At 68.4% G+C, this 55289-nt stretch carries 58 protein-coding genes and 1 pseudogene (1 of these 59 running past the window's edge); 35 read left to right on the top strand and 24 right to left on the bottom strand.

Going from position 1 to position 55289, the window contains the following annotated elements:
- The 3 genes from ACIBVN_RS52410 to ACIBVN_RS52400 all read left to right on the top strand — a co-directional run.
- Positions 1-150, top strand: the end of a protein-coding gene (locus ACIBVN_RS52410; protein ID WP_397149009.1) for a LamG-like jellyroll fold domain-containing protein. 6156 nt of this gene lie to the left of the window's left edge; only the last 150 of its 6306 coding nucleotides appear in the window; its start codon lies beyond the left edge, outside the window; the stop codon is at positions 148-150.
- 1 nt (position 151) lies between these two features.
- Entirely contained in the window at positions 152-589 is a 438-nt protein-coding gene (locus ACIBVN_RS52405) for a hypothetical protein (protein ID WP_397149007.1), read from the top strand.
- 636 nt (positions 590-1225) lie between these two features.
- Positions 1226-1960, top strand: a complete 735-nt coding sequence (locus ACIBVN_RS52400) for an alanine racemase (protein WP_397149006.1) — start codon at positions 1226-1228, stop codon at positions 1958-1960.
- A gap of 88 nt (positions 1961-2048) precedes the next feature.
- Here the strand turns inward: ACIBVN_RS52400 and ACIBVN_RS52395 are convergent.
- Positions 2049-2441: pseudogene (locus ACIBVN_RS52395) on the bottom strand (ATP-binding protein); the annotation flags it as partial.
- A 257-nt stretch (positions 2442-2698) separates the two neighbouring features.
- On the opposite strand from ACIBVN_RS52395, the gene ACIBVN_RS52390 reads away from it, so the two are divergent.
- The 4 genes from ACIBVN_RS52390 (at position 2699) to ACIBVN_RS52375 (ending at position 9015) form a co-directional block, all read left to right on the top strand.
- On the top strand, positions 2699-3184 hold the full coding sequence (locus ACIBVN_RS52390; protein ID WP_397149004.1) for a transposase: 486 nt from the start codon (positions 2699-2701) through the stop codon (positions 3182-3184).
- A 674-nt stretch (positions 3185-3858) separates the two neighbouring features.
- Complete coding sequence (locus ACIBVN_RS52385; RefSeq protein ID WP_397149002.1) at positions 3859-5388, top strand: trypsin-like serine peptidase; 1530 nt, start codon at positions 3859-3861, stop codon at positions 5386-5388.
- 435 nt (positions 5389-5823) lie between these two features.
- Positions 5824-7347 carry a trypsin-like serine peptidase gene (locus tag ACIBVN_RS52380; RefSeq protein WP_397149000.1) on the top strand — a complete coding sequence of 508 codons (1524 nt, stop codon included), beginning with the start codon at positions 5824-5826 and terminating at the stop codon, positions 7345-7347.
- A 174-nt stretch (positions 7348-7521) separates the two neighbouring features.
- Positions 7522-9015 carry a hypothetical protein gene (locus tag ACIBVN_RS52375; RefSeq protein WP_397148999.1) on the top strand — a complete coding sequence of 498 codons (1494 nt, stop codon included), beginning with the start codon at positions 7522-7524 and terminating at the stop codon, positions 9013-9015.
- Between the two features lie 93 nt (positions 9016-9108).
- Here the strand turns inward: ACIBVN_RS52375 and ACIBVN_RS52370 are convergent, their stop codons facing one another.
- Both ACIBVN_RS52370 and ACIBVN_RS52365 read right to left on the bottom strand, forming a co-directional pair.
- Positions 9109-10467: a hypothetical protein gene (locus tag ACIBVN_RS52370; protein WP_397148997.1), complete on the bottom strand. Its 1359-nt coding sequence runs from the start codon at positions 10465-10467 to the stop codon at positions 9109-9111.
- A gap of 173 nt (positions 10468-10640) precedes the next feature.
- A complete protein-coding gene (locus tag ACIBVN_RS52365) occupies positions 10641-11849 on the bottom strand; it encodes an NADP-dependent malic enzyme (protein ID WP_397148995.1) in 1209 nt (402 codons plus the stop codon).
- Between the two features lie 260 nt (positions 11850-12109).
- On the opposite strand from ACIBVN_RS52365, the gene ACIBVN_RS52360 reads away from it, so the two are divergent.
- The 4 genes from ACIBVN_RS52360 (at position 12110) to ACIBVN_RS52345 (ending at position 15080) form a co-directional block, all read left to right on the top strand.
- On the top strand, positions 12110-12967 hold the full coding sequence (locus ACIBVN_RS52360; RefSeq protein WP_397148993.1) for an ABC transporter substrate-binding protein: 858 nt from the start codon (positions 12110-12112) through the stop codon (positions 12965-12967).
- A gap of 3 nt (positions 12968-12970) precedes the next feature.
- The gene (locus tag ACIBVN_RS52355) at positions 12971-13798 is read left to right on the top strand and encodes an amino acid ABC transporter permease (protein ID WP_349458374.1); all 828 of its coding nucleotides are present in this window, start codon (positions 12971-12973) and stop codon (positions 13796-13798) included.
- Entirely contained in the window at positions 13795-14538 is a 744-nt protein-coding gene (locus tag ACIBVN_RS52350) for an amino acid ABC transporter ATP-binding protein (protein WP_397148991.1), read from the top strand. Before ACIBVN_RS52355 ends, ACIBVN_RS52350 begins: the two co-directional genes overlap by 4 nt.
- A 116-nt stretch (positions 14539-14654) precedes the next feature.
- Positions 14655-15080, top strand: a complete 426-nt coding sequence (locus tag ACIBVN_RS52345) for a CGNR zinc finger domain-containing protein (RefSeq protein ID WP_397148989.1) — start codon at positions 14655-14657, stop codon at positions 15078-15080.
- Here ACIBVN_RS52345 and ACIBVN_RS52340 read toward each other — a convergent pair.
- Complete coding sequence (locus ACIBVN_RS52340; RefSeq protein WP_397148987.1) at positions 15077-15373, bottom strand: S24 family peptidase; 297 nt, start codon at positions 15371-15373, stop codon at positions 15077-15079. The two genes, ACIBVN_RS52345 and ACIBVN_RS52340, sit on opposite strands and share 4 nt — an antisense overlap.
- Before the next feature lie 173 nt (positions 15374-15546).
- Here ACIBVN_RS52340 and sodN point away from each other — a divergent pair, with 173 nt between their 5' ends.
- The 3 genes from sodN (at position 15547) to ACIBVN_RS52325 (ending at position 17307) form a co-directional block, all read left to right on the top strand.
- Positions 15547-15948 carry a superoxide dismutase, Ni gene (gene sodN, locus ACIBVN_RS52335; RefSeq protein ID WP_344992164.1) on the top strand — a complete coding sequence of 134 codons (402 nt, stop codon included), beginning with the start codon at positions 15547-15549 and terminating at the stop codon, positions 15946-15948.
- Between the two features lie 127 nt (positions 15949-16075).
- Positions 16076-16510 carry an anti-sigma factor gene (locus ACIBVN_RS52330; RefSeq protein WP_349457409.1) on the top strand — a complete coding sequence of 145 codons (435 nt, stop codon included), beginning with the start codon at positions 16076-16078 and terminating at the stop codon, positions 16508-16510.
- A gap of 17 nt (positions 16511-16527) precedes the next feature.
- A complete protein-coding gene (locus ACIBVN_RS52325) occupies positions 16528-17307 on the top strand; it encodes an RNA polymerase sigma factor SigF (RefSeq protein WP_176573444.1) in 780 nt (259 codons plus the stop codon).
- Here the strand turns inward: ACIBVN_RS52325 and ACIBVN_RS52320 are convergent.
- Positions 17304-17687 carry a hypothetical protein gene (locus ACIBVN_RS52320; RefSeq protein ID WP_397148985.1) on the bottom strand — a complete coding sequence of 128 codons (384 nt, stop codon included), beginning with the start codon at positions 17685-17687 and terminating at the stop codon, positions 17304-17306. The genes ACIBVN_RS52325 and ACIBVN_RS52320 overlap by 4 nt on opposite strands.
- 88 nt (positions 17688-17775) lie before the next feature.
- Here ACIBVN_RS52320 and ACIBVN_RS52315 point away from each other — a divergent pair, with 88 nt between their 5' ends.
- Together ACIBVN_RS52315 and ACIBVN_RS52310 are read left to right on the top strand one after the other, a co-directional pair.
- Positions 17776-18738 (top strand): diacylglycerol/lipid kinase family protein, encoded by a 963-nt coding sequence (locus ACIBVN_RS52315; RefSeq protein WP_397148983.1) that lies wholly within the window; start codon positions 17776-17778, stop codon positions 18736-18738.
- Positions 18739-19011: 273 nt separating this feature from the next.
- A complete protein-coding gene (locus tag ACIBVN_RS52310; protein WP_349457406.1) occupies positions 19012-19266 on the top strand; it encodes a WhiB family transcriptional regulator in 255 nt (84 codons plus the stop codon).
- Between the two features lie 97 nt (positions 19267-19363).
- Here the strand turns inward: ACIBVN_RS52310 and ACIBVN_RS52305 are convergent, their stop codons facing one another.
- Complete coding sequence (locus tag ACIBVN_RS52305; protein WP_397148981.1) at positions 19364-20833, bottom strand: histidine kinase N-terminal domain-containing protein; 1470 nt, start codon at positions 20831-20833, stop codon at positions 19364-19366.
- Between the two features lie 483 nt (positions 20834-21316).
- Here ACIBVN_RS52305 and ACIBVN_RS52300 point away from each other — a divergent pair, with 483 nt between their 5' ends.
- Both ACIBVN_RS52300 and ACIBVN_RS52295 read left to right on the top strand, forming a co-directional pair.
- On the top strand, positions 21317-22036 hold the full coding sequence (locus tag ACIBVN_RS52300; RefSeq protein ID WP_397148980.1) for a GntR family transcriptional regulator: 720 nt from the start codon (positions 21317-21319) through the stop codon (positions 22034-22036).
- 112 nt (positions 22037-22148) lie between these two features.
- On the top strand, positions 22149-24287 hold the full coding sequence (locus ACIBVN_RS52295; protein ID WP_397148978.1) for a hypothetical protein: 2139 nt from the start codon (positions 22149-22151) through the stop codon (positions 24285-24287).
- 13 nt (positions 24288-24300) lie between these two features.
- Here ACIBVN_RS52295 and ACIBVN_RS52290 read toward each other — a convergent pair whose 3' ends face one another.
- A complete protein-coding gene (locus ACIBVN_RS52290; RefSeq protein ID WP_397148976.1) occupies positions 24301-24744 on the bottom strand; it encodes a hypothetical protein in 444 nt (147 codons plus the stop codon).
- 97 nt (positions 24745-24841) lie between these two features.
- Between ACIBVN_RS52290 and ACIBVN_RS52285 the strand changes: the two genes are divergently transcribed.
- Together ACIBVN_RS52285 and bioD are read left to right on the top strand one after the other, a co-directional pair.
- Complete coding sequence (locus ACIBVN_RS52285; protein WP_397148974.1) at positions 24842-25141, top strand: hypothetical protein; 300 nt, start codon at positions 24842-24844, stop codon at positions 25139-25141.
- Between the two features lie 46 nt (positions 25142-25187).
- Positions 25188-25898: a dethiobiotin synthase gene (gene bioD, locus ACIBVN_RS52280; protein WP_397148972.1), complete on the top strand. Its 711-nt coding sequence runs from the start codon at positions 25188-25190 to the stop codon at positions 25896-25898.
- 129 nt (positions 25899-26027) lie between these two features.
- Here bioD and ACIBVN_RS52275 read toward each other — a convergent pair whose 3' ends face one another.
- From ACIBVN_RS52275 to ACIBVN_RS52265, 3 genes are all read right to left on the bottom strand, one after another.
- Entirely contained in the window at positions 26028-26579 is a 552-nt protein-coding gene (locus tag ACIBVN_RS52275) for a hypothetical protein (protein WP_397148970.1), read from the bottom strand.
- Positions 26558-26983 carry a hypothetical protein gene (locus tag ACIBVN_RS52270; RefSeq protein ID WP_397148968.1) on the bottom strand — a complete coding sequence of 142 codons (426 nt, stop codon included), beginning with the start codon at positions 26981-26983 and terminating at the stop codon, positions 26558-26560. The genes ACIBVN_RS52275 and ACIBVN_RS52270 overlap by 22 nt, the downstream gene beginning before the upstream one ends.
- Positions 26984-27172: 189 nt before the next feature.
- On the bottom strand, positions 27173-27748 hold the full coding sequence (locus ACIBVN_RS52265; protein ID WP_397148966.1) for a hypothetical protein: 576 nt from the start codon (positions 27746-27748) through the stop codon (positions 27173-27175).
- A 132-nt stretch (positions 27749-27880) separates the two neighbouring features.
- On the opposite strand from ACIBVN_RS52265, the gene ACIBVN_RS52260 reads away from it, so the two are divergent.
- From ACIBVN_RS52260 to ACIBVN_RS52245, 4 genes are read left to right on the top strand one after another with little or no spacing between them, the layout of a single operon-like run.
- The gene (locus ACIBVN_RS52260) at positions 27881-29041 is read left to right on the top strand and encodes a histidine kinase (RefSeq protein WP_397148964.1); all 1161 of its coding nucleotides are present in this window, start codon (positions 27881-27883) and stop codon (positions 29039-29041) included.
- A complete protein-coding gene (locus tag ACIBVN_RS52255; RefSeq protein WP_397148962.1) occupies positions 29032-29688 on the top strand; it encodes a response regulator in 657 nt (218 codons plus the stop codon). Before ACIBVN_RS52260 ends, ACIBVN_RS52255 begins: the two co-directional genes overlap by 10 nt.
- Positions 29685-30464 carry a DUF4097 family beta strand repeat-containing protein gene (locus ACIBVN_RS52250; protein WP_397148960.1) on the top strand — a complete coding sequence of 260 codons (780 nt, stop codon included), beginning with the start codon at positions 29685-29687 and terminating at the stop codon, positions 30462-30464. Before ACIBVN_RS52255 ends, ACIBVN_RS52250 begins: the two co-directional genes overlap by 4 nt.
- Positions 30465-30513: 49 nt before the next feature.
- Complete coding sequence (locus ACIBVN_RS52245) at positions 30514-32160, top strand: acetolactate synthase (protein ID WP_397148958.1); 1647 nt, start codon at positions 30514-30516, stop codon at positions 32158-32160.
- Positions 32161-32165: 5 nt separating this feature from the next.
- Here the strand turns inward: ACIBVN_RS52245 and ACIBVN_RS52240 are convergent, their stop codons facing one another.
- A complete protein-coding gene (locus tag ACIBVN_RS52240; protein WP_397148956.1) occupies positions 32166-33734 on the bottom strand; it encodes a protein kinase in 1569 nt (522 codons plus the stop codon).
- A 266-nt stretch (positions 33735-34000) separates the two neighbouring features.
- Here ACIBVN_RS52240 and ACIBVN_RS52235 point away from each other — a divergent pair, with 266 nt between their 5' ends.
- Positions 34001-34381: a thioesterase family protein gene (locus tag ACIBVN_RS52235; RefSeq protein ID WP_397148954.1), complete on the top strand. Its 381-nt coding sequence runs from the start codon at positions 34001-34003 to the stop codon at positions 34379-34381.
- On the opposite strand, the gene ACIBVN_RS52230 is transcribed toward ACIBVN_RS52235, so the two are convergent.
- From ACIBVN_RS52230 to ACIBVN_RS52200, 7 genes are all read right to left on the bottom strand, one after another.
- The gene (locus ACIBVN_RS52230; protein WP_397148952.1) at positions 34371-34583 is read right to left on the bottom strand and encodes a biotin/lipoyl-binding carrier protein; all 213 of its coding nucleotides are present in this window, start codon (positions 34581-34583) and stop codon (positions 34371-34373) included. The genes ACIBVN_RS52235 and ACIBVN_RS52230 overlap by 11 nt on opposite strands.
- 32 nt (positions 34584-34615) lie before the next feature.
- Positions 34616-35971 carry an acetyl/propionyl/methylcrotonyl-CoA carboxylase subunit alpha gene (locus ACIBVN_RS52225; RefSeq protein ID WP_397148950.1) on the bottom strand — a complete coding sequence of 452 codons (1356 nt, stop codon included), beginning with the start codon at positions 35969-35971 and terminating at the stop codon, positions 34616-34618.
- 122 nt (positions 35972-36093) lie between these two features.
- Complete coding sequence (locus ACIBVN_RS52220; RefSeq protein WP_349457381.1) at positions 36094-37386, bottom strand: HD domain-containing phosphohydrolase; 1293 nt, start codon at positions 37384-37386, stop codon at positions 36094-36096.
- Positions 37383-38732, bottom strand: coding sequence for an HD-GYP domain-containing protein (locus ACIBVN_RS52215; RefSeq protein WP_397148948.1), 1350 nt, complete (start codon positions 38730-38732; stop codon positions 37383-37385). Before ACIBVN_RS52215 ends, ACIBVN_RS52220 begins: the two co-directional genes overlap by 4 nt.
- A gap of 221 nt (positions 38733-38953) precedes the next feature.
- Positions 38954-39895: an NAD-dependent epimerase/dehydratase family protein gene (locus ACIBVN_RS52210; protein WP_397148946.1), complete on the bottom strand. Its 942-nt coding sequence runs from the start codon at positions 39893-39895 to the stop codon at positions 38954-38956.
- 10 nt (positions 39896-39905) lie between these two features.
- Positions 39906-40172 (bottom strand): mycothiol system anti-sigma-R factor, encoded by a 267-nt coding sequence (gene rsrA / locus ACIBVN_RS52205; protein ID WP_349457378.1) that lies wholly within the window; start codon positions 40170-40172, stop codon positions 39906-39908.
- Positions 40169-40774, bottom strand: a complete 606-nt coding sequence (locus ACIBVN_RS52200) for a sigma-70 family RNA polymerase sigma factor (protein ID WP_173526616.1) — start codon at positions 40772-40774, stop codon at positions 40169-40171. Before ACIBVN_RS52200 ends, rsrA begins: the two co-directional genes overlap by 4 nt.
- A 309-nt stretch (positions 40775-41083) precedes the next feature.
- Here ACIBVN_RS52200 and ACIBVN_RS52195 point away from each other — a divergent pair, with 309 nt between their 5' ends.
- Positions 41084-41839 carry a class I SAM-dependent methyltransferase gene (locus ACIBVN_RS52195; RefSeq protein WP_397148943.1) on the top strand — a complete coding sequence of 252 codons (756 nt, stop codon included), beginning with the start codon at positions 41084-41086 and terminating at the stop codon, positions 41837-41839.
- 47 nt (positions 41840-41886) lie between these two features.
- Here ACIBVN_RS52195 and ACIBVN_RS52190 read toward each other — a convergent pair whose 3' ends face one another.
- Positions 41887-42219, bottom strand: coding sequence for a TraR/DksA family transcriptional regulator (locus tag ACIBVN_RS52190; protein ID WP_397148941.1), 333 nt, complete (start codon positions 42217-42219; stop codon positions 41887-41889).
- A gap of 155 nt (positions 42220-42374) precedes the next feature.
- Positions 42375-43121, bottom strand: a complete 747-nt coding sequence (locus ACIBVN_RS52185; protein WP_349457375.1) for an SOS response-associated peptidase — start codon at positions 43119-43121, stop codon at positions 42375-42377.
- A gap of 68 nt (positions 43122-43189) precedes the next feature.
- Here ACIBVN_RS52185 and aroA point away from each other — a divergent pair, with 68 nt between their 5' ends.
- The 3 genes from aroA (at position 43190) to hisN (ending at position 46736) form a co-directional block, all read left to right on the top strand.
- Positions 43190-44476, top strand: coding sequence for a 3-phosphoshikimate 1-carboxyvinyltransferase (aroA, locus tag ACIBVN_RS52180; RefSeq protein WP_397148939.1), 1287 nt, complete (start codon positions 43190-43192; stop codon positions 44474-44476).
- A gap of 127 nt (positions 44477-44603) precedes the next feature.
- The gene (gene rsgA / locus ACIBVN_RS52175) at positions 44604-45689 is read left to right on the top strand and encodes a ribosome small subunit-dependent GTPase A (protein ID WP_397148937.1); all 1086 of its coding nucleotides are present in this window, start codon (positions 44604-44606) and stop codon (positions 45687-45689) included.
- A gap of 243 nt (positions 45690-45932) precedes the next feature.
- Positions 45933-46736: a histidinol-phosphatase gene (gene hisN, locus ACIBVN_RS52170; protein ID WP_397148935.1), complete on the top strand. Its 804-nt coding sequence runs from the start codon at positions 45933-45935 to the stop codon at positions 46734-46736.
- A gap of 10 nt (positions 46737-46746) precedes the next feature.
- On the opposite strand, the gene ACIBVN_RS52165 is transcribed toward hisN, so the two are convergent.
- Together ACIBVN_RS52165 and ACIBVN_RS52160 are read right to left on the bottom strand one after the other, a co-directional pair.
- The gene (locus ACIBVN_RS52165) at positions 46747-47532 is read right to left on the bottom strand and encodes a fructosamine kinase family protein (RefSeq protein ID WP_397148933.1); all 786 of its coding nucleotides are present in this window, start codon (positions 47530-47532) and stop codon (positions 46747-46749) included.
- Complete coding sequence (locus ACIBVN_RS52160; RefSeq protein ID WP_397148931.1) at positions 47519-47992, bottom strand: low molecular weight protein-tyrosine-phosphatase; 474 nt, start codon at positions 47990-47992, stop codon at positions 47519-47521. The genes ACIBVN_RS52165 and ACIBVN_RS52160 overlap by 14 nt, the downstream gene beginning before the upstream one ends.
- Positions 47993-48113: 121 nt before the next feature.
- Between ACIBVN_RS52160 and pstS the strand changes: the two genes are divergently transcribed.
- Genes pstS through ACIBVN_RS52135 form a run of 5 tightly spaced genes read left to right on the top strand, consistent with a single transcriptional unit; the run spans position 48114 to position 52593 of the window.
- Complete coding sequence (gene pstS, locus ACIBVN_RS52155; RefSeq protein ID WP_397148929.1) at positions 48114-49217, top strand: phosphate ABC transporter substrate-binding protein PstS; 1104 nt, start codon at positions 48114-48116, stop codon at positions 49215-49217.
- Between the two features lie 6 nt (positions 49218-49223).
- Positions 49224-50204, top strand: coding sequence for a phosphate ABC transporter permease subunit PstC (gene pstC, locus ACIBVN_RS52150; RefSeq protein WP_397148927.1), 981 nt, complete (start codon positions 49224-49226; stop codon positions 50202-50204).
- Positions 50201-51076 carry a phosphate ABC transporter permease PstA gene (gene pstA, locus ACIBVN_RS52145; protein WP_397148925.1) on the top strand — a complete coding sequence of 292 codons (876 nt, stop codon included), beginning with the start codon at positions 50201-50203 and terminating at the stop codon, positions 51074-51076. Before pstC ends, pstA begins: the two co-directional genes overlap by 4 nt.
- Positions 51077-51091: 15 nt before the next feature.
- Positions 51092-51868: a phosphate ABC transporter ATP-binding protein PstB gene (gene pstB, locus ACIBVN_RS52140; RefSeq protein ID WP_397148923.1), complete on the top strand. Its 777-nt coding sequence runs from the start codon at positions 51092-51094 to the stop codon at positions 51866-51868.
- A complete protein-coding gene (locus tag ACIBVN_RS52135; RefSeq protein WP_397148921.1) occupies positions 51868-52593 on the top strand; it encodes a winged-helix domain-containing protein in 726 nt (241 codons plus the stop codon). The genes pstB and ACIBVN_RS52135 overlap by 1 nt, the downstream gene beginning before the upstream one ends.
- On the opposite strand, the gene ACIBVN_RS52130 is transcribed toward ACIBVN_RS52135, so the two are convergent.
- Entirely contained in the window at positions 52562-53503 is a 942-nt protein-coding gene (locus ACIBVN_RS52130) for a serine hydrolase (protein ID WP_397148919.1), read from the bottom strand. The two genes, ACIBVN_RS52135 and ACIBVN_RS52130, sit on opposite strands and share 32 nt — an antisense overlap.
- Before the next feature lie 33 nt (positions 53504-53536).
- Positions 53537-54424 carry a phenylalanine 4-monooxygenase gene (locus ACIBVN_RS52125; protein ID WP_397148917.1) on the bottom strand — a complete coding sequence of 296 codons (888 nt, stop codon included), beginning with the start codon at positions 54422-54424 and terminating at the stop codon, positions 53537-53539.
- A 125-nt stretch (positions 54425-54549) separates the two neighbouring features.
- Here ACIBVN_RS52125 and ACIBVN_RS52120 point away from each other — a divergent pair, with 125 nt between their 5' ends.
- Positions 54550-55002 (top strand): Lrp/AsnC family transcriptional regulator, encoded by a 453-nt coding sequence (locus ACIBVN_RS52120; RefSeq protein ID WP_397148915.1) that lies wholly within the window; start codon positions 54550-54552, stop codon positions 55000-55002.
- The last annotated feature ends 287 nt before the right edge of the window (positions 55003-55289 follow it).

Raw genomic sequence — 55289 nt, 5'->3', positions numbered from 1 at the left:
TATGATGGTGAGGTTATGCGCGACTATGACTTCTCTGACCATGGTCGACCCGAGGTTCCCGGCCATGAGAATCCCCATCAGCATCGATACGAAGAAAATCCGACGGGCGGGTACAAAAAGCGCGGGCCGGCGGAGCCTTGGGGGTGGTGACATGCACGCCGTTGTAATTCCCATGCACGGCGCATCCGGAGTCGTTGTCGAGCTCAAGCAGATTCTCGGCGCGATCCCCGAGAACTCTTGGGCCTGGAGCATTCTGGAACTCTGGGGTACAGGTGTTGCGCCGCAAGGGATGACAATGCAGTCATTCGAAGACCTTATCGCGTCCTCCGATAATGGATATCCGTTGAGCTGGGGCGATTTGGTGAGTTGCGCTGCAGATCTGGAGCAGGTCCATGAGTGCCTTATCGTGGCGGCTAGATCACCTAGCCAACTATCCCGGCGCCTTATCGAAGTGGAGTCCGATCCGGAACTTTTCGTGGCGATCGAAGGTATGGACAGCACTCAGTGGTATATCAGAGTCAACGAATATCTCGACGGTTTTAAGACGATAGAGGAACGGCTCGCATCACTTCAGAGGTTGAAAGGTTGAGCTATCTCGGCGTGGTTGCATGTCTTTCTGCTGGGCGATGACTATGTCGGTGGGATGCGATATCCGGACGGTGGTGGACTGGCCCGGCCGCCAGAGCCAGCGCGAGCAGGCGCGCATGCAGGCCGGGGAGTTATTCGCTGTCGGCGTGGCACCGGCGCAGGTGGCCAACTGGCTGAGAATCTCACGGAAGCCTGCCTATGCCTGGTATCGGGCCTGGCAGGCCGGATGGCTGGAGGCGTTGCGGTCGAAAGGGCCGATCAGGCCCTGCGCAGGGCCAGGTCACGAATCACGATGCTGATGGCGAATCCGCCGGGGTGTTCGACCTGGATGTCGACGCCCTGGTCACCTCGAGCTGGGCTGATCCGGTTGCCATGGGGTTCTATAGCAGCGTCGGTTGTTGATTGGGGCCGAAGCCCGCGTGCCGGGGCATGGTGGGATCTGGGCAGCGGCTCGATCTGCCCGGGCCAGGGGCAACTCCCTGGAGCCCTTTCAGCTTGAGGGGAGCCAAAGAGGGGAGCCAGCGTACGCCGACTCCCCTCGATGCAGTCCGCCGTCACTCGACCGAAGCCGCAGCTAGACGCCCTTGTGACCGACTCCCGCCGACCTTGCCCGACTGAGATGGCTTAGCCTGCTCATATGGACGATCGCCAGCGCTACGACCGTGCCACAGCGGTTCTCGAACCGCCGCTCGCGATCCTCGATCTGGCGGCCATGCGCGCCAACGCGGCGGAGCTGGTACGGCGGGCGGCGGGCAAGCCGATCCGGGTGGCGAGCAAGTCGGTACGCAGCCGCCCCGTGCTCGAGCGCATTTTGGCCATGGACGGCTTCCAGGGCATCATGGCCTTCACCCTCCCCGAGGCCCTGTGGCTCGCCTCCCACGGCTTCACCGACATCCTGGTGGCGTACCCGACGGCCGACCGGCACGCGCTCGCCGAGCTCGCCGCGAACGCCGACGCGGCCAGGCACATCACCGTCACCATCGACTCGGCCGCCCACCTGGACTTCACCGAGGCGGCCGTGGCGGAGGTCCACCCTCGGGCCGAGATCCGGATATGTATCGACATCGACGCCGGATATGTCGCCTTGGGCGGGAAGTTTCGGGCTGGGGCTCTCCGCTCGCCCATCCGCGAGCCGGAGGAGGCCGCCGACCTGGCCGCCGCCATCGCCAAGCGCCCCGGGTTCCGGCTGGCCGGGCTCATGGCGTACGAGGCACAGATCGCCGGAGTCGGCGACGACCCGCCCGCGAACGCCGCCTACACCCGCGGCGACGCGGTGACCGTCGGGGTGGCCGAGGACTTCGACAAGACCGAGACCCCGGTGCGTCGATGGGTACGCCGGCCGCGATTGACGCTGCCCGATGGAATGGGTTGACGAACAGTGAATGCAAGTGCCTCCGATTTGGTTCGTTGGCAGGGTGCAGCTCGAGTTGCTTCTTGACCACTGTCACCCGGTCTGGCAGCGCGCCTGGGGCGATCGGCACACACTCAAAGCCGAGTGAGGTGTAGGCGTCCCGGTGGACCTGCTCAAATCGCAGCGACTCCTCGAAGGTGATCTGCCGCAAGTCGGTCGGCGTGACGAACCCGAGGTTCTGTACCAGGCAGACCTTCTTCTCGTAGATCTGCCGGGCTTGGATGCGCTCCAACTCGCAGGAGAGGACCGGCGAGACGGGATGGCCCAGGCAAGTAGCCAAGGCATAGGTGCAGACAGGCGATCGATCGTAGATATGTACACCGCCAGGGAAGCCTTCAGCCGGTTCCTGCCGCTGGCGCTGCAAGGTGATGATCGCCCCCCAGGAAGGACGGCCTCGTCCACGGCTCGGGCTCGCCTTGAGCCTGCTGCAGGGCGATGACATCGGTCGCCGCGTCCTCTACGACGGTGTAGCCGTCGACTCCAGCCAACGCAGGATCGCCGTCTTGCCGGCTCCGATGGCGCCGGTGAGGACATAGCGCCTCATCAATCGCTCCCTGTCTCTCTCTGACCTGGACGTCGACTTCGTCAGATGCGCCAACAAGCACGGGGATCACCAGTTCAACGACCCCGCTCCGGCCAACCACCCCTCCCCCCGAAAGGAAGCGCTGGTCAGCGCCGCATTGCGGGTGCCTGGACATCGTGATCAAGAAAACTTCCACGAAGATCTTTTTTGAATTCGCTGACGCAGCGTGTTTACCTTGTCACGATGAGCGTATGCATCGAGGCGATCTGACGAACGCCGAGTGGGAGCGACTGGCGTCCCTGCTGCCCCAAGGCGACAAGCGCGGAGATCGATGGGATGAGCACCGGATGATGATCAACGGCGTGCTCTACCAGGCCCGCACCGGGTTGCGGTGGCGTCATCTCCCCGAGCGGTTCGGTTGCTGGGTGACCGTCTACCGGCACCACCGTCACTGGACAGCCGATGGCACCTGGCGGCAGCTGCTGGCAGCGGTCGAAACGGCTCAGAAGAATGTCGCCCGAGCCGGTAACGACGCCACGACAGGTCAGGACGCGGCTCCGGAGGTAGCACAGCATCCGCGACACAAGCGGACCACTGGCGATCCAGTGCTGGTCAGCCTCCGCGCGCACCTGACGGCGATAGTCAGACAGAGAGACCTCTAGATCATTTCGATCTGGATGCAGCCAAGGTTCAACGAACTGCCGCTTCCGCCAGACAGCCACTCCCCTTATGGCCGGTGACACGAAGCCGCAGAAGGTGTCGCCCACTGAGGCGCCTCTGGCGCCCAGTTCCAATAAGAACGGGCTGCGGGTCGCCCCTCCTCGACCCGCCTGCCAACTGGCGGCCGTCCTCGCCGACCCCTCCCTCCCGGCGAGGACGGCACCAATCCGAGGACGACCTATATATAGGCGTCTCTAGGCCTCTATAGGTAGGCCGCGAACCCGCGACTTCTGGCCCCGAGTGGCGTCGCGGAGGGTGCTCCAGGCGCCAATCTGAAGATCACCTGTGAGCGATCGGGCAACTTAGACGGATCAGGTTCCAATCCGGTTCCTGTGATCTGAGTCACGTTTTGCCGACTACACGTCGTGACGGGTCATTAACGGCACTGCAGTCCCATCAGCCACAACCCCCCAATACCCTGCGAAAACGTGACTATCCAATCACTCCGCGCGAAGATCACTGACAGATAACAGCACGGTAACGGCGGTAAGGCCGACTACCGGATCGCCCAAACCGGGTTCCACCTGCGGAGATCACCACGCTATGTTCCTTGCTATCCCTTTACTGACGCATGGGACGCAAGTTGCGACCCACGACAGAGCAAGGAGCAGTTCCCTTGAAGCGCATCCTCATCCCCGCCGGTGGCGCCATCCTGGCTACCGGCCTTCTGGCTGCCGGCCTGGCCGGCAGCGCCCAGGCCGACAGCGACGTTGCCAGCGACCCGATGGCGGCGAGTGCGGCTAACGCCAAGGCCATTGCTGAGTTCTGGGCCGACAACAACGGCGCTGCTCTCCGCGCCGCCAAGGAGTCCAACGTCTGGGACAAGGGCGACGTTGCCAAGCTGCAGAGCAAGGGCGGCTACAGCGCCGACACCAAGCCCGGCTCGACGGCTCCGATCGGCCAGGAGAAGAAGACCACCGCCAAGGTCCAGAACGTCAACATGCCGAAGACCATCGGCAAGGTGTTCTTCGTCAACAGCAAGGGTGAGAAGAAGTGGTGCTCCGCTTCTTCGATCCAGTCGCAGTACCGCAACCTGGTCGCCACGGCCGCTCACTGCGTGTACGACACGGCGACTAACTCGGACGTCATGTCCAAGTGGGTCTTCGTCCCCGGTTACTACCAGGGCAGGGCTCCTTGGGGCATCTACGTGGGTAAGCAGGCCTTCACCCACTACGACTTCGACGTGTACGAGGACTACGACCGCGACTACGCGTTCGTGACCGTGTACAACGGCGTGAAGCTCGATGCCGGGACGGCCAAGAAGGTCACCCTCAACGAGTACAAGGCCGCTCAGGCCAAGGGTCTGGCGACCGACTACAAGACGACCGAGGTCGACGAGAAGGAGTACCTGGCGGGCATCAAGGACCCGAACAGGTTCCTGTACTACGACATCAAGCCGGGTACGGCGAAGAAGGTCGCCGGTCCGGACCACCCCGGCGCCATCGTCGACAAGAAGGAAGTCAGCAAGTCTGACTACCAGGCTGCCGTCGACGCGAAGAAGATCGGTCGTGGCCAGGACTTCGTCTACGGCGACCCGATCGTCGAGAACGTGGACAAGGCCACCTGGGAGGCCTACAAGGGCCCGGGCGAGAAGGGTGATGGCCCGGACAAGTTCGGGAACTACCTGATCACGCACTACTACCTGCAGGACTGGTACGTCCCCGGCACGAGCACCAAGTACTACCGGGTCGACTACTATGTGGTCGAGGGCTTCGCCAAGGACGCCGGTCGCCTCGGCGACAACGTCGGCGGCCAGGGCTTCGCCTGGAACCAGCCCACCGGCAAGTACGTTCGCGTGTTCGGCTACCCGGCCGCTCCTCACCCCGACGGCAACAAGAACTACACCGGCGTTACTCCGAAGTGGTGCTACGGCAAGACCTCGGCGAAGCTGGTCGGTTCGGCTGCCAAGAAGATCGAGGAGCACATCGCCCTCAAGTGCGCCTTCACCGAGGGCGCCGACGGTGGCCCGTGGCTGTACAAGTACAGCAACGCCAAGCGTCTCGGTTACGTGAACGGTGTGACCAGCACCTTCAACGACCAGGACGGCAACGGCCGCGTGGACTACATCTCGTCGCCGTACTTCGACGGCGAGACCAACACCGTCTACCGGGCCGCCGCGGTTTCGTGGTCCGGCAAGATTGTCTGAAGTAACGGATAGCGACCGGTCATAGACCGTTCGTATAACCGTTGCAACCGAAGGGCCCGGCATCCTGCCGGGCCCTTCGGCGTTCCCGGCGAAAGTGATGGCGCCTTGGACGCATGGGGCGCCCAGACGGTGCCATCAATCCAATGTGATCTGCATCACATAGCGAACCGACGCAAGATCGCCGGGACGCAGGAGCCCCGCGAGACACACTGACAACTTCCTTATGTTGATCAGGGCAAACGGGCGCAAGATCAGCTTTCCTCGCCTCACGGACATCAGCCGCTTAAACATCACAGAACGATCACGCCCGGCTTGTCGCATCTTTTCCCGCCAAAGCGGCTACCGGTTAGCAAGATCGACACTGTATGTTCCTGGCTATCCCTTTACTGACGCATGGGACGCAAGAGGCGTTCCACGACAGCGCAAGGAGTTACCGTGAAGCGCATCCTCCTCCCGGCCGGTGGCGCCATTCTGGCTACCGGTCTGCTGGCTGCTGGTCTGGCCAGCACCGCCCAGGCTGACAGCACCGTCTCCGCCGACGTCCTGGCTGCCCAGGACAAGGCGGCTGACGTCCTGAGCTTCTGGACGGCCTCCAACAACGCGGCGATGGACAAGGCCGTGGCCTTCAACCCCGACGCGCTCGAGGTTTCGAAGATCTCCTCCGGTGGCGGCTATACCTCGGACACCAAGCCGGGTTCCACCGCTCCCATCGGCGAGGAGAAGAAGGTCGCCGCCAAGGTCCAGAACGTGAACCTGCCGAAGACCATCGGTAAGGTCTTCTTCGAGGGCCGCGACGGCAAGCTGTACTGGTGCTCCGGTACGTCGATCCAGTCGCAGTACCGCAACCTGGTCGCCACGGCTGCTCACTGCGTGTACGACATCGGCGGCAACGACGAGGTCGTGTCCCGCTGGGTCTTCGTCCCCGGCTACTACCAGAAGAAGGCTCCGTTCGGCGTCTACGTGGGTAAGCAGGCCTTCACCCACTACGACTTCGACATCTACGAGGACTTCGACCGCGACTACGCGTTCGTCACCGTCTACGACGGCATTGGCGGTGTGCTCAACAACGCGACCAAGGTCACGTTCGACGAGTACAACGCCGCGTCCGCCAAGGGCCAGAAGACTGACAAGAAGCTGACCGAGGTCAGCGACAAGGAGTACTTCTCGGCCATCAAGGACCCGACCAAGCTCCCGTACTACGACATCAAGCCTGGTACGGCGAAGAAGGTCACCGGTCCGGACTTCCCCGGCGCGGTCGTCGACAAGCGCGAAGTCGACCAGAAGTTCTACGAGGCCCAGGAGAAGGCCGGCAAGGTCGGCAAGGGCACGGACTTCATCTACGGCGAGCCGGTTGTCGAGCAGGTCGACGAGGCCACGTTCAAGGCGTACAGCGGTCCTGGCACCAAGGCAGGCCCTGACAAGTTCGGGAACTACACCATCACGCACTACTACGTGCAGGACTGGTACGTCCCCGGTCAGGACACCAAGTACTACCGTGTCGACTACTACGTGTTCAGCCACCACGTCAAGAGCGTTGGTCGCCTCGGCGACAACGTTGGCGGCCAGGGCTTCGCGTGGAACCAGCCGGCCGGTAAGGCCATCCGTGCCTTCGGCTACCCCTACGGCCCGCACCTGGACGGCAACAAGCCGTTCACCGGTGTGACGCCGAAGTGGTGCTACGGCCCGACCGCCAAGAAGGCTCTGCTCATCCCCTCGAAGAAGGTCGAAGAGCAGCTGTCGATGAAGTGCACCGTGACCGCCGGCTTCGACGGTGGCCCGTGGCTGTACAAGTACAGCAACGCCAAGCGTCTCGGCTACGTCAACGGTGTGACCAGCCTCATCGCGGACGTCGACGGCAACAAGCGCTACGACACGATCACCTCGGCTTACTTCGACGGTGAGACCAACGTCGTCTACCAGGCTGCTGCGAAGTCCTGGAGCGGCAAGCTCATCCCGTAGTTCGCTGCGGATCGGAACGAAGACTTGTTCGTCGTTCAGTAGCAATACCGAAGGGCTCGGCATCCTGCCGGGCCCTTCGGCCTTTTTGGTGAGGAATCTGGCAATTTCCCTTACCAGAGTGACTGAAGGGTCGATAGGGTCTTTACACCCTTTTTGACAACCGTGGAGCCTCCCGTGAAGCGCCTGCTCATCCCCCTAGCAACCGCCTGCCTGAGCGCCGCCGCCCTCGCCATACCCGCCAGCGCCGCCCCGAGCTGGTCCACTGACAATCTCCAGCCCAAGCCTGCCGACGCGTACGGCGCCGCCTACTTCTGGCTGGACTCCAATGGCGCCGCCCTGCGCAAGGCCACCGAGTACCGCCTGGACACCAAGGTCGTGCCCAAGATCGTGTCGTCCGGGAGCAACGGCGCCACTGACGGGAAGCCCGGCATGGCCGGCCCGACCACCCCCACCAAGCCCGCGCAGTCCAAGAACGTCAACCTGCCCAAGACCATCGGCAAGGTCTTCTTCCTTGACAAGGCAGGTCGCTACCGCTGGTGCTCGGCGACGTCCGTCCAGGCCAGGAACCGCAACCTGGTCGCCACCGCCGGCCACTGCGTCTTCGCGAACGGCAAGGACGACGTCTACGACAAGTGGATCTTCGTGCCGGGCTACTTCGAGGGCAAGGCTCCCTTCGGCGTCTACGTGGGCGCTTACGCGTTCACGGCGTACGACCTGGACACCTACGACGACTACGACGGCGACTTCGCCTTCGTGGCGGTGCACAACGGCTTCTCGCTGGCGGGCGAGAAGGAGGTCTCGCGCAGTCAGTTCAAGGCGTGGGCCGGTGACAAGTGGATCAAGCCGCGCGAGATCGGCCTCACGGAGTTCCTCAAGTGCCAGCTCACCCTCGGCGACTGCTGGTCTGAGGGGGAGGACAAGCCGTCCGACCTCGTGGGCCCCGACTTCGTCGGCGCCGTCCTCGAGAAGGTGGAGGTCACCCCCGCCGCGTACAAGGACGCGAAGACCGGCAGGGGCCAGGGCTTCAAGTTCGGCGAGCCGGTCGTGGAGCAGGTCGACAAGGCCACCTGGGACGCGTACAAGGGGCCCGGCGACAGGGGCGCCGGGGCGGACCAGTTCGGCAACTACACCATCACCCACTACTTCACCCAGAAGTGGGTGAAGCCCGGCACCTCTCGTAAGTTCTACGAGGCCCATTACATGATCGGCATCGCCAAGGACATGGGCCGCCTCGGTGACGTGGTCGGTGGCCAGGGTGTGGCCTGGAACCAGCCGCTGGGCCAGCAGGTGACGGCGTTCGGCTACCCCGCCGCCCCGCACCCCGACGGCGACCGGCCGTTCTCCGGCGTGACGCCGAAGTGGTGCGCCGGCAAGACCGCCACCAAGAGCTACCAGATCAACACGTTCAAGGTCGAGACGCACCAGCTGCTCAAGTGCTCCATGACCCCGGGTGCCGACGGCGGCCCGTGGCTCATGAAGTACGACAACGCCAAGCGCACCGGCTACGTCAACGGCGTGACGAGCATGTTCCACGACAACGACCGCAACGGCCGGATCGACTACATCAGCTCGGCGCTCTTCGACGGTGAGGTGGCCGACGTCTACGCGAAGGCCCAGTTCGCGGCGACCAAGGGGATCGTCGGCCCCAACGGCGAGCTGCTCAAGTAGTCACTGCACAAGTCCTCGAGCCTGGTGATCTCTTGAAGCCTGACGAAGCTTCAAGAGATCACCAGGCTCGTTCTGTGTTCCAGGCCGGAGCTCCTACACCGCCGCGAGCTCGCGCGACCGCTCCCGCAGCGCCAGCACGGCACGCTCGTTCTTGTACGGCTCCAGCCGCCGCCGCAGATCCGCCGCGTACGACCGCGTCCGAGCCGACTGCAGCTCCCCCGCCAGCGCAAAGGCACTGGCCGCGGCGGAGCACGCCTCCTCCAGCTCCCCGCACTGCAACAACCCCGCGGCCAGCAGCGACAGGTTGAACATGCGCCCGCGGACGTACCGGGAGTCCATGTCGAGCGACCGCCGCGCCTGCCGCACGGCCCGCTCCCCGTCCCCCAGGTCGCGGAAGCAGTGGGCGAACTTGGCGGACAGGTAGGCCTCGTCGAAGTAGCTCAGCCACGCGGGCTCGTCGGCGGGCTTGCGGGCGTCGAAGGCGGACTCCGCCTCGTGCAGGGAGGCGCCGCAGGAGCGGCTGTCGCCCAGGCCCGCTTGGGCGTGGGCCTCCAGGACGTGGGCGGAGGCCAGCAGCGTGTGCACGCCGGCGCGGCGGGCGGCCAGCTGGGCGGCCCTGGCCAGGTCGAGGGCGTGGGCGGGCTGGCCCATGTAGATGGCCTGGTGTGCCATGCCGGCCAGGATCTCGCCGCCCAGGGTGTGGTCGTCGGCGCCCCTGGCCAGGCGGAGCGCCTGGATGAGGTAGCGCTGGGCGAGGCCGTGCTGCTCCATGTCGTAGGCCATCCAGCCGGCCAGGCGGGTCAGCTCGGCGGCCGCGGCGGCCAGTTGCCTGCCGGTGGCCTCGCCGTACAGGCCGTCTTTGAGTAGCGGCGAGACGGCGGTGTCGAGGTATTTGACCACGGATGAGCGGACGCGGCCGCTGCCGAAGCGGTTGTCCAGCTCGCCGAACGATCGGGTGACCTCATGGATGGCGGCGATGTCGGCGCGGCCCACCCGCCGCGCGCCCGTGCCGCTCAGGTGTCCCCCGGTCGGGGACGTCAGCCAGCGGATGGCTCCCACGGAGCCTGCTCCTATCGCGAACGTCGAGTCGATGAGAAACCTCCGTCTCTCCACGTCGGCCCGCCAAAGCGCCGTCACGGTCGCGACCCCCTCCTGCCACGTGTGCGTGAACTCTTGTCCGAGATCGAGGGGCGTGAGAATGGCGGGCATGCCCAGGTCTTCCGAGGTAACCGGTCGGCCCAGCCGCATCGCGAATATCTCCGTGAGCAGGCCCGGCACGGGATCGCGTGGCCTCTGACCGCCGATCCAGCGCAGCACCGAACTGTGGTCGTACTTGAGACCCGGAGTGCCACGCGCCGCTCCCCAATCGTTGAGGCACCTGGCCAGACCCTTGTGGGAGAACCCCGCCTCCGAGATGAGCTGTTGCAGCAGTCGGTTCGGCTCGCGTTCCATCACTCTCCTCGTCGCAGGAGTGGGCGCCCGCATCCTTACAGAGAGCTATTGTTATATCACCTTGGGTAAAGGTTTAAGGGTGTTTCTCAAAGGACAGTCCAAGTCGACAACAAACGGGGGCCTCCCCTACCCATGACTGGGTCACGTAATCAGGAGGCCCCCGTAAGAGCAGGTCAGAGGCGGGCGACGCCGTCGGCTCTGGCCTGGGCCGCGACCGCGGCCGTCACGGCGGGCGCCACGCGCTCGTCGAAGGGGCTCGGGATGATGTAGGTCGGCGAGAGGTCGTCGCCGACGACGCCCGCCAGCGCGCTGGCCGCGGCCACCTTCATGTTCTCGGTGATGGAGGACGCGCGCACGTCCAGGGCGCCCCTGAACACGCCGGGGAACGCGAGCACGTTGTTGATCTGGTTGGGGAAGTCGGAGCGCCCGGTGGCCACGACCCCGGCGTGCCTGGCGGCCACGTCGGGATGGACCTCGGGCGTGGGGTTGGAGAGGGCGAAGACGATGGCGTCGGGCGCCATGGAGGCGATGGCCTGCTCTGACACGGTGGATCCGGACAGCCCGAGGAACACGTCCGCGCCGGCCAGCGCGTCCTCCGTCGAGCCGGTGTGGCCCGCGCGGTTGGTGTCGCGGGCGAGGGCCTCCTTGACGGGGTTGAGTCCCTCTCTGCCCTGATAAATCATGCCCTTGGAGTCGGAGACCGCGATGTCGCCGATGCCCGCCTCCAGGAGGATGCGGGTTACCGCGACGCCGGACGCGCCCGCTCCGGCCACGACGGCGCGCAGGTCGCCCAGCGAGCGCCCGGTCAGGCGGGCGGCGTTCTGGAGCGCGGCCAGCGCCACGATGGCGGTGCCGTGCTGGTCGTCGTGGAAGACGGGGATGTCGAGCCGCTCGCGCAGGCGGTCTTCGACCTCGAAGCAGCGCGGGGCGCTGATGTCCTCCAGGTTGATGCCGCCGAACGACGGCGCGAGGCGCGCGACGGTCTCGACGAGCTCGTCGACGTCGGTGCAGTCGAGGCAGAGCGGGACGGCGTCGACGTTCGCGAACTGCTTGAACAGCAGCGCCTTGCCCTCCATGACCGGCATGGCCGCCGCGGGGCCTATGTCGCCCAGCCCGAGCACGGCGGTGCCGTCGGAGACGACGGCGACCACGTTGGAGACCCACGTGTAGTCGTTGACCAGCGAGGGCGTGTCGGCGATGGCGGTGCAGACCCGGGCGACGCCGGGCGTGTAGGCGAGCGAGAGGTCGTCCGCGTCGCGGACGGGAACGGTCGAGCGGACCTCGAGCTTGCCGCCGCGGTGCAGCGCGAAGGCCGGATCGAGATCGAGTTTGGCAACGGAAGCAGAAGCGGGCGTGACAGCCACAGCGACCCCTGTAGTCATCGGGAGCGGAAGAAACCTTCGGCGGACGAGCGGGAGCGGGCTGGCTTCGGTAGCTGCCAGGATCCCCTCGTCGATCTTCTCAGAGGGGTACGGGGGTCACCCGTCTCACTATCGTGCCACATGGTGAGATGGTCTCGGTGTCGGCGCCGACGCCGTTCCGTTGACGCATCGTTAAATCCTTGATGACGGACCGCTGCTAAACCCCATTTAAACTGCACAAAAAGCAAGCTTCGTGGCATTTCACTTCGAGGAGGCCGTACATGGCCCTCAGTCCTAAGGGCCGCCGTGGCTACGCCGCCGGCGCGCTCGCCCTGATCGCTGCTCTCACGCTGTCCGCGTGCGGCGGCGGCTCCAGCTCGGGCTCCGGCAGCACGACCGGCGCGAGCGCCTCCGCGGCGGGCGGTGTCCAGTTGGTACAGCCCGGCAAGCTCACGGTCTGCACGAACATCCCGTACGAGCCGTTCCAGTTCAAGGACGCCAGCGGCAAGATCGTCGGGTTCGACGTGGACATGGTCGACCTTGTCGCGAAGAAGCTGGGCGTGACCCAGGAGATCGTGGACATCGACTTCGCGGTGATCAAGAGCGGCGCCGCCATGGCGGCGAAGAAGTGCGACCTGGCCGCCGCCGGCATGACGATCACCCCCGAGCGCAAGGCGAACATCGACTTCTCCGAGCCGTACTTCGACGCCACCCAGGCGCTGCTCGCCAAGAAGGGCACCGGGGCGAAGTCGCTGGCCGACGTCAAGGCCAAGGGCCTCAAGCTGGGCGCCCAGGCCAGCACCACGGGTCTCGACTACGTCAAGAAGCAGGGCTTCGACCCGACCGAGTACGCCGACTCGGCCAAGGAACTGCTGGCCCTGCAGGCCGGGCAGGCCGACGTGATCGTCCAGGACCTGCCCGTGGTGCTCACCTGGCTGAAGAAGCCGGAGATCGCCGCGAAGTTCGAGCTGATCGGCAGCCTGGACACCGGCGAGCAGTACGGCTTCGGCCTGAAGAAGAACGCCGACCCGGTGCTGCTCAAGACGATCAACGAAGAGATCACCAAGTCCAAGCAGGACGGCACCTACGAGAAGATCTACGTGAAGTGGTTCGGCAAGAAGCCCGGCGAGCTGGGCTGATCCATGGCTGACCAGCCGAAGACGGCTGAGCCTGCGCGCGCCAGGCTCAGCCCTCGGAAGAGACAACGCATCATCCGCGGCGTCCAGTACGCGGTTCTGATCATCGCCGTCGTCGGGCTCGTCCTGTACGCGGACTGGTCGAGCCTGGCCGAGAACTTCGCCAGGCCGGACATCGCGCAGAAGGCCCTGCCCGAGCTGTTCACGATCGCGCTGAAGAACACGATCATCTACTCGGTGGGCGGGTTCGTCTTCTCCTTCGTGTTCGGCCTCGTTCTCGCGCTCATGCGGCTGTCGCAGGTCCGCCCCTACCGCTGGATCGCCGGCGTCTACATCGAGATCTTCCGCGGGCTTCCCGCACTGCTGATCTTCCTGCTGATCCTCTTCCTCCCCATCGCGCTGCCCGGATTCGAGGTGCCCGGGGGCAAGTACGGTGAGGGCATCCTGGGACTCACCCTGGTCGGCTCGGCCTACCAGGCGGAGGTCTTCCGCGCCGGTCTGCTGGCCGTGCCCAAGGGACAGACCGAGGCGGCCAGATCGCTCGGCATGTCCGCGGGCAGGGCGCTGTTCACCGTGGTGATCCCCCAGGCGGTCCGCATCGTGATCCCGCCGACCACCAACCAGTTCATCGCGTTGCTCAAGGACTCGTCGCTGATCCTCTTCCTGGGGGTCTCGGGCGAGTACGTCGAGCTGGCCAAGTTCGGCAACGACCTGTCCTCCGAGCAGTCCAACGCCACGCCCATCATGGTCGCCGGCGTGACGTACCTCATTGTCACGATCCCGCTGGGCTACCTCGTGCGGCGGCTGGAGGCACGAGCGGGGAGGGCGCGATGACGCACGCCGTCGAGATCAGGGACCTGCACAAGTACTTCGGCGCCAACGAGGTGCTCAAGGGCATCGACTTCACCATCGGTCAGGGCCAGGTGGTCTGCGTCATCGGCCCGTCGGGATCCGGCAAGTCCACGCTGCTGCGCTGCGTGAACCTGCTGGAGGCGCCCACCAAGGGCAAGGTGTTCGTGGAGGGCGTCGAGCTCACCGACCCCGATGTGGACATCGACGCCGTACGCCGCCGCATCGGCATGGTCTTCCAGCAGTTCAACCTGTTCCCGCACATGACCGCGCTGCAGAACGTGATGATCGCCCAGCAGCGGGTGCTGAAGCGGAGCAAGAAGGAAGCCGAGGTCGTCGCCAGGGAGAACCTGGACAAGGTGGGTGTCGGCGCCAAGTGCGACGCCTACCCGGCGCAGTTGTCGGGCGGTCAGCAACAGCGGGTGGCGATCGCCAGGGCGCTGGCCATGAACCCGGACCTGATGCTGTTCGACGAGCCCACCTCGGCGCTCGACCCCGAGCTGGTGGGGGACGTGCTCACCGTCATGCGGAAGCTGGCGGAGGAGGGGATGACCATGCTCGTGGTCACCCACGAGATGGGCTTCGCCCGCGAGGTGGCCGACCGGGTGGTGTTCATGGACGGCGGCGTGATCGTCGAGGACGGCGAGCCTGAGCAGGTCATCGGCGACCCGCAGCAGGAACGCACCCGTACCTTCCTGCGCCGCGTCCTCCACCCGGAGGAGTAAGCCCGGAGGGGTAAGCCCGGAGGGGTGAGCCCCAGCAAGCCCGGCAGCGCGCCCCGCCCACGCGGGGCGCGCTTCCTCGGCCAGCGGCCGGCGGGCTGATCGTGTAATACTCCGGCATGGACCTCACCTCTTACGCCGAGTGGGCCCTCCGCCTGGTCAACGACCCGGACCCGCCGCCTGAGCTGAGAGGGCTGCGGGACGAGCTCGCCGCCGTGTTCGACGCGGCCGACGACGAGCAGGCCGCGGTCCAGCGGTTGAACGCCCTGCTCGTGCGCTACCCCGTACGTCCCCAGCTCACCGACCACGACGGCCGGGGCTGGCACCTCCACCTGGCCGACGACGACGCGGCCGGCGCCGTGATGGGCCTGGCCGCGGCAGTGGCGGAGCTGGGCGTGGACCGGCTCGGCAGGTGCCAGGAGCCGCGCTGCCGGCAGGCGTTCCTGGACACCTCGTCCAACCGCTCCCGCCGCTACTGCTCACCCCGCTGCGCCAGCCGCGCGAACGTGGCCGCCTTCCGTGCCCGGCAGCGGGACGGATCCTAGCGCCGTCGTCGCAGGAGGGGCCAGTAGCGCAGCACGACCCGTCCCACGATGTCGTGGACGGGGCCGAAGTCCCAGCTGTCGCGGCGCCCGCCGGCCCGCTGGTTGTCGCTCTCCAGCCACCAGCCGCCGGGCCCGTGCCACTGGGCCCGTTTCACGATCAGCCGATCCGGGTCGCCGGGGAGCCTGGCGACGACGAGATCGCCCGGGCGGACGGCGGCGTTCCTGCGTACCAGGAGCCAGTCTCCTGGAACCAGCGCGGGACGCATCGAATCGCCCTCGACACGCACTCTCATGGTCTCCTCAAGGACGTGCTCGGCGCCGGGCGGGGGTCTCCGCCCGGACCTGCCGCGGAACAAGCGTAAGACCCGTGAGCGACAGGGGAATCCCCCCTCCTCCGCGGGCGTTCGTGACCCGAGTAAGGTCAGTTATGGACCAAGCTGATTCAGCATCAAGGAAGGACTTTCTGATGCTCGCACGACTGCTACGACCCAAGCAGGTCGCCTCCGCGCACTGCGACCTGCCGTGTGGGGTCTACGACCCCGCTCAGGCCCGCATCGAGGCCGAGTCGGTCAAGGCGATCATGGAGAAGTACGCCGGCAACGAGGACCCGGTCTTCCGCGCCCGCGCGCTGACCATCAAGGAGGAGCGCGCCGAGCTGGTCAAGCACCACCTGTGGGTGCTGTGGACCGACTACTTCAAGCCGCCGCACCTCGAGCAGTACCCTCAGCTTCACCAGCTCTTCTGGGACGCCACGAAGCTCGCGGGCGCCGCCGGCGCCAAGGGCACGGTCGACGTCGCCAAGGCCGAGGACCTGCTGGGCAAGATCGACGAAATCGCGAAGATCTTCTGGGAGACCAAGGCCGCCTAAAACGGCACATAAGGCTCTGTGCGGCGGCGTCCGCGCAGAGCCTTTTCCGTTGATGGCGAGTCTGAATCGTCCAAGCACCTCCCAGGGGCGGTAAGTTGCAGTTGGCGTCGGAAACGCGAGGAGGAACGTGACCGAGGAAACCGAGACGCGCGCGGAGGGCGTGGCCGGCATCCGCGACGTGGTGAGCATCAGGCTCCCCGCCGCGAGTGCTTACCTGTCTGTGCTGCGTACGGCTACCGCCGGGCTGGCGGCGCGGCTTGACTTCACCCTCGACGAGATCGAGGATCTGCGGATCGCGGTCGACGAGGCGTGCGCCATGCTGCTGAGCGAGGCGGTGCCGGGCACCGACCTCACCGCCGAGTTCGAGCTGACCGGGCAGGAGATGCAGGTGAGGGTCGAGGTCGCGACCGTCGGCAGCTCCGCGCCCAAGCGCGACGACTTCGCCTGGATGGTGTTGACCGCTCTGGCGGACGAGGTGGACGCGGTGGCGCCCGCTCAAGGCTCCCCCGACACGATGGCGATCGTCCTGCGTAAGCGCCGAGGCGCGGCGAGGCCGGCGTGACGGAAAGGACTGGAGCCATGGCCACCAGCGAACACGCCGTGCCCGACCGGGTCCGTGCCCGCATGCTCTTCGCCGAACTGGCCGAGTTGGGCCCCGAGGAGCCGCGCCGCCAGCGCATCAGAGATGAGCTGGTCGAGCTTCACCTTCCTCTGGTCGAATACCTGGCTCGCCGCTTTCGGAACAGGGGCGAGTGGCTCGACGACCTGACCCAGGTCGCCACCATCGGCCTGATCAAGTCCATCGACCGCTTCGACCTCAACCGCGGCGTGGAGTTCTCCACGTACGCCACGCCCACCATCGTCGGCGAGATCAAGCGCCACTTCCGCGACAAGGGCTGGGCGGTGCGCGTGCCGCGCCGCCTGCAGGAGCTGAAGCTCTCGCTGACCAAGGCGATAAGCGATCTGTCGCAGCGCGAGGGCCGCGCGCCGACTGTGGCCGAGCTGGCCTCCTACCTCAAGATGACCGAGGAGGAGGTGCTCGAGGGCCTCGAGTCGGCCAACGCGTACTCGACGGTGTCGCTCGACGCGCCCGACTCCGGCGACGACGACGCCCCCGCGGTGTCCGACTCGCTCGGCATCGTGGACGAGTCGCTCGAGGGCGTCGAATACCGCGAGTCGCTCAAACCGCTGCTCGAGCGGCTGCCGCCACGGGAGAAGCGCATCCTGCTGTTGCGCTTCTTCGGCAACATGACGCAGTCGCAGATCGCCACGGAGCTGGGCATCTCACAGATGCACGTCTCGCGCCTGCTGGCCCGCACGCTCGCGCAGCTGCGCGAGGGCCTGACCGCCGAAGACTAACCGTCCCCGTAGAGGGCGTGGGTGGTGGGCGGCGCGAGCAGCGTCGCCAGCCCGGCCACGGCGATCACGATCAGCGGGATCCCGAGCTGCGGCTGGCCCGACTGGATGAGCGTGACGGAGACCGGCAGCACGAAGATCTGGGCCAGCACGCCGGGCGACCTGCCCCACCGCTCCATCCTGAACAGCCCGCCCCACGCCACCCAGAGCAGCCCTGCCCCGATCAGCACGCCGAACGCCGACTCCGCGATGGCGGTGGTGAGGTTGTCCGGGGTGCTGACCAGGGTCTCCACCGCGACGTAGATCCCGAGCCCGAACGCGGCCAGGCCCTCGAGGGCGACGATGGCGGCGGCGATGACCAGGGTGACCGGACGACTGCTCACGCCCGTACCCTACCCCTCGGATCCTTCGGTCCGAGAAATGGGACGTTCGGCCGATAAAGCGCGCATTGCCAGCGGATACGCTGGCGCTATGCGCGCCATGCTGCTGGTGAATCCCAAGGCCACGACCACGAACGCGCGTACGCGTGACGTGCTGATCCGCGCGCTCGGCGCAGCCGTGGAGCTGGCGGTCGAGGAGACCCGCTATCGGGGGCACGCCGCGGCGCTCGCCTCGACCGCGCGGGCCAAGGGGTACGACGTGGTCGCGGTGCTCGGGGGCGACGGGACGATCAACGAGGCCGTCAACGGCCTGCTGAACCCGGTCAACGGCCACGAGGTCCCGTCAGACGATCCCAGCGCCGGACGCCCCGCGCTCATCGTCATCCCCGGTGGCAGCGCGAACGTGTTCGCCCGAGCGCTGGGGCTGCCCAACGACCCGGTGGAGTCCACGGGCGCCGTGCTGGAGGCGCTGCGGGAGGGCCGGCGCAGGACCGTGGGCCTCGGCCAGGCACTCTGGGAGGGCCAGAGCCGTTACTTCACCTTCTGTTCGGGGATGGGTTACGACGCAGAGGTTGTACGGGCCGTGGAGGGCCTGAGAGGGGCCGGGCGTAAAGCGTCACCGGCGCGGTATGTGAACACCGCTCTACGGCACTATCTGGCCACGGACAAGCGGCATCCAGCGATGACGCTGACCGGTCCCGGGATACCGGCCGCCGAGGGACTGTTCATGGCGATCATCTCGAACACCTCGCCCTGGACGTACGTCGGCAGCAAGCCCGTGCACCCGACCCCGTGGGCCGGTTTCGACACGGGTCTGGACCTGTTGGGCCTGCGACGCATGGGACCGCTCACGCTCGCGCCACTGATCCGGCAGATGCTCACGGAGAGTGACGCCCTTCCGGGCGGCCGGCACCTCGTACAACTCCATGACGAGGCCGAGTTCACGCTGACCGCGGACCGGCCCGTGGCCTTCCAGCTGGACGGGGACTACCTGGGAGAACGGGAAAGCGTAACATTTCGGTCTACACCGTACGCGTTACAAGTTTTGGTCTAGATGGTTACAATCGGTCATTGTGTGACGCATCCGACATCCATAACAGCCAAAACTTCACGCCAACCCCCTTGCGTGCACTCAGCGTGGCTGACAGTCTCAAGACTGACGTCGGAACGTAGGACCTTTAACAACCCCAAAGGTTCTCCAGGCGTCAGCGGGCAATCCCGGATCCCTCGCAGGTCTGGGTGATTGTGCGCGCAAGTTAGTGAAACTCTTCACAAAGTAGTGGCCGCACGGAGCCGACCAAGGCTTCATCTACTAAGGAGTGGACGCATGGACTGGCGCCACCGAGCTGCCTGCCGTGACGTGGACCCCGAGCTGTTCTTCCCGATCGGCAACACCGGCCCGGCACTCATGCAGATCGAGGAGGCCAAGCAGGTCTGCCGGTCCTGCTCGGCCATCGACGCCTGCCTGAAGTGGGCGCTGGAGTCCGGGCAGGACGCCGGTGTCTGGGGCGGTCTGAGCGAGGACGAGCGTCGCGCCCTCAAGCGCCGCACCGCTCGCCAGCGCGCCCGCCTCACCGCCTGACCTGCTCATCCGAGCCACCGACCGCCTGACACCGCCAACCTGACATCGGCGCTTGAGCCGCGACAGGCTCACGCGCCGCCGTTGGCGCGTGGTCACCTCAGGCCGCTGGGAGCGGGATCGAGAGCGTGACCTCCGTGCCCCCTTCGAGCCGTGGCTGGATGGACAGCCGGCCCGACAACTCCCCCTCGACCAGCGTACGGACGATCTGCAGCCCCAGGCTGGTGGAGCCCTCGAGGTCGAAGCCGGCGGGAAGCCCGCGGCCGTCGTCCCAGACCGTGACGTTGAGCCGGTCGAGCGCGGGCTCGACGACCACCTCGAGCCGCTTGGGCCGCCCGTGCTGCATCGCGTTCTGCAACAGCTCGGTCAGCGCCATGGCCAGCGGCGTGGCGATGAGCGAGGGCAGCACGCCGAACCCCCCGACTCTCCTGGGCATGACGGCCACCTCCGCCGCCGACACCTCCCCCGTCATCGCTATCACCCGGTCGGCGATCTCGTCGAAGTCCACGAACTCCTCTGGCGCGTGAGACAACGTCTCGTGCACGATCGCGATCGACCCGACCCGGCGTACCGCCTCCTCCAGCGCCTCCCGGCCCTCGGGCACCTGCAGCCGCCTGGCCTGTAGGCGGAGCAGCGCGGCCACGGTCTGCAGGTTGTTCTTCACCCGGTGGTGGATCTCGCGGATGGTGGCGTCCTTGGTCATCAGCTCGCGCTCGCGCCGCCGCAGCTCGGTCACGTCCCTGATGAGCACCAGCGCGCCGATGCGGCCGCCGCCGACGACCAGCGGGATGGCTCTGAGCTGCACGATCGTGCCGCCCGACTCCACCTCGGTCTCCTTGGCCGCGCGCCCGCTGGCCACGATCATGAGGTCTTCGTTGATCGGCTCGTCGGAGTAGCAGAGCCCCGCGGTGACCCGGCCCAGCTCGGCCCCGACCAGGTCGGCGTGCAGGCCGAGCCGCCGGTAGGCGGACAGGGCGTTCGGCGAGGCGTACGTGACGCGCCCCGCCCGGTCGAGCCTGAGCAGTCCGTCGCCGACGCGCGGCGAGCGAACCAGGATCGGCTCCTCGCCCGAGAACGGGAACCGGCCCTCGGCCACCATCTGCGCCAGGTCGGACGCGCTCTGGAGGTAGGTCAGCTCCAGGCGGGACGGGGTGCGGGCGGAGGAGAGGTTAGTGGAGCGCTGGATCACCGCCAGGAAGCGCCCTTCACCACCCTCGACGGTCCGCCGCACGGGGATGGTCTCCTCCCGCACCGGGACCCCCGTGGACCAGTCGGGGTCGCCCTCGCGGCAGATCCGGCGCTCGTTCCACGCGGTGTCGATGAGGTAGCGCTCGCCCTTCGCGGCGACGGTGCCGACGATGTCGTCGTGGTAGACGGTGGGGCCCGTGGTGGGGCGCATCTGGGCGATCGCGATCCAGCCGCTCCCGCCCAGGAGCGGCGCCCACAGGATGAGGTCGGCGAAGGACAGATCGGCCAGCAGCTGCCAGTCGGAGACCAGCGAGTGCAGCCAGTCGAGATCCGCCTCGTCGAGGGCGGTGTGACGGGCTACGAGGTCGCTGAGAGTCGGCACAGATGCATCATGCGTGCTTTCCGCCGCAACAACCAAACCGACTCCCTGCTTGAATGCGCACGCCGCTACGCGGGCAGGACTCCGCACGGCACGTTCGCACGGCCGCTCACTCGCATAGTGAGCGCAGATACGGCATCGTGCCGCGCAACTGGACCTATCGGGAATCTCATATTGTGAGAACCGTCACACTGCCAAACCCGTGCAGACACCAGGACAAAGCAGTACGGAGGTGATCGAAACGGGCAGGTGGTTCCACCGCGACACGGTTCACGTACCGGCCTCGGTTGCGATCGCGCGCGCTGCTGTGGATATCCTTCACAATCAGCCTGAGCTGCCCGGATCCGTGCGTGCCAGTCGCCGTGCCCGCCCGGTGCCGGTCGGCCGCCACAGGCCGTGGTTGACCGCTCGGGCCGATGTGAGTTCCGATGATCTCGCGGTGACCAGACACGCCCTCACCGCTGTGGCAGAAGTGAAGGTGAGAGCGTGACAGACGACAGCCCCCGCGTACCGAAGTACTACGACGTGAAACGCAGCCTGCTCGAGCTCACCAAGACGCTGCCGGCGGGCACGGCGCTGCCGCCGGAGCGCACGCTCGCCGTGCGGTTCGAGACCTCGCGCACCACGGTGAGGCAGGCGCTGACTGAGCTGGTGGTGGAGGGCAGGCTGCTGCGCATCCAGGGCAAGGGCACGTTCGTGGCCCAGCCGAAGGTGGCGCAGGTGCTGCAGCTGACCTCGTACATCGGCGACCTGCGCACCGCGGGCCTGGAGCCGGACACCAAGATCCTGGAGATCGGCTACATCACCGCCGACGAGACCCTGGCCAGGCGCCTGGCCATCAACCCTGGCGGCCGCGTGCTGCGCATCCACCGCCTCCGGCTGGCCAACGGCGAGCCGGTCTCGATCGACACCACGCACCTGTCCGCGCGCCGCTTCCCCCGGCTGCGGCGGGAGCTGGAGGTGCACGCGTCGCTGTACGAGACGCTGCACAACGCGTACAACGTGCGGCTCACGGACGCCGAAGAGATCATCGAAACCGTGCTGGCCACCCCGTACGACGCCAAGGCCCTCGGCGTCGACGTCGGCCTCCCCATGCTCCTCCTCACCCGCCACGCCTTCGACGCCGACGGCAACCCCGTCGAGTGGGCGCAGTCCCTCTACCGGGGCGACCGCTACAAGTTCGTCACCCGCCTCCGCAGGCCGTAGCGCCCCTCGGCCCTCGGCCATGCCGACGGGGTTGTTCCGCTGGCTGGGCGGAGCGGCCTGTGGGACAGTTGGGCCCACGTGGTCGTATGGCCGGGCAGGAGGAGGGCGACTCGTGGCCACGCCACCTGGGACCGGTCCGTGGGATCCCCAGCTGCAGGGGATCGATCCCGGCCTGATGGACACCTTCATCGCCGCCATGGTCCGAGCGCACGCGTCGATCGGCGAGCAGGCCGAGCTGATCCGCATGGAGCTGAGCCGGGTGGGCGTCGGCGCCGCCACGCTGACCCCGCTCAAGCAGATCGAGGACTGGGTCGGCTCTCAGGTGCCGCCGCTTCGCGTCCGCAACGAGCTGATCCGCAAGCAGGTCCCCGGCTGGATGCCCGGCTGGGCCGCCGGCCTCGTACGCTACGACGAATCCACGGTGCCGTTCGCCTCACCAGAGGAGGCCCGCCGCGCGGGAACCGCGCTGAGCGAGCTCTACAAGCAGTACGTCAAGGACACCACGGGCAAGGTCATCACCGACGAGCTCAAGAAACGCCACCGGGACCTGCTCGCGCAGCTGCTGCAGCACAGGGACGACGCCGACTTCGCGGCCGCCTTCTTCGCCGGGCTCGGCACGGCGGGCACCCTGGCGCTGCCCGGCCACATCAAGGAGTTCTTCGAGCACGGCCGGACGTTGCCGGTGAGCGACGCGGCGAACTCCAGAGAGGCGGCGCTGGGCGAGCTGAGCAGGATGTTCGGCACGGCCACGAGCGCCGCCGCCCGGGTTCCCGGCATGGCCAAGGTCATGAAGGATCTCGAGCGGGGCGGCGACGGACTCGCCAGGGACGCGCTGTCGTGGCTGGTCAGCAAGGGGCACTTCCCGACCGAGTGGCTGGCCGCCGTGGGCAGGAACAACACGGTCATACCCATGCTGAACGGCTCCCTGACGCCGGAGACCATCGCGCTGGGCACCACAGCACGTTTCCTGGACGCGCTCGGCGCCGCCCCCGCGGCCGCCCGCCTGGCCCTCGGCTCCCTCTCGAGCGACTGGGCGCCCGGCTCTCCCGTGCCGGGGCCGCTGCCTCTCACCCTGCCCAAAGCCAAGCTGTCGGGCGTGCTGGCCGGGATGGACCTGTTTTTGGCCCGGGTGGAGCTACGCGGCAACCCTGGGGTCTTCCTGCGGACCCGTGAGAGCTTCGCGCACCTGCTGGCCTCCGCGTCCGGCGTCTACGACGAGAAGGACGGGGCGCACAGCAAGGACGCCGCCAGGTTCGCCTTCGGCGTGATCACCGCCGCGCCCCGCTTCGCGCTGACCGACGCCATGAGGCTGCGGCTGGCGGAGGTCGGCGGCTCGTACGCCACCGAGTTTGCGGCCAGCGCGGAATCCCTGGATCCCGACTCCGGCAAGCCGAGCAGGTTCGGCGGGTTCGACGATGAGCTTGCCGGGACGAAACCAGCATTTCGCCTGTCCCTCGGCGACGGTTACCGCTTCCTGCAGACCTTCGCCGACACGAACGAGCACATGGAGCCGTTCGACCGCGGCATGGCGGCGCTCACCCAACGGCTGTTCGCGGAGGGCGTGCGCATCGACAAGGACCTCATAGCCCATCCACCGCCGAAGGGGCTCCAGCGGGAGACGGAGGTCGAGCAGCTCTTCTCGCGGTTGGGCATGGTGTCGGGCATGCAGTTCGCGGCCATGAAGGTGGTGCGCGGCACCGCCGACCTGTCGGACCGGGCGGCTTTCGACGCCTTCGAGCAGGCCCTCGACAAGGGCATGGACACCGCGATGCTGTTCCTCCCCACCGCCGGGGGTGCTCCGGCGGCGGTGGGCTGGATGGCGCTCAGCTGGGCGATCAAGGATGGGCTCGGGGCCGCCCTGGAGCCCGAGAGCCGGTTGCCGAAGGTGAATGAGAAGGAGCTGGCACAGTCGCGGATGGTGCTTCACGAGATCGCGTCCGGGCTTCTGGCCAGCGGATACACGACGAAGGGTGCGCCGGTGTCGTTCAGGCCGCCGACTGATCCGCTCATCGTTGACGGGGAAGGGAGACTGCGGCCGTTCGCGGAGATCAACCGGGATCCGAAGAAGACTGAGGCGTTTCTGCGGTGGCTGAAGGAGAACGGCAGCATCGACAGCGACGCGGACCGCCGCACCTTTGGGAAGGTGACCGCAGGCGCGGTGACGGCGTTCAGCGGAGGCAGAAGCCGCCTGGAGGATTACTACGCTTCGGTCGATCCACGCCTCCGGGAGATAGTGGCAGGGAGCGACTGAGCTGATGGCCTCTCTACGGCTCCGACTTGACGCAGTCGGTCTCCCCGACCACGGCGACCTCATGCTCGGTGGGCAGATCGAGCGTGACCACGGTGCGCGACGGCGCGAGCTTGAGAATGGTCTTCGCCGAATCAGGGATGAATACCCGGTCGACCTTATAGCCCCATGTCCCGGTAAGTGTTCCCGTCAACTGGTTGATCAGGACCTCGCCGTTGCCGTCGAACGTCGACTTGGCGCCATAGGTCCGCTTGGTCCTGCCTTCCCCGCACGAAACGTCCTTGCCCCCAGGATCGGTGACCTCGACATTCCGCAGACCCGTCTCCCTCATCAGCTGAGTGATGTGTGCTTTGAGGGTTTCGCCTGCCTGCGCCGCCGTAGGCCCGGTGTCCGGCGTGGAGCAGGAAGTGGCGAGAGCGAGAGCCGCCATGGCGAGCACGCCGAGGCGTACAGGTGTCATGGGACCGCCTCCGTTCACACGTCGAGCCCTCGTCGCTCTCATAGTGCAACTACCCCGCCTGCGCCGTACGGGTATCACGGAGATAGGTAGGCCGGAAATGATTGAGACCCCCGTGGAGAACCCGCGCCATCAGGCGTTGCGGCAGGCGCTCGCCAGGGTTCGGCAGCAGGTGGCGCAGCTCGAGGCGGCGCTGGACGAGCCGTACCGGCAGTTCACCGGGTCGGCGGTGTGGGTGGGGCCGGCGGCGAGGCGGTTCGGTGAGGAGCTGAGCCGTCAGCGGCAGCGGCTCAGGACGCAGGCGGCCAAGGTGATCAGGGAGCTGGAGGAGGAGCTCGGCCGTACCCCGGAGAAGGTCTCGCCGGCGGTCGCGCAGGAGCAGTCCCGACGCTTCGGGTGAGCGTGACCTGCGCCGTCGTACGGGTGGGCGGCCCTAGGCTGGTGACATGAGCGTCATCGTCGTCACCGGCACCGATGCCGGGGTGGGCAAGAGCGTGGTGGCGGCGGCATTGGCGGCGCTGGCGTTGCGGCGCGGGTCCTCCGTCGCCGTGGTCAAGCCGGCGCAGACCGGCGTGGCGCCGGGTGAGGCCGGGGACGTGGACCAGGTGATCCGGCTGTCCGGAGTCACCACCACCTTCGAGCTGGGCCGGTTCGCCGAGCCGCTCTCCCCTGCCGCCGCCGCCCGCGTCGCCGGGATGCCGCCCGTGTCGCTGGCCGTGGTCGCTCAGCTCGTGCGGGAGCTGGCCGAGAGCAACCGGCTGGTCGTCGTGGACGGGACCGGAGGGCTGCTCGAGCGGTACGACGAGGACGGCGGGACCATCGCCGATCTCGCCCGCTCCTTGAGCGCGCAGGTGCTTGTCGTGGCCGGGGTCGGGCGGGGGGCGGTCAATCATGCCGCGCTCACCCTGGAGGCGCTGGCCCATCGGGGGCTCGAGCCGGCCGGGGTCGTCATCGGGCGCTGGCCGGAAGAGCCCGGGATCGTCGAGCGCAGTTGCGTGTGCGACCTGGAGATGCTGGCCGCCCGGCCGCTGGCCGGGGTGCTGCCAGAAGGGGCGGGGAACCTCGACAGGGACGCGTTCGCCGAGGCGGCGCGCAGAGGACTGGCAGCCACGCTCGGCGGCACGTTCGACCCCGCCGGCTTCAGGCCGGCCCACTGAAAGGCCACCCGGCCAGGGCCTGTTCGCGGTTCAGGTCATGAGATCGAGGGCTCTCCTGCGAGGTCCGTCCAGCCCTGATGGAGCACATGGCATGGCGCGTTGGACCTCACCGACGATGCAACCGAGAGTTCACAGATGGTCGAGCACGTAGTTAAAGGGATGCGGGTGGTGTTTCCCCCCGGCCGCGCAGTCGCCGTCAGCGTTGTGCGGCCAGTAGAACAGCACGAAGCACCGGTCGCAGAAGCGCCAGTCGTTCTGCTGCCCCGGCCTGAGGGGCATGTCGAACGGCAGGAAGAAGTCGTGCCCACCGGCCTCCGCCACGTGACCGGGCCGGGGCGCCGACCACTTCGGGCAGACACCCTTCTTGTCCTCCCACCCGTCGAAGAAGATCGCCTTGCACCGGGTGCACTTGCGCCATCCGGACTCGCGGTTCGGCCCCGGAACGCCGAACGGCAATCGGAAGATGAGGCCCGCGGCCTGGTGGGCGCCGTACCGGGGCTCGTTCAGCAGCTGCCCGCCCTCGCGTATGACGACCGGACGCCGCTGGCCCCGCGTCACGTTGCCTGGGCAGAGGCCAGCGTCGAGCGCGAAGAACAGTGCCTTGCACTCTCCGCAGGTGCGCCAGTCCGAGACACGTGGGCTGAGGGCCGCGTTCTCCCCTATCGCGAAGCGGGCGGCCACTTTCTTGCTACCCCCGGGATATCACCCCGGCACACGTAGAAGCCGGCGTTCGGCCCCGTCACCTCGGCTCTGGCCTCGTTGCCGCCGATGAACGGGACCACCCATGAGATCTTGAGCGCCGTGCCCTCGTCGTCGAGGCCGTAGACGACGAGCCCGGTCGTCCCCGTCATGATGCCCCCTGTGCTGCTTTTGGAGCCGAAGACGTCGGACTGGAAGGGGCCGATGGAGTCGGCGGGCAGCTTCGCGAACGCGCCGTGCGCGTGGGAGCTGCGTAACCGGCGGAGCGTGCGGCTCGTCGCGTTGTTCACCTCGATCACCGCCGAGCGCGATGCATCCTCCAGGATACGGGACACCGTATCGATGATCTCGGCGGTCGCCTTGACCTCCTTGGCGATTTCCTGCATTGATACCACGATGGCCTCCTCGGCGCCCCGGCTCGCCCCCCGGGCACACGTCGGTGGAGGTACGGCGAAGCGACGGTCTGGTACACGACAACCGAACGGTACTTCGGAAGCTCCTGTCCGGATAGATCACGAGAAAACGAGGGTGCCGGGCCAGCGGGAGAAGCGTCGGCGACCTGGCCGGGCAGTGCTCTAGCAGGATGCCTCCGGCAGGTCGCAGACCTTGACGGTCATGCGCTCCGCCTGGGCGATCAGGCCGCGGAAACGGCTGAGCGGCAGGCTCTTCGAGGGCCAGGCCGTCTCGCCCACGATGTAGACGGCGGCACCGCGCCGTACCGCCACCGCCTGCTCGCCACCCTCGAAGAAACGACCCCCCGCCCGCAGGCCGTCGTCCCCCACGTCGAGCGGCTTGCTGAAGTAGCGGGAGCGGTGGATCCCCTTGCCGACGTCCGCGCACTTCCTGAGGTCGGCGCGCAGCAGGCGCATCGCTCGCTCGGCCTGCCGGACGTCCTTGTAGACCACCAGTTGCTCGTACTTCACCTCAGCTTCACCCGTGTAGAGCACGGCCCGGTTCTCCAGCCGCCCGGCGTCGCGGCGGTGGCGGAAGAAGCAGGGATTGAGCTGGAGCGGCAGCGACTTCGAGTTGACGACCTCGTAGCTCTCCCACTCCTTCGCGGGCGGGTGCGACTCCATGAACAACATGCCGTCAGGCAACCCGCTGGACATCATCGTCGCCGCCAACGCGACGGCGAACCCCGTCTGAATCATCGGAAAACCTCCCATCCGTGAGATGGGTCGGGCGGCGGATTTGTTCGTGGGGGCAAGGTGGGGAAAACCCCACCATCCATCAGCACACCAGGCCCATTTCGCGTCCCGGCCGCTGCTCAATACCGTTGACTCATGAAGGTCCCCCGCCCGTGGTCGGCGCGCGCCTGGCTGCACACGGCACACGTGATGATCGGCCTGCCGGTCGCCGTGCTGCTCGGCGGGCTGACCCTCGTGCTGGCCGTGTGGCCGCCCCTGCTGATGCGGAGCGTGCCGCGGTTCACCGGGGTGCAGCGCTCCAGGTTCGAGGCGTTCCTCGACGCGCACATTCCGCCCGTACGCTCCCCGAGCAGCTGGCGCAGCCCGGCCACGTGGCGGCAGATCGGCTATCACCTGCTGTCGCCGTTCGTGGGCTTCGCGGCGGCGTTCCTGGTGGCGGTGGCGTGGGGAGGGGCGATCGTGGGGCTGCTGTCGTTTCTGCCGCGGACGTTGCAGCCGCCGCCGATGGAGTTCGAGTTCGGCCTCAGGGACGGCAAGGTCGTCGCCGTCTTCATGGTGATCGGGTTCGCGCTGCTGCTGCTCGCGCCGGTGCTGGCGCGCGGCATGGCGGCGCTGGACCTGTCGGTGGCGCGTACGTTGCTCGGCCCCAGCCGTTCCGAGCTGGGCCAGCGGATCGAGACGCTGACCGAGAGCCGGGCAGGCGTGATCGACGCCGCCGACGCCGAGCGGCGCAGGATCGAACGTGACCTGCACGACGGCGCGCAGCAGCGGCTGGTCTCCCTCGCCATGAACCTCGGCCTGGCCAGGGCCACCCTCACCGATCTGCCGGAGCCCGCCCGCGAGGCCATCGCGCAGGCCCACGAGGAGGCCAAGCAGGCGCTCAAGGAGCTGCGTGACTTCGTCCGCGGCCTGCATCCGGCCGTGCTGAACGACCAGGGTCTGGACGCGGCGCTGTCCGGTGTGGCCGCCCGTGCTCCGTTCCCCGTGAAACTCCACGTCGACCTCGAACGGCGTGCCACTCCGACCATCGAGGCGGTGGCGTTCTTCATCGTGTCCGAAGCACTGACCAACATCGCCAAGCACGCCGCGGCCACCAAGGCCGAGGTGGGCGTGCGGCGCGAGCGTGACCGCCTGCACGTGCTCGTTTACGACGACGGCTGCGGCGGCGCCCGGCTGGACGGCGGCACGGGCCTGCGCGGACTGGCCCAGCGGATCCACTCGGTGGACGGGACGCTCCGGCTGTCCAGCCCGCTGGGCGGCCCGACGACGATCGAAGTGGAGCTGCCGTGCGAGTAGTGCTGGCCGAGGACTCCGTGCTGCTGCGCGAGGGGCTGATCCGGCTCCTGGACGCCTCAGGCATGCAGGTGGTGGCGGCCGTGGACGAGGCCGAGGGGCTGCTGCGGGCGGCGGAGGAGCACAAGCCCGAGCTGGTCATCACGGACGTCCGGATGCCGCCCACGCACACCGACGAGGGCCTGCGGGCCGCGCTCGTGCTGCGCCGCCAGCAGCCGGGGCTGGCGGTCCTGGTGCTCTCGCAGTACGTCGAGGAGCGCTACGCCGCCCAGCTCCTCGCCTCCGCCGCGACGGGCGGGGTCGGCTATCTGCTCAAGGATCGGGTGGCGGACGTGTCCGAGTTCATCGACGCGCTGCGCCGGGTGGCCGGGGGCGGCACCGCGCTCGACCCGGAAGTGGTGGCCCAGCTCCTGCTGCGTGGCAACAGCGACCCGCTCGAACGGCTGACGCCCAGGGAGCACGAGGTGCTCAGGCTGATGGCGGAGGGCCGTTCCAACGCCGGCATCGGCCAGGCCCTGGTGCTCAGCGAGGGGGCGGTGGGCAAGCACATCGGCAACATCTTCACCAAGCTCGACCTGTCGCCCGCCGAGGGTGACCACCGGCGCGTGCTGGCCGTGCTGCAGTTCCTCAAGATCAGGAGCCTGCCGTGAGAGTGGCCTGGCTGGCCGGCGGCGCCGTGGCGACCGTGATCGCGCTGCTGATCTCCACCCTGGTGCTCTGGCGCGGGGTCGCGCTGGCCAGGTTGCCGGAGGAGGACGCGCAGAGGTCCATCCCCTTCGCGCAGAAGAACGTGCGCATCAAGACGGGCAAGGGCACCCAGGTGCACCTGTCCGTTTTCCCGGGCAGGGCCGGTGAGCTGCTCGTGGCGAGTTCGCTGCGGTGGTCGAGGGATCGGCCGACCGTCACCCAGGACTGGGACACCCGTTCCAGCACCCTGCGGCTCGACGCGGTCTGCCCTGGCGCGGACCAGCCGAAAGGCCCTCTCTGCCAGGCCGACTTCATGGTGTTCGTGCCGCCGGAGACCGACATCGAGGCCGCCACGAACGGCGGTGACCTCATCGTCAACGACGTCTTCGGCAAGCTGCGCCTGTCCTCCGTCTCCGGCAACGTTCACATCAACGACATCTCCGGCATCATCTGGGCCAGGACCGGCACGGGCAACGTCGACGCTCGCGGGCTCGACGTCGAGCAGGCCGACGTGGAGATCGGCTCGGGAAGGGTGAAGCTGTCATTCATCAGCGCGCCCACGGACGTCAAGGCAGTGGTGAGGACGACGGGCAACATCAGCGTAAATGTGCCGAGGGCCACCTACCGCGTGACGGCGGAAGCGGTCGAGAGCGACATCGACGTCGAGCAGAACCCCCAGGCGTCGCGGAACATCGTCGTGAAGGCGCCGAGCGGCACCGTGTCCGTGTGCTGCGACTGAAGATCCTTAAGATCTGTTTACTCTGCTGACTGGTTGGTAAGTTCCGGGCATGGAGTCTGCGAAGCACGCCGGTGACGCCGCCGTCGCCGTGTCCAAGGCCTATGGCGTCGAGACCATGTTCACCCTGTCCGGAGGTCACGTCTTCCCGCTCTACGACGGCGCGGTGCACGAGGGCATGCGCATCCTCGACGTACGCCACGAGCAGAGCGCGGTCTTCGCCGCCGAGGCGACGGCCAGGCTGACCAGGAGACCGGGGCTGGCCGTGCTGACCGCGGGCCCAGGCGTCACCAACGGCGTCAGCGGCGTCGCGACCGCTCACTTCAACGGCTCCCCCGTGGTCGTCATGGGCGGCCGGGCGCCGCAGTCGCGCTGGGGCAGCGGCGCGCTCCAGGAGATGGACCACCCGCCGCTGCTCAAGCCGATCACCAAGCTGTCGTTCACCGCGACCGACGCCGAGTCCGTCGGCCAGGACGTCGAGGTGGCCTTCCGCACGGCGGTCGCGCCCCACCGCGGCCCGGTCTTCCTCGACTTCTACATGGACCACCTGTTCTCGCCGTCGCCGGCGCACGAGGTGCGGACGCAGACGCCGTCACCGCTCGAGCCCGACCCCGACGACCTGGCCGCCATCGCGCGGCTGCTGGCCGAGGCGGAGCGGCCCGTGCTGGTGTACGGGTCCGACGTGTGGATGGACCGGGCCGAGGAGGCCGCGCGCGACTTCGCCGAGACGTGGCGGCTGCCGGTCATCCTCAACGGCCAGGGCCGCGGCATCCTGCCCTCGGGCCACGAGCTGCTCGTCACGCGGGCGCGCGGCCTCGCCTTCGCCCAGGCCGACCTGGTCATCGTGGTCGGCACCCCGCTCGACTTCCGCCTGGGCTACGGGTGGTTCGGCGGCAAGGACGGCGCGCCGCTGGCCCGCGTGGTGCACATCGCCGACGCGCCCTCGCAGCTGGCCACCCACATGAAGCCGGTCGCGTCCGCCGCGGGCGACCTGTCGGTGGTGCTCTGGAGCCTCGGCGCGGCCTGCGGCGACGCGGGGGTCAAGCCCGACGCGTACGCCCCCTGGGCGTCGAAGCTGTCCGACGCGGCAGCCGCGGCCATCGCGGGCGACGCCGAGCTGCTGGCCTCCGGCTCCGACCCGATCCACCCCATGCGTGTGTACGGCGAGCTGGGCAAGGTCCTGGCCGACGACGCCGTGGTGATCGGCGACGGCGGTGACTTCGTCTCCTACGCGGGCAAATACGTCGAGCCGAAGCAGCCGGGCAACTGGCTCGACCCGGGCCCGTACGGCTGTCTCGGCACCGGCCTCGGCTACTCCATCGCCGCCCGCCTGGCCAGGCCGTCCTCCCAGGTGGTGCTGCTGCTGGGCGACGGCGCCGCCGGGTTCTCGCTCATGGACGTCGACACCCTCGTCCGCCACAGGCTCCCGGTCGTCATGATCTGCGGCAACAACGGCATGTGGGGCCTGGAGAAGCACCCCATGCAGCTCCTGTACGGCTACGACGTGGCCGCCGAGCTCCAGCCGCAGTGCCGTTACGACCAGGTCGTGACCGCACTGGGAGGAGGCGGCGAGCTGGTCACCAAGCCGTCGGAGATCGGGCCGGCGCTGCGCAGGGCGTTCGACTCGGGCATCCCGTACATGGTGAACATCGCGACAGACCCGCAGATCGCCTACCCCCGCAATACCACGGGGGTCTGACCCGGCTACCTGGTCGTGGCGGTGACGCTGGGGGTCGGGCTGTTCTCGGGGCAGACGCCGTCCGTGACCACAAGCTTGACCGGCTTGTTCACCGGCCACTTCACCCCGGCGCCCGGCACGGTCTGCGAGATCTTGCCGCAGCGCATGCCGTCGGAGCTGGTGGTCATGTCGTCGGGGATCACTTCCTCGAAGCCCGCCGCCAGGACCATCTCCTGTCCCTTCAGGAACGGGAGACCGACCACCTTCGGCATGACCACCATCTTGACGCTCGGCGTGGGGCTGCTCGTCGTCGGGGTCTTGGTGGGGGTCTTGGTGACGCTCGGCGTGCTGCTGGGCGTCTCCTTCGGCTCATCTTCCTCCTCCGTGTGCCGCGGCGTCGTCCTGTGGACCGTGGGCTTGGGGTCCGGCGTCGGCGGCTCGGCCGTCGCCGTCCTGGTTCGCTTGGGCGGCGGCTTGGTCGTCGTCTTGGCGATGTTCTTCGAGTCGTCGGCCGGGGACGCGGTGCTCCTCAAGGGCTCGGGGGTGGCCATGCCCGTCAGCGCGATCGCGGTGGCGCCCGCGCCGAGCACCACCGCGGCGGCGATGCCGGCGATCAGCCCGGTCCTGCGCGGGGCCTTGGCCGCCCGGCGGCTGCCCCCGCGCCGGTCGGCCACCGTCGTGGTCTCCTCCTGAGGGCTCGCCTGATGCGCCCCTGTCTGGTACGCCTCCACCGGCGGCGCCATGGTGGCTCCGGTGGACACGACCGGCTCGGGGACCGCGGGCGTCTGCCCGCTCGCGATGGCCTTGGCCGCCTCGCTCATCGCCTTGGCCGTCGGGTAACGCCTGGCCGGGTCCTTGGACAGCGCGACCTCGACCAGCGTGCGCACCGCCGACGGGATCTCGGCGGGCAGCGGCGGCGGCGCCTCGCGGATGTGCTTGAGCGCGATCGTGACCGCACTGTCGCCGTCGAACGGCCGCTGGCCCACCAGGCACTCGTACGCGACCACGCCGAGGGCGTAAATGTCGACCGCGGGCGTGACGGGGGCGCCCTCGGCCTGCTCCGGCGCGCAATAGGCAGCGGTGCCCAGCACCATGCCCGCGTCGGTGAGCCGGTTGGCCAGGTCGGAGCGCGCGATGCCGAAGTCGGTCAGCACCAGCGTGCCGTCGCGCTGCACGAGCAGGTTGCCCGGCTTCACGTCACGGTGCACGATCCCCTGGTCATGGACGGCCTGCAACGCCGACGCGGCCTGCGCGATCAGCTCCATGGCCGCCTGCGGCGGGATCCGGCCCAGCCTGGCCAGCAGCCGGTCGAGCGGCTCGCCGTCGACGAACTTCATCACCAGGTAGACGGTGTCGCCGCTGACGCCGTAGTCGTAGACGACGCCGGCGTGATTGATCGTGGCCATCGCCCGCGCTTCCCCCTGAAAGCGAGCGACGAACCCGGGGTCCTGCGTACGGCCGGGAAGCAGCACCTTGACAGCGACGGTGCGCGCCAGGACGATGTCCTCGCCCCGCCACACCTCGCCCATGCCACCGGCGCCGATGCGGGTATCCAGCCGATATCGCCCCGCCAGCGTCGTCCCTTGGGCCACCATGTCTCCCCCGCTACCCCCCTACACCTTTCGCACCCCGCGGCTCTCCAACAAAGCGAACTTTTGTCGCGGTCAGGTAACACAGTGGTCACGGAACTCAGAGAGTGTACGACTCGCCTGTCCCACATGCCACTCAAATGTTCTTAAGCCGTACAAACCCTATCCTGGGGCCTTATCACGGTACTTGTCCGCGTTTCCCGGAAGTCAGCCGTCCCATTAGCGAGGACGTGCGGCGAGCTGCTGGACGCGGCTCCCCATAGTCTGTTCGCATGACGCTCGCTCCTGGTCTCCGCGCCCAGCTGCTCATCATGGTCGAGATGGAGGACACCGCCAAGAAGATCGGCAGCGGCGACGTGCCCGTGCTCGCCACGCCCCGGCTGCTCGCGCTGGCCGAGGCGGCGACCGTACGAGCCGTGGAGAAGCACCTCGCGCCGGACGAGACGTCGGTGGGCACCCGGGTCGAGCTCGAGCACCTGGCCGCCAGCCCGCTGGGCACGCACGTGCAGATCGGCGTCGAGCTCACCGAGGTGGACGGGCGCCGGCTGGTCTTCGCCTTCGAAGCCCACGACAAGCACACCGTCGTGGGCCGCGGCACGATCGAACGCATCGTGGTCGACCGCGCCAAATTCATGACGAGGGCTACTCGATGACGGCGATCAGGTCGCCTTCCTGGATGACGTCGCCCTCGGCCACCTTGACCTGGGCCACCACGCCGTCGTCCTCGGCGATCACAGGGATCTCCATCTTCATCGACTCCAGGATGACCAGCGTGTCGCCGTCGGAGACGGTGTCACCCTCACTGACGACGACCTTCCAGACGTTCGCCACCATCTCAGCGCGTACCTCAGCCACCAGGACTCCCCTCTTTCATCACTCTATTCACATTAGGCCCGCATCCGCGTGACCAGGCCCGTGTCGTAGTCGCCGGAGACGAACTCCTCGTTCTCCAGCAGCTCCGCACAGAACGGCAGGTTGTTCTTGGGACCCTCGACGACGAACGCGTCCACCGCCTTGCGGCCCAGCTCCAGCGCGTCGGCGCGGGTCTCGCCGTGGACGCAGAGCTTGGCCATCAGGGGGTCGTAGAACGGGGTGACCGTGTTGCCCGCGGTGTAGCCCGAGTCCACGCGTACGCCCTCGCCCTCCGGCTCCTCCCACGCCGTGATCGTGCCGGGTCCGGGGAAGAACCGCTTGGGATCCTCCGCGTAGACCCTGAACTCGATCGCGTGCCCGGTGGTCGCGGGCCGCACCTCGGGGCTCTCCCCCGCAGCGACGCGCAACTGCAGCTCGACCAGGTCGAGCCCGGTGACGAGCTCGGTGACCGGGTGCTCCACCTGCAGCCTGGTGTTCATCTCCAGGAACACGAAGTCCTGCTTGTCGGCGTCGACCAGGCACTCGACCGTGCCCGCGCCGAGATAGCCGACGGCCTCGCCGGCCCGCGCGGCGGCGGCCAGCATGCGCTCACGCAGCTCGGGGGTGATGCCCGGGGACGGCGACTCCTCGACGACCTTCTGGTGGCGGCGCTGCACCGAGCAGTCGCGCTCGCCCAGCGCCACGACCCGGCCGTCGGGCAGGCCGAGGATCTGCACCTCGACGTGGCGGGCCCGCTCGATGTAGCGCTCGAGCAGCACGGCCGGCCCGTCGAGCGCGTCTCCCGCGAACCTGGCCGCCGCCCTGGCCGCCTGCTCGAACGCCTTGGCCAGGCCCTCGTCGTCGTGGGCCACGCTCATGCCGATGCCACCGCCGCCGCCCGCGGTCTTGACCATGACCGGGTAGCCGATGGCCTCGGCGGCCTTGAGCGCCAGCGACAGATCGGTGACCGGCTCGCGGGTGCCCGCGGCGACCGGCACGCCGGCGCTCTCCATGAGATTCCTGGCGTTGATCTTGTCGCCCATCTTGTCGATGGCCTCGGGCGCGGGCCCGATCCACACCAGCCCGGCGTCGATCACGGCCCTGGCGAACGCGGCGTTCTCCGCAAGAAACCCGTAACCGGGGTGAATCGCCTTGGCACCGGTCGCGCGGGCCGCCTCCAGCACCTTGCCGGCGTCGAGGTAGCTCTGCGCGGGGTTGGCCGGGCCGATCAGCACGGCCTCGTCGGCCTCTCGCACGAACGGCAGGTCGCCGTCGGCCTCCGAGTGTACGGCGATGGCGCGCAGCCCCAGCCGCTTGACCGTGCGGATGATCCGCCGCGCGATCTCCCCTCGGTTGGCGATCAGAACGGGTCCGAGCGTCTCAGTAAGCACGCCGATCAGCCTATGGCCGCGACCGGCCCGTCTCCTTTCCCCCTAAACCACCGATCCGAAGAGCATGATCTGTAGGAACCCCACAAATGTGAGCGGCCCGAAACGGGGCAGCAGTTGTACGGCTAGCCGCGGCCGCGGTCGATCACCCGGGTGAGCGCCTCGATCGCATGGGGATCGTACGCGCTGCCGGACGACAACCGGATGCGCTCCAGCGCGGCCCCGGCACGGTCGCGGTCGGTCGAGGGACCCACGAGGTCGTCGTAGGCGTTGGCGACCTTGATGATGCGGCTCGACAGCGGCGGGTCGTCGGTGATCGGGTCGCACTGCCGCCTGACCACGTCGGCCACCCGGTCGAGCACGCCGGTCTGCCTGATCACCTCGGCGCCCAGCTCGGCGATGCGCCGCGCCTGCTCGGGCTCGGTCAGCACGGTGGCGCCGCCGGGGATCGGGTCGCGCAGCGAGAGCTGGCCGATGTCGTGCATCAGCGAGGCGTACTCCAGCTCGAGCAGCTCGGGCTCGGCCATGCCCAGCTCTCTGCCGATCGCCACGGCCAGCCGGCTCACCCGGCGCGAATGGCCGGGCTCGACGTAGCCGCCGACCTCCGTGACCCGCGACAGCGCGCGTACGGTCTGCAGGTAGGTCGCGCGGATCCCGGCGTACTTCCTGAAGGCCACCTGCGTGACCAGCAGCGGCGCGGCGAACACCAGCAGCGCGACCAGGTCCATGCTGTGCGTGGCCAGTGCGAGCAGCACACCCGACGAGGCCACGGCGGCGCCCAGCGGGAAGGCCATGTTGATCTCGTCGCGCACGGCCACCCTGAACGCCGTGCGCAACTGCTCGGCCCGGAGCAGCGCGGCGATCAGCACGTCGATCAGCAGGGTGATCGCGATGAGCGTCACCATCACCACGAGCGCGGGCCACCAGGTGCTGGTCGGCGGCTTGGTCAGCTCGTAGAGCGGGTCGGCCAGCGGCCGGAACGCGAAGGCCAGCAGCGCGCCGGTGAGCAGCCGCCGCGCCATCGCGTCCAGCCGGGGCGGGCGGCCGACCGCCAGGTGCGGGAGCGCCCCGGCCAGCATCCCGACCGCGATCACGGCAACGACCTGCAGGGCGGAGTGGCGGAGCGGGTGCTGGCTGAGGTCGAGCAGCAGCGTGTAGCCCAGGGCGGCGGCGGCGCCGATGGGCGCGACCTCCCTGTTGCCCGGCATGGTGAGCCTGGCCAGCTCGCCCACCGCGATCAACGCGCCGAAGCCGAGCGCGATCTCCGCGCGGTCGAGCCCGACGGCGGCGGTGTGGGCGACGCCCGCGATCGCGACCAGCCCCGCCGCGCAGATGAGCAGCAGCTGGCCCGAGTCGAGCCGGCGCAGGACCGTGTTCAGCGAGCGTTCTGTACGCCTCGGGCGCTCCGTGGTGATCATTGCCCGGTCACGACCTCGATGGGCATGGTCGGGTCGTCGTGGTCCTTGATCGGGGTCTCGTCGGGCGGCGGCGCCTCGACCTTGCGCGGCGGCTGCCACGGCTCCCGGTCGAGCGCGCGGATGAAGGCCGCGACCATGACCGGGTCGAAGTGGGTGCCCGCGGTCTTGCGCAGCTCGTCGAGCGCCTCCGTGACGGGCCTGGCGCCGCGGTAGGAGCGGTCGGAGGTCATCGAGTCGAACGCGTCGGCCACCGCGATGACCTTGGCGAACTCGGGGATCTCGTCACCGGCCAGGCCCATGGGGTAGCCGGTGCCGTCGTGGCGCTCGTGGTGGTGCATGATCCCGGCGTACGCCTCGTCGAGGAAGCCGATGCCGCGGACGATCTCCAGGCCGCGCATGGGGTGGAGCTGGATCGCGGCGAACTCCTCCTCGGTGAGCGGCCCGTCCTTCTGCAGCACCTTGGTCGGCACCCCGAGCTTGCCCACGTCGTGCAGCATGCCCGCGTAGCGGATGGCCCGCACGCGCTCGGGACCCATGCCGATCTCCTCGGCGATCATGGACGAGGCGAGCGAGACCCGCGTGCAGTGGCCCCGGGTGTAGTAGTCCTTGGTCTCCACGGCCTGGCAGAGCGCGGCGATGGTGGCGTCGTAGGAGCGCTGCTGCGCGTGATATTGCCCGAACGCCCAGCGCGCCACGAACAGCGGCAGCAGCACCAGCACCGCCGAGATCGACTGCACGGTGGCCCAGAGCCCGGCCACCAGCAGCCCGAACGTGCCGTAGCCCAGGTATGACAGCAGGAACTGGGCCATGCCGCGCATCGGCACCTCGGTGGCCCGCACGTGCGTGGCCAGCCCGATCATGGTGAGCGTGAGCGCGATGTTGAGCGGCACGAACACGGCGGTGGCCGCGGCGTAGGGGCCGATGAGCTCGTCGAACGCGTTGACCTGGGGCACGCCGACCTGGCCGTCGAGTGCCTCGTAGACCCGCCCGGCCACGTAGCCGCAGATGGCGAACTGCGCGCCGTTGAACAGCCGCTTGATCAGCGGGAGCCCGGGACGCACGCTCAGCACCGCGGTCAGCCCGACCAGCGCCGCGCCCTCCGGCCCGATCAGCACCACCGCCGCCAGCGAGGCGGAGAAGCTGACCGACACCGCGAACTGCTCCACGTTGAGCAGCGTCGGCATCGACTCGCACACCAGGAACAGCAGGGCGAGCACCAGCAGGACGTCCAGGTCCTCCGGCGCCACGGGGGCGCCGGAGACGATCACGCTACGTACGATGAGAACGGCCGCCGCCCCGATCACGGCAACCAGATAGACCCTTGCAGGCCACGGCAGATCACGCATTGCGGCCCCCTACGGAGATCAGGTCCAGGACACCCCGGGAGGAACCGCTCCCCCGATCAGCATGACCACCGGAGTGATCAACAGGATGGCCGTGAGCAGCCGGGCGACCGTAACCTTCATCATCCACATGCCTCCATGTCGACTTCTGGAGTTCACGCTACAGAAGAGGACGTCACCGCAAGGGCGGAGTCGGAAATCGCAAGCAAAGCGTAATCATGCAACTACTTCTTGCGACGATTTCGCGCCCATTCGACCGTTTTCTTCACCCCGGTCGGAAGGTCGACACGCGGCTGCCAGCCGAGCCCCTCGTGGGCGGGCACCGGATCGACCGCCATGGCGGGCAGGTCGCCCGGGCGCGGCGGCGCGAACCCAGGGTGGTCCGGCGCGCCCGCAGCGTCGGCGATCAGCGAGTGGAGCCGGCGGTCGGTGGTCTGGATGCCGGTGCCGAGGTTGAACCTCTGGGCGTCGCCCCGCTGCCCGCACGCCGTGACGAACCCGTCGACCACGTCGTCGACGTAGACGTAGTCGCGCGTCTGGGTGCCGTCGCCGTAGACGACCGTGGGCGTGGCGCTGAGCAGCGCGTCGGTGAAGATCGAGACCACGCCCGCCTCGCCCTCCGGCGACTGGCGCGGGCCGTAGACGTTGGAGAGCACCAGCGTGGTGTATTCGATGCCGTAGAGCGCGCGGAACGCGGCGAGGTAGGTCTCGCCGCCCAGCTTCGAGGCGGCGTACGGCGAGCGCGGGTCGGTGGGCGCGTCACCGGGCACGGGAATGGTGGCGGGCCTGCCGTAGACGGCCACGGAGGAGGCGAACACCACCTTGCGCGCGCGTCCCTCGTGGGCCGCGGCCAGCACGGAGGCGGTGCCCTCGACGTTGACCCTGGCGTCGCGCCTCGGGTCGGCCACGCTCTTGCGCACGCTGATCTGCGCGGCCAGATGGCAGACGACCTCCGGCTGCAGCTCGGCCACGAGGCCGGTCAGCGCCGGGTCGAGCACGTCGAGCACATACAGCCGGAAACGGTCACTGTCGGCGGCCGCGGCCAGGTTGTCCCTGGAGCCGGACGACAGATCGTCGACCACGTCGACGTCATGGCCCTCGGCGAGCAGGCGATCGACAAGATTGGACCCGATGAACCCGGCGCCTCCGGTGACCAGCACACGCATGGTGTGAATCTTAGTCGGACAGCTCCGACCTGACCTGTGCGATGCGGGCCAGAACCTTGGAGCGCAGGTCAGCGGGGACCGGGTCGCAGCCGCAGTGCTTGTGCACGAGCGCCTTGACCGCCTTGTCCAGGTCGTATTCCTTCAGGCACGGGCCGCATTCGTCGAGATGCACGCGGATGTCCACGATGTCGCTCTCGGTCAGCTCGCCGTCAAGATAGGCGTAGACCTTGTCGAGCACCTCGCGACAGTCGGTGTCATGCGGGTTGCCACAGCTCATTTCGATCCCTCCGCCGGGACCAGGCCACGCTCGCGAGCATAGTCCTCAAGGAGGCCCCGCAGCTGCCTGCGTCCCCTGTGCAGCCTCGACATCACAGTGCCGATCGGAGTGCCCATGATGTCGGCGATCTCCTTGTAGGGGAAGCCTTCGACGTCGGCCAGGTAGACCGCGATCCTGAACTCCTCCGGCAGGGCCGCGAGCGCCTGCTTGATGTCGCCGTCGGGCAGGTGCTCGAGCGCCTCGACCTCCGCCGACTTCAGGCCGCTCGAGGTGTGGGACTCGGCCCGCGCGAGCTGCCAGTCCTCGATCTCCTCCGTGCCGGACTGCTTGGGCTCACGCTGCTTCTTGCGATAGCTGTTGATGAACGTGTTGGTCAGGATCCGGTAGAGCCACGCCTTGAGGTTGGTGCCCTCCTGGAACTGGTGGAACGACGCGAACGCCTTGGCGAAGGTCTCCTGCAGCAGGTCCTCCGCGTCCGCGGGATTCCGGGTCATCCGGAGCGCGGCGGAGTAGAGCTGCTCGAGATACGGCATGACATCGCGCTCGAATCGCTCGCTTCGCTGCTCCAGCGTCTCCGCGCCTGTCGCGGGCACCGGACCCACCCCCCTAAGATCACCGGTGGCCGGCTGTTGCGGAACACCGTACTCAGGGGAGGATACCCGCTGGCCGGTGACACGCTGGCCAGCGGGGAGGGGTTCGACCATGCGAGCGAAGGAGCTCGGCGGGAGTGAGCGAGGCACGAGCCGACGACTGCCGAAGCGGTCGCGACCATCAACAACAGCGAGCATGCTCGTCGCAACACACCCGCGCCCTTGTCTGTTCCCGCAAGATAGAAGGTACGAAGGACCCGGTGCGGGGAACGTCCATACGTACCGGCTGGTAGCCCTTTACCCGGAACCCAGGAGTCGCGTGTGCTGCCCATTCCGGCCGAGGAACTGAACGGCTCAGGGACGCTCGGGCCGTACTGGACCTTCTACCGCGCCGTAGCCGCCGAACAACTCAACCGATGGCTCCCCGGCGAACCCTCCGTCATCCTCGATCTCTCCGGCGGCCGGGGGCGCTGGTCCGGCCAGGCGGCCAGGGCAGGGCACAAGGTGATCGAGGTGCTCGACTTCCGCCGTACCGTCGACGGTCAGTCCCGGTTGCGGGATGCCGACCGGGTTCGTCACGTTCGCGCAGACGATCTGGCGTTCCTGCCCGACGCGAGCGTGGACGCGGTGCTCGCCGAGGAGCGCGTGCTGTCGATCGAGCTGATGGCGGAGTCGGCGATGAACGACGTGGCCAGGGTGCTGCGGCCGGGCGGTCGGGCGCTGGTGTGCGTCGACTCGCTGGTGCTGGGCATGGCGATCCTGGCCGAGCAGGAGCAGTGGCAACATCTGCGGCAGACCGGCGAGGTCATGCTCGTGCCGTGGCCCGACGGCAGCATCACGCGCTGCTTCAGCAGCGGGCAGTTGCGCGAGCTGCTGGTGGGCGCGGGGCTCGAGGTCGAGTGGATGCGGCCGCGCACGGTGCTGTCGCCGTCCACGGTGGACCACGTGCTCGGCTCCGACGCGCGCTCGCTGAACTACCTGGTACGCACGGAGCTGGAGGCCCATCCGGACGACGACGACACGGTCGGCATCCACCTGGTGGCCAGCTGCCGCAAGAGCCCGTCCCACCCGGCCTGAGCACCTGAGCCCGGCCGCCGTTCTTCGTGGCCGGCGGCCCCGCGGACTCAGCGGCGCCGCTCCTGCTTACCTTGACACTGCACGCAACGCGCGGCCTCCGGGCGGGCCTCCAGCCGCCCTTCCGGCACGGGCTTGGCACAGTCGACGCACTGGCCGTACACGCCTTCGTCCAGGCGCTTGATCGCCTCGATCACGGCGCGACGCTGCGCGGTGGCCACGGTCAGCATGGCCTGCGCGCGGTCGGCGTCGGTCAGGTCTGAGCCTGCGTCGGCCGCCGAGTGCTCGCGTACGGCGACGGGGTCGCCCTGAAGGACCCCGATCGACCGGTCCAGTTCCGCGAGCATGCCTTCCAGCCGCTCACGAGCGGTCGTGACGTCCACGAATCCGCACCTCCGGGTGAATCACGGCAACCCGCGGCTAGGACTCCCCGGTTGTCCCGCCCGGTGCAATTAGGGGGCATTTTTGGCGGTGACACCGAGTGAACGGATGCATCGCTTTCCTCACCGGATGCCCACTTACAGGGCTTCTTACACCTTTAGAAAAGGGCGGTTTCCTCCTCCTCCGGTAGCGGTTTGATGAGATCCGGGCCGTTGTTTCTGACGTTGTTGACATCAGTGGAGACCGGGTACGCCGTGAGCCGCCCCTGGTCGGCGGGCACCAGCAGCCGCGTGGCCTGACCGACGTCGGTGAACTTGGGGTCGAGCCACTCCGCCCAGCGCTCCCGCTCGATCATCATGGGCATCCTGTCGTGGATGCGGCCGAGCTCGTCCTCCGCGTCCGTGGTGATGACGGTGCAGGTCACCAGCCACTTGAGCGGGTCGTCGTCGGCACGCGACGGGTCCTTCCAGAACTCGTACAGGCCCGCCATGGCCAGCACACCGCCGTCCTCGGGATGGATGAAGTACGGCTGCTTCTTCTTCTTTTCGCCTTCGACGGGCATCCACTCGAAATAGCCGTCTGCCGGGAGCAGGCACCTGCGCTTGGCGAACGCCTGGCGGAACGACGGCTTCTGGGCCACCGTCTCGATCCTGGCGTTGATCAGCCGGGACCCGATCGACGGATCCTTCGCCCAGGCGGGCACCAGGCCCCACTTCACGATCCTGAGCTGCCGCACCGCCCGCTCGGCCTCCTGGGGGACACGGCTGAGCACGGCGTAGACGTTCTTGGTCGGCGCGACGTTGTAGTCGGCGCCGAGCTCCTTGTCGGGGTCGCCGTCCTGCTCGACCTGGAACTCCTCGAGCAGCTCGTGCTTCTTGCGCGCCGAGGCGTATCTACCGCACATAACCCCACACTGCCACGTACGGCTTTCGCTCGCATGTTTGCCTCGGTGACGGCCGGTAGTCTTTGACCATGCCCGCTCCGCACTGGCCCGCACCCACGGCGACCGCTCCGGTGACCGCCACCGTCTCGCTGCCCGGCTCCAAGTCGGTGACCAACCGCGCCCTCGTCCTGGCCGCGCTCGCCGACGGCCCGGGCGTCGTGCGCAGGGCGCTGCGCAGCCGCGACGCGGACCTGATGGTCTCGGCCCTGCGTGCCCTGGGCGCCACCCTGGAGGCCACCGGCGAGAGCGCCGCCGGGGTCGACTGGCGGGTCACGCCGGGCCCGATCCGGGGCGGCGCGAGCATCGACGCCGGGCTGGCGGGCACGGTCATGCGTTTCGTCCCGCCGATGGCCGCCCTGGCCGACGGCCCGGTCTCCTTCGACGGCGACCCGCACGCCCGCAAGCGCCCGATGGGCCCCATCCTCGACGCCCTGCGCTCGCTGGGCGCGCGGGTCGACAACGACGCGCTCCCGTTCACGATCAGCGGGCCGCCGGCGGGCGGCGAGGTCACGCTGGACGCCTCGGGATCGTCGCAGTTCGTGTCCGGGCTGATGCTGACGGCGGCGCGGTTCGCGAAGGGCATCACGATCCGCCACGTCGGCCCGCCCGTGCCCTCGCAGCCGCACATCGAGATGACCGTGGAGATGCTCAGGGCGGTGGGCGTCACGGTCGACGACAGCGAGCGGGACGTGTGGCGGGTCGAGCCCGGCCCGATCGCGGCCAGGGACATGACGGTGGAGCCCGATCTGTCCAACGCGGCCCCGTTCCTGGCCGCCGCCCTGGTCACGGGCGGCACGGTCACCGTCCCCGCCTGGCCGGCCAGCACCACGCAGCCGGGCGACGCCCTGCGCGGCCTGCTCACCGCGATGGGCGGCGCGGTCACCCGCTCACCGGACGGTTCCGACCTGGTGGTCACGGGGCGGCCGACCGGCGAGATCACCGGCCTCGACACCGACCTGCACGAGGTGGGCGAGCTGACGCCGACGATCGCCGCCCTCGCCGCGCTCGCGACCACGCCGAGCCGCATCCGGGGCGTGGCCCACCTGCGCGGCCATGAGACCGACCGCCTGGCCGCGCTGGCCACCGAGATCAACCGCCTGGGCGGTGACGCGGAGGAGACCGAGGACGGCCTGATCATCCGCCCCCGCCCGCTGCACGGCGGCACCTTCCACAGCTACGACGACCACCGCATGGCCACGGCAGGAGCCGTGATCGGCCTCAGGGTGCCCGGCGTGGAGGTGGAGAACATCGCGACGACGGCCAAGACCCTTCCCGAGTTCGTCCAGATGTGGGCCGGCATGCTGGAGGCGCGGTGACCCGGGCCGGCCGCCGCCCCACAGCCGCGGGTTTCGCGATGGAAACGCCGGGCACGTCGGGAAAAGGGCGGCACGTGAGGATCGGCCGCCCGTCTGGCGAGGTCCACCGGCACGACGCCGTCCCCGCATGCCCGCGACCAGGGAAAGTGAGACAACGCATGGGAGCAGACCGCTGAGGAAGCGGGAGTACGACGAGGACGACGTACGGGTTCGGCCGGGCAGAGGCTCCAGGCCACGGACCCGGATCCGTCCTGCGCACGAGGACGCCGTCGAAGGCTTCGTGGTGGCCGTGGACCGCGGCCGATACACGACGCTGGTCGAGCCGGAACGCCCGAAGGGGTCCGCGCAGAAGCGCAAGCCGCCGCAAAGACGCCTCGTGGTGGCCATGAAGGCCCGCGAGCTGGGTCGCAAGGGCATCGTCGTGGGCGACCGGGTGGCCCTGGTCGGCGACGTCTCCGGCCGCCCCGACACCCTGGCCAGGGTCGTACGCGTGGAGCCGCGCACGTCGATGCTCCGCCGCTCGGCCGACGACACGGACGACACCGACGGCATCGAGCGCCCGGTCGTGGCCAACGCCGACCAGCTCGTCATCGTGACCGCCCTGGCAGACCCGCCGCCCCGGCCCCGCATGATCGACCGCATCCTGGTGGCGGCCTTCGACGCCGAGATCGACACCCTGCTCTGCCTCACCAAGTCCGACCTCGCACCGCCCGACGAGCTGGTGGCCCTCTACAACCCCCTGGGCGTCCCGCACGTCGTCGTGCACAAGGGCGGCCCTCTGGAGGAGCTCCGCGACCATCTGTCGGGCCGCGTCAGCGTCCTGGTCGGCCACTCGGGCGTCGGCAAGTCCACGCTCGTCAACGCCCTGGTGCCGGCCGCCAATCGGGCCGTGGCCCAGGTCAACGCCGTGACGGGCCGCGGCCGCCACACCTCCACCTCGGCCGTCGCCCTGGAGCTGCCGGAGGGCGGCTGGATCATCGACACACCGGGCGTCCGCAGCTTCGGCCTGGCCCACGTACACATGGAAACGGTCCTGGCCGCGTTCCCCGACCTCGTGGAGGGCACGGTCGACTGCCCCAAGGGCTGCACCCACCAGGGTCCCGACTGCGCCCTGGACGCCTGGGTCGCCGCGGGCAACGCCGATCCCACCCGCCTCGAGTCCCTGCGCCGCCTGCTCTCCAGCCGCGAAGGCACCCTCGAGGACGCTCCCTGATCCGGGTGGGTTTCCCGAAGTAACGCCCTCCGGCGGGAATCACAACTTTCCCGCCAAAGGGTGATCCTCATTCTCTGTCGGTACCCGGCGCGTCAAACAGGGGAATCAACCGATCTGAGCTGTCTGAACGCCCTTTTACCTTGACGGCGAAACAGCAGTTCTTGCCCAGTCTCACGGAAAAGTCCGCTTTACCCCGGACCTGAAGCCGGAGCAGTGAGGACAATTCCGGTAGCGTTGGCGACCGTGCAGGGTTATAACGATGATCTTCGCCTCGCGCATGTCATGGCGGACGCCGCTGATGACCTGACCATGCGGCGGTTCAAGGCGGTCGATCTCAAGGTCGACACCAAGCCCGATCTGACGCCGGTCAGCGACGCCGACCGTGCCGTGGAGGAGACCATCCGGGGCACGTTGCGCCGTGCCAGACCGCGTGACGCGGTCGTGGGCGAGGAGTTCGGGAAGACCGGCTGGGGTGCCCGTTCCTGGATCATCGACCCGATCGACGGCACGAAGAACTACGTACGCGGCGTCCCGGTGTGGGCGACCCTGATCGCGCTCATGGAGTACGGCAAGGTCGTCGTCGGCCTGGTGTCGGCCCCGGCGCTCGGCCGGAGATGGTGGGCGGCCACCGAGGGCGGCGCGTGGACCGGCAAGAGCCTGACCAAGGCGTCCAGGATGCGCGTCTCCTCCGTCTCCAGCCTGGAGGACGCGTCGTTCTCGTACTCCAGCTTCGGCGGCTGGGAGAAGACGGGCAGGCTCGACAACTTCCTCGACCTCGGCAGGACCTGCTGGCGCACCAGGGCGTACGGCGACTTCTGGTCGCACATGATGGTCGCCGAGGGATCGGTGGACCTGTCGGCCGAGCCCGAGCTGTCGCCGTGGGACATGGCGGCGCTCACGGTGATCGTCGAGGAGGCCGGAGGCCGCTGGACCGACGTCGCCGGAGTGCGCGGGCTGGAGGGCGGCAGCCTGGTCTGCACCAACGGGATCCTGCACGACGAGGTGATCGACCGCCTCAACGGCACCACATTCACCCGGCGTTCATGAGCCACGGAGGCTAGAGCGCCAGCACCCGCCGGACCGCGTTCATCAAATCGTCACGGTAGGACCCGCCGAACAGCACCACGTGGACGAGCAGCGGATGCAGCTGATGCAGCGGCACCCGCTCCCGCCAGCCCTCAGCCAGCGGAAACTCCTCGTGGTATGCCCCCAGCACCCGATCGAGGTCCGGCAGCCCGAAAAGCGCGAGCATGGCCAGGTCGGTCTCCCGATGCCCGCCATGGGCCGCGGGATCGATCAGCACCGCCGAGCCGCCGGACCACAGCACGTTTCCGCTCCACAGATCCCCGTGGATCCGGGCGGGCGGCTCGGGCGGCCCGGCCACCGCGGCGAACCGCTCCACGGCCCGCTCGATGAGCGCCGCGTCGGACGAGGGCAGCCGGGCCTGCCGCGCGAAGGGCAGCACCCGCTGGGAGGCGTAGAAGGCGGGCCAGTCGGGGGCGGGCGAATTGCCCATCGGCAGCTCGGCGATGAACCCCGGCCACGGCGCGCCGAAGTCCGCGGCCCCGGCCCGATGCAGCCGGGCCAGCGAACGCCCGAACCGCTCGGCCGCCACCGCGCTGGGCGACTCCTCCCGTACCCAGGACAACACGAGCCGGTCGGGACCGACCTCGACCACCTCGGGCACCGCGATGGCCTCGCCCAGCCAGCGCAGCCCGGCGGCCTCTGAGGCGAACACCTCGGAGGCGGCCCCGGTCTTCGCGAACACCTCACGCCCGTCGTCCAGCACGCCCCGCAGCCGCCGCCAGCCGTGGGACGAGCCGAGGCTCTCAGTCGATCTCATCGGCGATGTGCTTGGCCACGCCCTCGGAGGCGGACTCGACCAGCGCGAGCACCTCCTCGAACCCCTCGCGGCCCCCGTAGTACGGATCGGGCACCTCGGCCCCTTCCTCGGCGGCGGGATCGAACGAGCGGAACAGCCGCACCTCCACCCAATCGGGCGCGATCCGTCGTAGGTTGGCGAGGTTGTCCCGGTCCATGGCCAGCACCAGGTCGTAGCGGTCGAACCAGTCCCGGGTGAACTGCCTCGCCCGGTGCGCCGAGCCGTCGTACCCGTGCTGCTCGAGGATGGTCAGCGCCCGTTCATCCATGGGGTCACCGGCGTGCCAGCCGCCGGTCCCCGCGCTCTCGACGGTGACGCGGTCGCCCAGCCCGCGGTCGGCGAGCGTCTGGCGCAGCACCACCTCCGCCATGGGGGACCGGCAGATGTTTCCCATGCACACCAGGCATACGCGATAAGTCATAACCCCCATCATGGGGCCGACCGGGCGCGTTCACCGAACGTTCACCCTTGTCGGGGGGTTCAAGTCACCTTCGCTGCATAGCTTCATGGCGACTAAGGACCAAGTGGGAGGAAACCCAACCGTGAAGTATGCAGGCCGGCTCGCCGCCGTCGCCGTCGTCGGCGCGCTCTCCCTCGCTGCGTGCGGCACAGACAACAACACCCCCGGCGGCGGCACCACGTCTGCCAACGCGCCCGCCGCGGGCAACGACAATGGTCTGAGCGGCACGATTCAGGCCGCGGGCTCCTCGGCCCAGGCCAACGCGATCACCGAGTGGACGAAGAACTTCACGGCCACGAACCCGGGCGTGACCATCAACTACCAGCCCAGCGGCTCCGGCGCGGGCGTGCAGTCGTTCATCCAGGGCACGGTCGCCTTCGCCGGCTCCGACTCGGCGCTGAAGGAGGACGAGGCCCCGCAGGCCGACGCCCGCTGCAAGACCGGCAAGGCCATCAACATCCCGATGGTGACCGGCCCCGTCGCGGTGGTCTACAACCTGCCCGGCGTCGACGGCCTCCAGCTGTCCCCCAAGACGCTCGCCGGCATCTTCAACAGCAAGATCACCAAGTGGGACGACGCCGCCATCAAGGCCGAGAACCCCAACGCCAAGCTGCCGGCCACCCCGATCCAGGCCTTCCACCGCTCGGACGAGTCGGGCACCAGCGACAACTTCACGAAGTTCCTCAAGGCGACCGGTGGCTGGCCCTACGAGCCTGCCAAGGCATGGCCCGCCGAGGCCAAGGGCCAGGGCTCCAAGGGTTCTGACGGCATCTCCTCCTCCGTGAAGGACACCGAGGGCGCGATCAGCTACGTCGAGCTCTCGTACGCCGAGAACTCCCAGCTGCAGAAGGCCAAGGTAGCCAACGGCGCCAACGAGTACGTCGAGCTGACCCCCGAGAGCGCGGCCAAGACCGTCGAGACCGCCGAGATCAAGGGCACCGGCAACGACCTCGCCCTGTCGATCGACTACGCCACGAAGACCCCCGGCGCCTACCCGATCGTGCTGGTGACGTACGAGATCACCTGCGAGAAGGGCCTCGCGGCCGAGGAGTCGAAGGTGGTCAAGTCGTTCCTCACCTACACCGCGAGCGACGAGGGCCAGGCGGCGCTGAAGGAGCTGGGCTACGCCCCGCTGGCGGGAACGCTGCTCACCAAGGTCCGGTCCGCTGTCGAGGCGATCTCCTGATTGCAGATGACCACAAATCTGAAGACCCGTGACGGCGGGCCGGCCATGAGCCGGTCCGCCTCGCGGCGCAGCCATGGTGAAGGCCCCTTCCGGTTCGTCTCCACCGCGGCGGGCGTCATCCTGCTGGCGATCATGGCGGCCATCGCCGTGTTCCTCATCAGCGAGGCCATCCCCGCCCTGCAGGCGAACAAGGGCTCCTTCTTTACTGAGCTGACCTGGGATCCCAACGGCCAGAAGGTGTTCGGCATCGCCGCCCTGGCCTTCGGCACCGTCCTCAGCTCCGCACTCGCTCTGGTCATCGCCACCCCGATCGCGGTCGGGGTGGCGTTGTTCATCTCGCACTACGCGCCCCGCCGCCTGGCGGCGCCGCTCGGCTACCTGATCGACCTGCTCGCCGCCGTGCCCAGCGTGGTCTACGGCCTGTGGGGCGTGGCGTTCCTGGTGCCGCTGCTGCGCGAGCCGTCGAAGTGGCTGAACGAGACCCTCGGCTGGTTCCCGCTGTTCGCCGGCGAGGGCGCCATCGGCGGCAAGACCATGCTCGCGGGCTCCATCGTGCTGGCGATCATGATCCTGCCGATCATCGCGGCCATCTCGCGCGAGGTGTTCCTCCAGGCGCCGAAGATGAACGAGGAGGCGGCGCTCGCGCTCGGCGCCACCCGCTGGGAAATGATCAGGATGGCCGTGCTGCCGTTCGGCCGCCCCGGCGTGATCAGCGCCGCCATGCTCGGCCTCGGCCGGGCCATGGGCGAGACCATCGCCGTCGCGCTGATCTTCCCCGCCACCTTCGACATCACCTTCGAGATCCTCACGCCCCACGCCAACAGCATCGCCGCGAACATCGCCAACGGCTTCGCCGAGGCCACCCAGATCGGCCGCGGCGCGCTGATCGCCTCCGGCCTGGTGCTGTTCGCCATCACGCTGCTGGTCAACATGGGTGCACGCCTGATCATCAACCGCCGCAAGGAGTACGCGAGGGCCGGCGCATGACGGGAATCCAGCACATCTCGACCGGCCGCCGGGTCAAGGACAAGTTCGTCCAGGGGCTGGTCTACCTGGCGTTCGCGCTGGCCGTGGTGCCACTCGTCTCGGTGCTCTGGCTGGTCATCTCCAACGGCATGGCCCGCTTCGACCTCGAGTTCCTCACCCACTCGATGCGCGGCATCGGCGCCCGCGACGCGGGCGGCGGCGCGTACCACGCCATCATCGGGACGCTCGAGCAGGTCCTGCTCGCCTCGCTCATCTCGGTGCCGATCGGCCTGTTCACCGCGATCTACCTGGTCGAGTACGGCAACGGCGGCCGGCTCAGCCGCTCGATCAGCTTCTTCGTGGACGTCATGACCGGCGTCCCCTCGATCGTCGCCGGCCTGTTCATCTTCGCGTTCTGGATCCTCTTCCTCGGCTTCCAGTTCTCCGGCTGGGCGGGCGCGCTCGCACTGTCGATCCTGATGATGCCGACGGTGGTCAGATCCTCCGAGGAGATGCTCCGGCTGGTGCCCAACGACCTACGCGAGGCCTCGTACGCGCTGGGCGTGGCCAAATGGCGCACGATCATGAAGGTCGTGCTGCCGACGGCGTTCACCGGCATCGTCACCGGCGTCATGCTGGCCGTGGCCAGGGTCGCCGGCGAGACCGCGCCACTGCTGATGACGGTGTTCTTCACCAACTCCATCAACAACGATCCGTTCACCGGACCGCAGATGGGCCTGCCGCTCTTCGTCTTCGACCAGGCGGGCCGCCCCAACGACACCGCCATCGACCGGGCGTGGACCGGCGCCCTCACGCTCATCCTGATCGTCATGCTGCTCAACCTGGTGGCGCGCCTGATCGCCTGGTGGCGCGCGCCCGCCAGGGGCCGATAGGGGGTTACCGCCGCAATGTCCAAGCAGATCCAGGTCTCAGGTCTCGACGCGTACTACGGGTCGCACAAGGCGATCGAAGACGTGTCGATGACCATCGAGCCCCGTTCGATCACCGCGTTCATCGGCCCGTCCGGATGCGGCAAGTCGACGTTCCTCCGCACGCTCAACCGCATGCACGAGGTGATCCCCGGCGCCCGCGTCGAGGGCAAGGTCCTGCTCGACGGCGAGGACCTGTACGCCGCCACCGTCGAGCCCGTGTCAGTGCGCCGGATGATCGGCATGGTCTTCCAGCGCCCCAACCCGTTCCCGACGATGTCGATCTACGAGAACGTGGCCGCCGGGCTCCGGCTCAACGGCCGGATCAGCAGGTCGGAGCTCGACGGCGTCGTGGAGGACTCGCTCAAGGGCGCCAACCTCTGGAACGAGGTCAAGGACCGCCTCAACAAGCCGGGCGCCGGCCTGTCGGGCGGTCAGCAGCAGCGGCTCTGCATCGCCCGGGCCATCGCGGTCAAGCCGCAGGTCCTGCTGATGGACGAGCCGTGCTCGGCGCTCGACCCGATCTCCACGCTGGCCATCGAGGACCTGATGGCCAAGCTCAAGGACGAGTACACGATCGTCATCGTCACCCACAACATGCAGCAGGCCGCCCGGGTCAGCGACAGGACGGCGTTCTTCAACCTCGCCGAGCAGGGCAAGCCCGGCAAGGTGATCGAGATGGACGAGACGTCCCGCATGTTCACCAATCCATCTCAGAAGGCCACGGAGGACTACATCACTGGGCGCTTCGGCTGATGACCCAACAGCAGGCGGCAGCCACGGTGAACGGAGACGCTCGGACCAAGCCCGTACTGCTCATCGCCGACCCTGACGACGCCGTCGTGGAGGACCTCGCCACGGCGCTCGAAAGCGAGGGCGTGGCCGTCACGGGCGCGCCCGACGGGGCTCAGGGCCTCCTCCAGGCGGGGGCCCTGCAGCCGGACGTGGTGCTGGTCTCGGCCACGCTGACGGTCATCGACGCGGTGGATTTCGTCCGCGCGGTGCGCTTCGCGCGTGCCGTGCCCGTGCTGCTCGGCGTCGGTGAGGGGCACGCCGAGCAGGCGGTACGCGCGCTCGCGGCCGGCGCGGCAGCCTGCGTGGCCAGGCCCTACCGGGTGACGGAGCTGCTGCCGTTCATCCAGGCGGCCTCGCCCGGGTCGCGCCAGGTGCTGGCCGTGGGCGAGGTCGAGCTGGACGTGCAGGCCTACCAGGTACGCGTGGGCGGGCGGGCCGTGCACCTGCCGCTGCGGGAGTTCGAGCTGCTGCATTACCTGATGCGCAACGCGGACCGCACGGTCACCCGCGAGCAGATCATGCGTCATGTGTGGCACGCCGCGGCGACCACCTCGACCAACACGATCGCGGTGCACGTCAAGCGCCTGCGTGCCCGGCTGGGCGACGAGGACGACCGGCTCATCCAGACCGTGCGGGGCGTCGGCTACCGCCTGGTCACTCCGGGCACTTCCGAAAGCCCTGCATGATCCGCTTCGCCACGCCTTCGACGGTCGCTATGCCGTACCCCACCTGGGGGCTTCCCTTGGTGAGTACGGCAATGGCGTAGTCGTGGCCGTCGCGTCTGAGCAGGCCCACGCTGATCGTGGCCCAGAGCTTGTTCGAGACGTGCTTGAGCCAGCCGTTCTTCAGCGCCACGCGGTCGCCCTCGCACGCGGCGGCGCTGATTCCCCAGTTCTGGCCGTCGACGACCTGACCCATGAGGTCGAGCACCCGGTCGCGGTCCTTGGCCTTGAGCGGGCTCTTGGGGGACACCAGGGCCTGCATGAGGCGGATCTGGTCGTCCACTGACGTTCTGGTGATTCCCCAGCAATACAGGTCGACGCAGTTGCCCGGGACTCCCTGCGTGTGTTTGAACCCGAACTTCCTGCCTGCCTTCGTGAAGCCGGGCGCGCCGCCGATGCGCAGCCAGAGGCGGTCGGCGGCGTGGTTGTCGCTGTAGCGGATCATCGTCTCGGCGTCGTGCCGGACCGCCTGCGGCAGCTTCTTCCACGGGGTCTTCAGCAGCAGCGCCATGAGGATCTGCACTTTGGCGGTGCTCGCGGTGATCAACCGCTCCCCCGGGTGATAGCGGTAGACCCGCCCGGTCGCCAGGTCCTTGACCATGGCGGTGACCTGCACGGACCGGCCCGCGAGGTAGGCGTCGAGCCGCTTGCCGATCTGCTTGGCCGGGACCGCCGTCAGGGTCTCCTCGGCCGAGACCTGCTCCAGCCGTGCTCCTGCGGCCTCCTCGCGGATCTCCAGGAGCACGGGGGCCTGCCTTGCGACGGGGGCCGGCGCGGGGGCCGGTAATCGCGGGGCCGACGCCGGCGCGAGGGCGGCGAGCAGGGCGAGCGCGATGACCGCTCGTGGTATCGCCTGTCCGCGGCTCGCCACCATTGACGCATTATCACGAAAAATTGCGACAGGCCGCTAGACAGCGGCGGCGATGAGTTTCGCGATCGAGTCGTCGTCACACGTGTCCCAGAAGTCCCCCACGACGTCCTCCAGGTGCTGAAGGGACTCGGCCTGGAACAGTACGTCCTGATATTTCGTGATGTCGTAGTGCGTCGTGCCCATCGCGGACAGGTCCAGCGGCCGGATGTCCATGCCGCGGAACTCCTCGATCTCGCCGTACGACGACAGGATGCCCGCCCCGTACGCCTTGAGCTCGCCCCCCTCCTGCATGACCCCGAACTCCAGCGTGAACCAGAACACCTTCGACACGAACTCCAGCGCCTCATCGGACTGGACCCGGCGCGCCGCCTGGCCCGCCAGGCGGTAGAGGGCGGCGTACCGGGAGGCGGCCAGCGCGTTGGCGTGCCCGATGACCTCGTGGATGACGTCGGGCTCCGGCGTGTAGAAGGGCACGGAGTGGTGCCGGATGTACTGCGTCGAGTGGAAGTACCCGTCGGCCAGCACGCCGTAGAAGTCCCGCAGCGGCACGAGCCCCGCGGCAGGCAGGTAGCGGAACCCGGTCAGCGGCTCCAGCAGCCGCGAGACCTCCTCGAGCTGCGGGATCCTCTCTCGCGGCAGCCCCAGCCGGTCCACGCCGTCCAGGTACTCGGCGGTGGCGTACTTGGCGTGCTTCACCGCCAGCTCCCTGGTGACCAGGGCCCAGACCTCGTGCTCCTGTGCGGTGTACTCGGCGGCAGGGATGGGCTCGCCGGGCCGGTGGTTGACGGCCAGCCCGGCGATCGCGTTCCGCCGCGCCCGATACACCGGGTCCGCGAACCCCGGATGAGACGCGGACAACTCGACCACCACCGACCCGTCCTCCTGGGCTGCGACGGGGGCGAAGTACTGCGCTTCCTCAAACATGCCCAAATGACAGCAAGTCCCGGTTTCCCTGGCAAGAGCGACCAGCTCGGCTGAGCGATACGCTTGCTTTCGCACTCCAAATCCCACAATTTCTGGTCGAATCGCACAGTCCGGGAGGGCGCCGCATGGACGATCTGGACGCGAGGTTGCTGGTGACCATGCGCGCCCATCCCCGCATCGGGCTGACGGAGCTGGCCCGGCTGCTGGGCGTGGCGCGCGGGACTGTACAGGCTCGGGTGGAGAAGCTGACGGCCCGGGGCGTGATCGAGGATTTCGGCCCCACCGTGTCACCGGCCCGGGCCGGATACCCCATCCTGGCGTTCGTATGGCTGCAGATCGCCCAGGGCCGGCTGACGGAGGCTGTGGAGGCGCTGCGGGCCGTGCCGCAGATCCTGGAGGTTCACGGTACGAGCGGCCAGCACGACCTGCTGTGCAGGGTGGTGGCGCGCACGACGGACCACCTCCAGGAGATCATCGCCCACATCCTGGCGTCACCGGCGGTGCAGCGCACGGACACGACCATCTCCCTGTCCACCCAGATCCCCTACCGGATCGAGCCTCTCCTGGACAGCCGCTGAAGATCGCTTCGGCGCCATTTGCTCTTTCGTGAAATGCAAGAAGAACGCCGCACTCCGCGGCGCGTGGGCCGAGCCGAGTACACCTTCGCGCGGGCCGTGGAGTTCACGCAGAACGTCGCATCACCAAGGCAGGTGTGGGCATGATCATGGTGCGTACGGCGGACTCCGCAGGCAGCACGAAGGGCTGCTGACCGCCAACGCAAAAGAGGGCCACCCCGAAGGGTGGCCCTCTCTCACAAGAATTGTGCGGCGATGACCTACTCTCCCACACCCTCCCGAGTGCAGTA

Origin of the sequence: Nonomuraea sp. NPDC049400 (assembly GCF_044466425.1) — a bacterium.
Classification (GTDB): domain Bacteria; phylum Actinomycetota; class Actinomycetes; order Streptosporangiales; family Streptosporangiaceae; genus Nonomuraea.
Note: the sequence above shows the minus strand (reverse complement) of the source record. Positions and strands in the feature narration are given on the sequence as shown.

Bases quoted from the DNA above. Each gene is read 5' to 3' on its own strand.
- ACIBVN_RS52405 (WP_397149007.1), top strand. From the start codon at position 152: ATGCACGCCGTTGTAATTCCCATGCACGGCGCATCCGGAGTCGTTGTC.
- ACIBVN_RS52400 (WP_397149006.1), top strand. From the start codon at position 1,226: ATGGACGATCGCCAGCGCTACGACCGTGCCACAGCGGTTCTCGAACCG.
- ACIBVN_RS52370 (WP_397148997.1), bottom strand. From the start codon at position 10,467: ATGGAACGCGAGCCGAACCGACTGCTGCAACAGCTCATCTCGGAGGCG.
- ACIBVN_RS52365 (WP_397148995.1), bottom strand. From the start codon at position 11,849: ATGACTACAGGGGTCGCTGTGGCTGTCACGCCCGCTTCTGCTTCCGTT.
- ACIBVN_RS52360 (WP_397148993.1), top strand. From the start codon at position 12,110: ATGGCCCTCAGTCCTAAGGGCCGCCGTGGCTACGCCGCCGGCGCGCTC.
- ACIBVN_RS52355 (WP_349458374.1), top strand. From the start codon at position 12,971: ATGGCTGACCAGCCGAAGACGGCTGAGCCTGCGCGCGCCAGGCTCAGC.
- ACIBVN_RS52350 (WP_397148991.1), top strand. From the start codon at position 13,795: ATGACGCACGCCGTCGAGATCAGGGACCTGCACAAGTACTTCGGCGCC.
- ACIBVN_RS52345 (WP_397148989.1), top strand. From the start codon at position 14,655: ATGGACCTCACCTCTTACGCCGAGTGGGCCCTCCGCCTGGTCAACGAC.
- ACIBVN_RS52340 (WP_397148987.1), bottom strand. From the start codon at position 15,373: ATGAGAGTGCGTGTCGAGGGCGATTCGATGCGTCCCGCGCTGGTTCCA.
- sodN (WP_344992164.1), top strand. From the start codon at position 15,547: ATGCTCGCACGACTGCTACGACCCAAGCAGGTCGCCTCCGCGCACTGC.
- ACIBVN_RS52325 (WP_176573444.1), top strand. From the start codon at position 16,528: ATGGCCACCAGCGAACACGCCGTGCCCGACCGGGTCCGTGCCCGCATG.
- ACIBVN_RS52315 (WP_397148983.1), top strand. From the start codon at position 17,776: ATGCGCGCCATGCTGCTGGTGAATCCCAAGGCCACGACCACGAACGCG.
- ACIBVN_RS52310 (WP_349457406.1), top strand. From the start codon at position 19,012: ATGGACTGGCGCCACCGAGCTGCCTGCCGTGACGTGGACCCCGAGCTG.
- ACIBVN_RS52290 (WP_397148976.1), bottom strand. From the start codon at position 24,744: ATGACACCTGTACGCCTCGGCGTGCTCGCCATGGCGGCTCTCGCTCTC.
- ACIBVN_RS52285 (WP_397148974.1), top strand. From the start codon at position 24,842: ATGATTGAGACCCCCGTGGAGAACCCGCGCCATCAGGCGTTGCGGCAG.
- bioD (WP_397148972.1), top strand. From the start codon at position 25,188: ATGAGCGTCATCGTCGTCACCGGCACCGATGCCGGGGTGGGCAAGAGC.
- ACIBVN_RS52270 (WP_397148968.1), bottom strand. From the start codon at position 26,983: ATGCAGGAAATCGCCAAGGAGGTCAAGGCGACCGCCGAGATCATCGAT.
- ACIBVN_RS52265 (WP_397148966.1), bottom strand. From the start codon at position 27,748: ATGATTCAGACGGGGTTCGCCGTCGCGTTGGCGGCGACGATGATGTCC.
- ACIBVN_RS52260 (WP_397148964.1), top strand. From the start codon at position 27,881: ATGAAGGTCCCCCGCCCGTGGTCGGCGCGCGCCTGGCTGCACACGGCA.
- ACIBVN_RS52245 (WP_397148958.1), top strand. From the start codon at position 30,514: ATGGAGTCTGCGAAGCACGCCGGTGACGCCGCCGTCGCCGTGTCCAAG.
- ACIBVN_RS52240 (WP_397148956.1), bottom strand. From the start codon at position 33,734: ATGGTGGCCCAAGGGACGACGCTGGCGGGGCGATATCGGCTGGATACC.
- ACIBVN_RS52235 (WP_397148954.1), top strand. From the start codon at position 34,001: ATGACGCTCGCTCCTGGTCTCCGCGCCCAGCTGCTCATCATGGTCGAG.
- ACIBVN_RS52220 (WP_349457381.1), bottom strand. From the start codon at position 37,386: ATGATCACCACGGAGCGCCCGAGGCGTACAGAACGCTCGCTGAACACG.
- ACIBVN_RS52215 (WP_397148948.1), bottom strand. From the start codon at position 38,732: ATGCGTGATCTGCCGTGGCCTGCAAGGGTCTATCTGGTTGCCGTGATC.
- ACIBVN_RS52210 (WP_397148946.1), bottom strand. From the start codon at position 39,895: ATGCGTGTGCTGGTCACCGGAGGCGCCGGGTTCATCGGGTCCAATCTT.
- rsrA (WP_349457378.1), bottom strand. From the start codon at position 40,172: ATGAGCTGTGGCAACCCGCATGACACCGACTGTCGCGAGGTGCTCGAC.
- ACIBVN_RS52185 (WP_349457375.1), bottom strand. From the start codon at position 43,121: ATGTGCGGTAGATACGCCTCGGCGCGCAAGAAGCACGAGCTGCTCGAG.
- aroA (WP_397148939.1), top strand. From the start codon at position 43,190: ATGCCCGCTCCGCACTGGCCCGCACCCACGGCGACCGCTCCGGTGACC.
- rsgA (WP_397148937.1), top strand. From the start codon at position 44,604: ATGCCCGCGACCAGGGAAAGTGAGACAACGCATGGGAGCAGACCGCTG.
- ACIBVN_RS52165 (WP_397148933.1), bottom strand. From the start codon at position 47,532: ATGAGATCGACTGAGAGCCTCGGCTCGTCCCACGGCTGGCGGCGGCTG.
- ACIBVN_RS52160 (WP_397148931.1), bottom strand. From the start codon at position 47,992: ATGACTTATCGCGTATGCCTGGTGTGCATGGGAAACATCTGCCGGTCC.
- pstC (WP_397148927.1), top strand. From the start codon at position 49,224: ATGACCACAAATCTGAAGACCCGTGACGGCGGGCCGGCCATGAGCCGG.
- pstA (WP_397148925.1), top strand. From the start codon at position 50,201: ATGACGGGAATCCAGCACATCTCGACCGGCCGCCGGGTCAAGGACAAG.
- pstB (WP_397148923.1), top strand. From the start codon at position 51,092: ATGTCCAAGCAGATCCAGGTCTCAGGTCTCGACGCGTACTACGGGTCG.
- ACIBVN_RS52135 (WP_397148921.1), top strand. From the start codon at position 51,868: ATGACCCAACAGCAGGCGGCAGCCACGGTGAACGGAGACGCTCGGACC.
- ACIBVN_RS52130 (WP_397148919.1), bottom strand. From the start codon at position 53,503: ATGGTGGCGAGCCGCGGACAGGCGATACCACGAGCGGTCATCGCGCTC.
- ACIBVN_RS52125 (WP_397148917.1), bottom strand. From the start codon at position 54,424: ATGTTTGAGGAAGCGCAGTACTTCGCCCCCGTCGCAGCCCAGGAGGAC.
- ACIBVN_RS52120 (WP_397148915.1), top strand. From the start codon at position 54,550: ATGGACGATCTGGACGCGAGGTTGCTGGTGACCATGCGCGCCCATCCC.